Genomic DNA, 55,731 nt, shown 5'->3' with positions numbered 1-55,731 from the left:
CAGCACAATGGCTTTGCGAAAAAACGCAAAAAGACAGTCGTCTACACAACTGTCCAAAAAAAGTCTACGTTCAACTTTCTCTACCAGGTCATAACGCTGTGTATGAGAAACCTTTGACACCGGAGTGTCGATTCACTTAATCATACGAATCTCTGACTCGTATAATTAAATTCTAGGACTTATCTAATCAAAATGCAAGTATAAACGCCGGCTTCTATTTGGATGGGAACAAACTATCCGTTAAAAACGTTCTGGGTAGTACCATCCTACCAAGAGTTAATAATCTATTAAAATGGAAAAGAGTCGTATAGAAAAACTATATCATGAACAAGAATTCCGAATGGCGATCAGACTTTATGATAGTAAATTTGCATCAATGACCAGCCTTGATGATGTTGTCTTTACTTCCAAAGGTGAATAAAAGGATAGAGACGGAGCTTGAGGGTTTTGTCTTTTTTTTGAAATTGGGTATAATGAGTCCGACAGATTTTAAAGGAGTTTCATGATGCGGCTAGACAAAGTGATTGAACAAAATTTGAAGACAACGCGAAAAGAGATGAAACGTTTATTTCTGATGAAGAAAGTTTTCGTTGATGGTGTAGTCGAGTTGAATCCACAGCGTAATGTCGATAGCCAGTTACATGATATTCGAGTGGAAGAGCAGAAATTGCAGACGAATCATGTGTATTACTTATTGAATAAACCAAACGGGGTCGTAACAGCGAAAAAAGATAGAAAATTTCAGACTGCAACCGATTTGATAGCAGCTGGTGAACGTCCGGCAGATTTGTATCCGGTGGGTCGTTTAGATCGTGATACAACGGGTTTGTTGTTATTGACTGATAATGGACAATTAGGTTACGATCTTTTGCAGCCGGGTTCTAAGGTTTCAAAGACTTATCGTGTGACAGTCAACGAACGGGTTACAGATGAGGATGTCACTGCTTTTGCAAAAGGAATCGTTTTCCACGGAGGGGTTCGCTGTCAGCCTGCCCAGCTAAAAATTGTAAGCTCTGAGCCGAAATACTCAGAAGTTTTGTTAACGATCAAAGAAGGAAAATTCCATCAAGTCAAAAAAATGTTTTTGACTTGCGGTAAAAAAGTAACGCGGTTGACGCGTCTCACGATGGGACCGTTAGAATTGCCGGAGGATTTAGCAGAAGGTGAGTATCGGTCGGCGACGCTTGCTGAACTCCAACGATTAAAATCATATTTTAGATAGAAGGTTTGAAGATGGGATACGAGACGATTTTATTTGATATTGACGATACTCTGCTAGATTTTAAAGCAGCAGAAGAACAAGCCTTGAGCTGGTTATTTCAAGACATGGGGGTAGAGCCTTCTTTATCAGTAAAAAATAATTACAAAAAAATGAACCAGGGTTTCTGGCGTGATCACGAAGCTGGCCTGCTTTCGCGTCAAGAATTGTTAGATAATCGCTTCCGCTTGTTTTTTGAACAATATGAACAAGAGGTAGACGGGCCAAAAACAGAAGCACGCTATCGTCACTATTTGAATCAAGGGCATCAGTTGATTTCAAACAGCTTAGAAGTCGTCGAAAATCTAAGCCAAAAGAATGATCTGTATGTAGTGACTAATGGAGTGTCCGCAACCCAGCATCAACGATTGACAAAATCAGGCTTAGCGCCCTATTTCAAAAAATTCTTCATTTCCGAAGAAATGGGTGTCCATAAACCGATGAAGGAATTTTTTGATATCGTTTTTGCAGAAATCCCGCGTTTGGATAAAGAGAAAACAGTGATTATTGGAGATTCACTGACTTCTGACATCAAAGGTGGGCAGATAGCTGGTATCGATACGATCTGGATGAACCCGCAAGAAAAAGAAGCCAATGAGATCAAACCGACATATCAGATTAAAGAATTAACCGACCTCTATCATATTTTAGAAGAATTATAAGTTTTTTATAGCAATTTGACAGTGTTTCGCTATAATAGGACTAATGAAAAACGAAAGAGGTTTTATTTGCATGAAAAACAAGCCGATCATTATTGGTGTAACGGGCGGTTCAGGAAGTGGAAAAACGAGTGTCAGCCGCGCGATCTATAATCGGTTTCCTGATCATTCGATCATGATGCTGGAACACGATTCTTACTATAAGGATCAAAGCAATATCAGCTTTGAAGAACGATTAGAAACGAATTACGACCATCCTTTTGCGTTTGATACGGATTTATTGATTGAACATCTAAAGGATTTGGTTAACTATCAATCAGTAGAAGTTCCGATCTATGACTATGTAGCTCATACACGCAGTGAAGAAATTTATGTACAAGAGCCGAAAGAAGTTATCATCTTGGAAGGCATCTTGATTTTGGAAGATCAACGCTTGCGTGATTTGATGGATATCAAAATCTATGTAGACACTGATGATGATACGCGTATCATTCGCCGGATTAAACGTGATATGAATGAACGCGGTCGTACTTTGGAATCAATCATTGACCAATATTTGACGGTAGTAAAACCGATGTACCACCAGTTTATCGAACCGACGAAGCGTTATGCAGATATCATCGTGCCGGAAGGCGGCGAGAACCATGTAGCGATCGATTTGATTGCCACTAAGGTAGCTAGCTTTTTAAATCATGATTAAAGTGACGGGGTGAGAGCATCCCCGTTTCTTTTTAGTATAAGCTATACGATTATTTCACCATTTTTTTCTTTTTGTGCTAGAATAGAAAAGTAGTTATTTTTGCGGTCGTGGCGGAATTGGCAGACGCGCTAGCTTCAGGCGCTAGTGGTAGCAATACCGTGGAAGTTCGAGTCTTCTCGGCCGCATTCTTTTTGCTTTATAAACGTTGATATAATCAGCTTTCCACAGTCTTTTTTAGAGTTTGTTTACTCTAAATAGGGCTGTTTTTTTACTGCCCTAAAAAAAGGTTGTGGCTAGTGAATAGGCTAGTGAAATGATTAGTGCGATGGATTAAGCAGAAAGAGGGTTCTATATGGGACGAAAAGGGAAATTAACAGACGAACAATTACACAAACTTTATTCGGCTGGTGTGCAGAAGGCAAATAGTGATGATTTGATTAAAGAGTTTGTCAATAGCAAGAAGCTTATTAACGTGAAGGCATCTACGATAAAACGTTATTACGATGTTTTCCATATCCTAGACAGGGATATGGCGAGGATGGGGCTAGAAACGCCTCTAGCTGACTTGAGAACGGATGAAATAGAAAGCTTGATACTTTTTTGGCAGGACGACCCTATAACGCCTGCTACGATTAATGGTAGGCTTAGAGTTATGCGGACATACTACAAATTTTTATTCGAGAGTAAATACAGAAAAGATCATCCAATGAAGCAAGTGAAATCTTTGAGAGAACCAATAAAGATTAAAGATACTCTGGAAGAAAAAGAAATAAAGCAAATGGCGGATTGGTTCAAAATGAGGCGATCTTTTGCAGGATTCAGAGACTTAGTGATGTTTCAGCTTATACTTGAAACTGGGCTGAGGATTGGTGAAGTAATCGGAATACAGCTAGAAGACCTTAGAGGAACTGTTATACACGTTGTAGAGGCTAAAGGGTTAAGGCAGAGGGTTGTTTTCATTTCAAAAGAAATGCATCAGACGTTAGACTTATATTTAGAAATTAGAGGTTCTTTACCTACACCCTATCTGTTTGTAAACAACGAAGGTACTCAACTGAAACGAAGGACGTTTCAAGATGCTATAAAATACGCTAAGGAAGCCTGTGGGATAGAAAAAGATATAACCCCTCATGCTTTGCGTAGAACGTATGCTAAGTTTGCTGTGCTCGCTGGGATGGATGCATTTAGTCTTGCATCGCTTATGGGGCATAGTTCGGTGGTAACTACTCAGAGGTATGTCTCTATTTATGGGAAGAACCTTGAAGAACAGGCGAAAAAGCGTGGAGAGTTTAGTAAATATTTTTGAGATGATATGCGATTAATGATATAGAACGTTCGTTATGAAAATATTGTTGTAAATTATATGATACGCTAGAAAAAAGGACAAAATTACAGAGAAATGAGGGATAGTTTATGAAATTACTTGGAAGGCATAAAGACATGATTGAGAGCGCAATGATTAGAATAAATAGAACTACTAACAGTGATGATTTAGAATGTTTGATAAACGAGCTGGATATAGAATTCAGTAAAGAACCCGCGGAAGTATATCAGTTCATTTCAAAGGATATTTTACTAAAACGGCAAGAATTTTACGTTGAACCCGAACCTCTCAAAGATGGCGATTGGGTAATCATCACACATAATCGTTTAGAGGTAGATTTAGTAAATGGTAAGACTATTGTTGTTGCTACTGGTGATCATCGTGATTCTGCAAAAGACCTCGAATTCGATATAGAAGAGGCTTTTGAGCAGGGTCGTGAAGTTGTCGAGTATTATCTTGATGACTCATTTGGGAAAATATACGTTAAATATATCGTTAGTCAGGTGCTTCATTCGAATGAATATAGAATCTATAAAAATGGGGATTCTTGGTATCATGAAGATCATCGAAGAGCAACCCCCACCAAATACCAACTCAATAATGCAATGCGTGTGAAGAGCGAATAGATATATGTAAGATCAACTGATTAGTGAGGTTGATCTTTTTGTTTAGCCAAAATTAGATTTTCATGAAAAATGAAAATGTTTTCAAAAATACCGTTGAGTCTTTCAGAAAAAGATGGTATTATTCTTTTTGTTAGAACAAACGATTTTTTGTTATCGAAATCGTTTACATATTAAAATATATAAAGGAAGTGTTTTATTTAGATGTTTTTTTACAGAATGGACTTGCTACGAATAGCCTAAGTTCAGAACAGGCAACAAGCTTGTTTGATTTTCTTAAAAATTATAAGGGTGTAAAGTTTGAAGGGTCTAAAGATGAACTAAAGAATTTTAAGCGACAAGATGCTCCCTACCTCTTACCTTGCGAGATGATTAGACCTGAGAGAAAGAGAGAAAATGTTGAGAATCGATTAACCATAACAATAGATATCGACTTTACAAATGGGGACTCGTATGATGAGGTCGTAACTATCGTTAAAGAATTTATTAAAAGCTCATTGGGTAATCCGGCTTATATTATCTACCCTACCATCTCTTCAAGTATTGAGGAACCCCGATGTCGAGTTATTATTTTCACTGATCGAAGTCTTTCAGAGGGAGAAAATAGAAAGATTTTAAAATTCTTAGAAGAAAACTTTCCTTACGATGTAGACACAGCAGGGATGGCTTTTAGTCAGCTAGTCGGATTACCCGTTAAGACCGAGTGGAATAACTCGCAAACGATGGTTGTAAATGAAAGCGCCTACTTAAAAGTTAATACTTTGATGAATCGTTTATCAGAAGAACTTTTACCACAAAAAACACAAAAAAAGAAGGTGCGGCGCCTATTAAGAAACTGGATTTTCAAGAAGCAGTGGTTTTGGTGAGCGAGTACGTAAATCGCAATCAAGCTTACATGGAAACTTATCCATTCTATCTAAATTGTCATCTAGTTATTGCGAAAGCAAGTTATACTGGCGAAATTTCTCAAGAAACTGCCGTTTATCTCGTGAAATTACTGGCGGGTTCTAATCTAAGTTGGCAAGAAGCTAATGTTGAGCGGCTGCGTAAAGAGAATGGCGCAATAGTAGAACTACCTTATACAATCACCCAGTGGTTCGGTAATGAAGTTAAGGTTGATCTCTGGTATTCCATCAATGAAAATGGGAAAATTTATGTCGATCCTGCTAAACTCGGTGAGAAAATTATTGAATCAAATCCCATGATGCGATGTCCTTCATTAGAGCATGGGATGTTCTACACTAAAGCAGGGGTATGGACTCGGCGAGCTGACTTGAAGTCATATATTGACAAATTGGTACAAAATGAGTTGAATGGAATTGATTCATGGACTCAAAATATAGCTAATGCAACTCGCCACTATATTTGGTCTGCTATCTATGATGAAAGTCTATTTACAAATCCGCTCGATGATTCTGACCCATTTTTAGTTAGTTTCACAAATGGGACTTATGATATTCGCACAGATACTTTGAGAGAACATCACGAAGAGGATTTTATTGGTATCTTACATCCCTATGATTTAGATATTTCTGATAGACCTGCTCAAGCCACGAATGCATGGCTTGCCGATTTAACTGATCCTGAAACGACTCTTTATCTAAAGCAGTTGATAGGGTACTGCTTCTACCGAGGCCACGACATTTTCAATGAGTTCACTATATTCACAGCGAGTGGTGGAAATGGTAAATCAACGATGACCAATCTCATAAAAAATATTTTAGGCCCAGAAAATGTAAGCGCCATCCCTCTTGAGAAGCTCGGGAACTCAAATGATCGATTTTCGTCTTCAGCACTTTATCAAAAATCCGCGAACTTAATGGCTGACGTGTCATCGGACTTTATACAGTCTACTAGTCTAATCAAAAGTTTAACGGGCGGGGATTTTCTAAGTGCGGAATTTAAAGGCAAGGACTCCTTTCAGTTTATCAACCATGCCAAACTGATTTTCAGCGCGAATAACCTACCAGCTTTCAATGATCACAGCGAGGGATTCAGACGCCGCTTGAGAGTTGTTCATTTCTCAAAGACGATCGATGAAGATTTCAAGTCACAGCATGACTTGAAGAAAATCTATCAAGAAATTCCTTATTTTTCATATGAATGTATACGAGCTTTTGCGGCAGTTATGAATCAAACTGGAACATATGAGAGCCCTTCAATGAAAGATGTAAAAGATCAATGGATCAACGCAAACTATCATGTGAAACGTTTTGTTGAAGAGCGGTTGGACAAAGAAGTTTCCTCTTCAGTTGAGTGCGCTAAAGTATACGACCATTATGTGGTCTTTTGCTTAGAAGAAAATCTCAAGGCATTGAGCGCCACTCGTTTCAAAAACCAGATGGTAGATTTGGGATTTACTCAAGTCAGGCCAAAAGCCATTAAAGATGGACAAAGACCGTATCATTATAAAGGCATTGGTTCGCTAGTTAAATAAAATGTCACGGATGTCATACCTAATTCTAATTCATACAAAAATTTAGTATATATAAAAATGTAAGGGTAATTGAAAATTTTCATGACATTTGCGACATACTTTGAATTTTGGGGCTTGCGAAATCAGGCTTGCAAGCGAATAGTTGACAACTAGTTAATCCCGTTTTGAGCATATGACCGTATGAAGGCGAGCAAAATGGGAAAGACATATTTCGTACAAAGTCTATCAAACAACTACGCTTGTGGATCGAAAACTTTTATTGATGGGTTTAATGTCTTAAAAATGACATCTAAGTAGTCATAAAAGTTGTTAAACCGCTTTTTAAGTATGTTTTACTCATTTCTGAGAATTCCGATAAAGCGAGAATGCTACGACTTTCAGGGCGGTGCGTTCCCGAAAGCGACTTGCATCAGGTATTTTGAGATGGGGGTGCCCCCCATGCTTGGGGAAGAGACTAGCAAGTACCTAGCGAACTCACCGAGTTCTAGCCAAAATCCTATGAAGTATGGTTAGACTCTCATGAGAGCAAGAGCGATGCTCTTAGAGCCCGTATAAGCTCGTTTAAGTAGATTACACGATCCCTTTTGGGATGGCATCACCGTGCTCTGGTCGCTTACAGAACACACAAAATAAATTAATAGACGTTCGCTAGAGATAGCTTGAACGTCGAGGAGCATTATTATGATAAACCAGACAATGAATAAATTAAAACTCAGCAAGACCTTGAGAGAATTACACGAGCGTGTGTCATGCTTGGGCTATACTATTCAATCAGTTGATTTAGAAGTTTGTCTGACCAAACAATTTGAAGATGAACTAAATACGTGGATTGAAGTCAGCGGAGCTAATAGGAAAAACCTTACCTCAAAAAATGCGGCTATAGTTTACATTTGGCAGACGCTAAAAAAAGATATGCAACTACGATGCACAGAGATCAGACATATTGATACCAACCACGATGATTTGTGTGCGATGCTTTACAAGCTAGAGAAAAGATTTACGATCTAACTAGACATATCATGGTTCTGAGCTTTGATCTATGAAGGATACAGGCACGATCGATGATAGAACCAGAACTTTACTTGATCACTGTTACCTATGCAATAAATCAATAGAATACACAAAAAATGGATACGAGTCTGTCGTATCCATTTTACCTATTCAGATTTATAGAATAACATTCCTCTTTTTGGTTTACATAATGCGCCTTACCTGAAGTTGTAGTTATATCAAGGGGTTCAGAGTTCTAGTTTGTGAAAATAACGAGCAGTGATATTGAAAGTTTGATATATCAATGTTTTCTTATTACAAAAGATTGTGAAATGACCTTATTTTCAAAATCTAAATAACAAAGTAAAGCCTACGCCTGTTTTTTCTAACGTGAATTACGGTGTAAGTAATAGCAATATTTCATGATTCATTGTTTTTAATATATTTGTATTACTATGAAAAAAGAAGACTGTATCCACAAAGGGACACAGTCTCCCACTCAAAATCGTAAAGGGACGTGATTCCCTATGAATTCAATATTATCAGCCTCTTTTGATTTTATCAAGTCCGTGTATTCATTAGGTAATATAGCATATGATAATTATCATAAACGAAAATTTTTTTGCCCCTCATTTGATTTACGCGAGCCAAACTAACAACCGACATTTACATGATGCCGCATTATAATGTGTTCTCAAGTAGTATTTTATTTTCAATTTTGCTATACTGAACACAGTTGAGTAAATGGCTAAGCTCTCTATGAAGGAGTTGATGCCATGAATGATAATTATTCATTGCTTTTGTCCTGCTCTATTTAATAATATAGGATATCCTTGAAAGACTTTATTAAGGATGTTGCTTCTAGTATAACGGTTAAACTTATTGTTTACCTGATTGTAGAAGCATTGAAATTTTTAATGCTTCAATAGAATATAAAAAGACCACTATCAGCTTTTGGTCAGGAAGATAGTGGCAGATGAATATTTGAGCTGAGTCAAACTCAACTATTAAAGTCAGTGTTGGTAGCACTGGCTTTTTTTCTAGTTTTATCATACACGTTATAGCGCATGCGCTATAAACATAGCTTACAGTATTTGTTCAGAATTGTAAACAAAATTAGCTCATTTTTTAGCTCTAAAACAAACTGGCTCAAATTCAAAATTGTTGATGTATCAATGTTTTTTTGGATTGTTAGTTTGGAAATGAGCTTGATATATTAGCTAATAAATTAACAGAACTGTAAGTGAATCAGTAAGTAAAATAGTAAGTCCTTGATATAAGCGAGCAATTATCTGAACTAGTATTTAATCTGTTTAAAATAAGCAAAGCTATTGAACTTTTATCAATACACCTTTAAACTATGTTTATAGAGTATAAACGAATTGAAAGTCTTTAAAGGACTGTTAAAGCATTGGAATGAAGGGCTATGCTCTTGGCTAGCCTTGGCTGGAAATCGAGCGCTAGCTTCAGGCGCTAGTGGTAGCAATACCGTGGAAGTTCGAGTCTTCTCGGCCGCATCATTAATAAACGCAGTTGGAATTAGTGCTTAGGCACTTTTAATCTGGCTGCGTTTTTTGTGTTTTTCGCTAAAACAAGACTGATTTGTCTTTTTCTGTTCATACATAAAGATTAGTTGTACTATAAGTAAACATTAATTAAGGAATTTGTTGAGGAGTGGAAAATATGAATAAAGAAGATACAAGCGGGCCTTTTTATCATGGAACAAAAGTCAAACTGGAGGTGGGAGACTATCTTACTGCTGGACACCATTCAAATTATCGGCCGAATGTGGTAATGAATCATATCTATTTCACCGCTTTGAGGGATGGTGCTGGATTAGCAGCCGCTCTCGCGCAGGGAGAGGGCGAAGAGTATGTCTATCTAGTTGAACCTACGGGAGAATTTGAAGATGATCCGAATGTGACGGATAAAAAATTTCCCGGAAATCCGACAAAATCTTACCGGAGTACTCACCCTTTGAAGATCGTTGCTCGCGTAACTGATTATAAAGCTTTGACTGATGCAGAACGAGCAGATTGGAAGAAACGTCTGGCGGATATCAACACCAGTGATGACAAGATCATCAATTAAACCGCCGGATGTGTCGACAGATTTTTTTATGAATCATTTGTTCCAAAGAGTTGAAAATGAGCTCGATTTCGCTACACATACGATTCTACTACTTTGTACTTTAGGGCAAAGTAGTACTAGCAAAAAAAATCCCGGTTCATTACTGAGCCGGGAAAAATTTTACAATTTTATAGGTAGTATTTTTTAGCAACTGTTAAGTCATCGTTCAAGTCATAAACAAGTGGTTGACCTGTTGGGATTTCTAAGTCCATGATATCTGCATCAGAAATACCTTCGATGTGTTTAGCCAATGCACGTAGTGAGTTACCATGAGCAGCTACTAAAACAGTTTTGCCATCTTTCAAAGCAGGAGCGATTTCGTCTTGCCAGAAAGGTAATGCACGTTCTAAAGTAACCTTCAAGTTTTCGCCCCCAGGAATGTCGCGAGGGTCTAACATTGAGTAACGACGATCTTGAGCTGCCGAGCCTTCGTCAGTTGCTTCCATTAATGGAGGTAAAACGTCGTATGAACGGCGCCAGATGTGAACTTGTTCGTCACCGTATTTTTCAGCGGTTTCTTTCTTGTTCAATCCTTGTAATTTACCATAGTGACGTTCGTTTAAGCGCCAAGATTTTACAGTTGGCACCCAAAGTTGATCAGAATACTCTAAGATATAGTCACAGGTTTTGATCGCACGAGTTAAAACAGATGTGTAAGCTACATCAAATTCAATTCCTGCTTCTTTGATTTTACGGCCGCCTTCTTTTGCTTCTTCGACACCTTCTGGAGCCAAATCAACGTCCGCCCAGCCTGTAAATTGGTTCAATTTGTTCCATTCACTTAAGCCGTGACGAGAAAAAACTAATTTTGGCATAACATTCTCTCCTTTTGAAATTTCTGAAATTTTCAATTCCTGAATCATTGTACAATGTTTCTGCCGTGATTTCCATTAAATTGAGTGTGTTTTTTATCAAAACACAAGCTTTAAAGGGATTTTTATGAAATTATTTTGCTGGAACCTCTAAGATTTTTGGTCCTTCAGGAGTACCGACGATTGCACGTGAAATCATATCGATGAACAATCCGTGTTCGACGACACCAACACACGTATCCAGTTCTGCTGCTAATGCACGGGGGTCTTCGATGACCTCCAAGTGCAGATCGATGATGTGATGCCCGCCGTCTGTCGTTAAAAGTTCATTGGAATCGGTCATTCGCCATGTTGGATTGTAGTCTTTTGCTTCAAATAGACGGAAAACATTATGGCTGCCGAATGGTACGACTTCAACTGGCAAAGGGAACTTGCCCAATTTGTTAACCATCTTGCTTTCATCTACAATCCAAATGCAGTCCTTAGAATAGGTCGCTACTACTTTTTCGAAAAGCAGTGCTGCACCTCCGCCTTTGATCCCTTGGAAATCATCGCTGATTTCATCAGCACCATCGATAGTCAGATCAACCGATTCTACATCGTCGATTGCTTTCAAAGGAATCCCTAGTTCTTTAGCTTGTTCTTCGGTTTTTGAAGAAGTCACGACGCCTGTAATCTTTAAACCTTCTTCATTCACGCGCCGACCTAATTCCTTTACTAAATAGTAGGCTGTTGATCCAGTTCCTAATCCGACGACCATGCCGTCCTTGACAAATTTTGCTGCTTCGATCCCAACTAACTCTTTCAAATTCATTGAAAATTCCCACCTTCTGCTAAGTTACGTCCATTGTAATCGCAATAAAAGAAAAAAGATAGCCTTTTAAGTAAAAAAGACCAAAAAGATGAAGGCGTTTTATTGGTTGTCAATTAAATAAAGTATCACGATTTTATTTGAAATAAGATTTTTTTTATTTTAAGTGATTTTGAAAAAATCTGACCTATAAATAAAAGCAGAAAAAAACTCTAGATAGTTTGTTGACAGCTAAAATCAATCATGGTATGCTATCAAAGGTGCTTTGTGAACAGGTCTCTCGACAGAGACGTGCTGACTGTGTCGAAGTACGCTTGATAGAGAATGCAGGGATGCATTATTTTTTATCGCTGAAAAAGAACCACCAGGATGTGTGGTACTAGACAGTGAATCGAGGAAGGAGGAAACAAGGAATGCCTACAATTAATCAATTAGTACGTAAACCTCGTAAATCAAAGGTGGAAAAATCAAATTCACCAGCATTGAACAAAGGATATAATAGCTTTAAAAAAGCTCAAACAAACGTGAACTCACCACAAAAACGTGGAGTTTGTACACGTGTGGGGACTATGACACCTAAAAAACCCAACTCAGCATTGCGTAAATATGCTCGTGTTCGTTTGTCAAACTTGATCGAAGTAACAGCTTATATTCCAGGTATCGGCCATAACCTACAAGAACACAGTGTTGTTCTATTACGTGGTGGTCGTGTAAAAGACTTACCAGGGGTACGTTACCATATCGTTCGTGGCGCACTAGATACTGCCGGTGTAAACGATCGTAAACAAAGCCGTTCTAAATACGGTACTAAAAAACCTAAAGCTTAATCAAACGAATAGATAAGACATATTTTCGGAAGGAGGAGTTACGTATGACTCGTAAAGGAACTACTGCGAAACGTGATGTTTTGCCAGATCCTATGTATAACTCTAAGTTAGTAACTCGTTTAATCAACCGTGTAATGGTTGACGGCAAACGTGGTACTGCTTCAAATATCGTATACAACGCTTTTAGCACAATCAAAGAATCAACAGGGAATGATCCATTGGAAGTTTTTGAACAAGCAATGGAAAACATCATGCCTGTATTAGAAGTTAAAGCTCGCCGTGTTGGGGGTTCTAACTATCAAGTACCCGTTGAAGTACGTCCAGAACGTCGTACTACTTTAGGATTGCGTTGGGTTGTAAACTTCGCTCGTTTACGCGGCGAACATACAATGGAAGAACGCTTAGCGAAAGAAATCATGGATGCTGCTAACAACACTGGTGCTTCTGTGAAAAAACGCGAAGATACACACAAAATGGCGGAAGCCAACCGTGCATTTGCTCATTATCGTTGGTAAGATTTTTTCTATTGACGAAGTTCAACAGAATTCTGACCAAACAACGCTAAATTTAATTTAAGAGAGGAGCAAACTAAGAAATGGCAAGAGAATTTTCTCTAGAAAACACTCGTAATATCGGTATCATGGCTCACGTTGACGCTGGTAAAACAACAACAACAGAGCGTGTATTATACTACACTGGTAAAATCCATAAAATTGGAGAAACCCACGAAGGCGCTTCTCAAATGGACTGGATGGAACAAGAACAAGAACGTGGTATCACGATCACTTCTGCCGCTACTACAGCGCAATGGAAGGGCCACCGTGTAAACATCATTGATACCCCAGGACACGTGGATTTCACAATCGAAGTGCAACGTTCATTACGTGTGCTTGACGGTGCAGTAACTGTTTTGGACTCACAATCAGGTGTAGAACCACAAACAGAAACTGTTTGGCGTCAAGCAACAGAATACCGTGTTCCACGTATCGTATTCTGTAATAAAATGGACAAAATTGGTGCAGACTTCCTTTATTCAGTAAGCACTTTACATGATCGTTTGCAAGCGAATGCTCATCCAATCCAATTACCAATTGGTGCGGAAGATGATTTCACTGGGATCATTGACTTAGTTAAAATGAAAGCTGAAATCTATACGAACGATTTAGGTACGGAAATTCAAGAAACTGAAATTCCTGCTGAATATCAAGAACAAGCTGAAGAATGGCGTGAAAAATTAGTTGAAGCAGTTGCTGACACTGATGAAGATCTAATGATGAAATTCTTGGAAGGTGAAGAAATCACTGAAGAAGAATTGAAAGCAGGTATCCGTAACGCAACTCTAGCAGTAGACTTCTACCCAGTACTATGTGGTTCAGCCTTCAAGAATAAAGGGGTTCAATTGATGTTGGATGCAGTCATTGACTATCTTCCAGCGCCAACTGATGTACCTGCAATCAAAGGTTTCGATCCTAAAACAGACGAAGAAACGGAACGTCCAGCTGATGATTCAGCTCCATTCTCATCACTTGCGTTTAAAGTTATGACTGACCCATTCGTAGGTCGTCTAACATTCTTCCGTGTTTACTCAGGTGTTCTAAACTCTGGTTCGTACGTGCTAAATGCCTCTAAAGGCAAACGTGAACGTATCGGACGTATCCTGCAAATGCACGCGAACACTCGTAAAGAAATCGATACGGTTTATTCAGGTGATATCGCTGCTGCTGTTGGGTTGAAAGATACAACGACTGGGGATACATTGTGTGACGAAAAAGCACCAGTTATCCTTGAATCAATCGAATTCCCTGATCCAGTTATCGAAGTTGCTGTTGAACCTAAATCAAAAGCTGACCAAGATAAAATGGGTGTTGCCTTACAAAAACTTGCTGAAGAAGATCCTTCATTCCGCGTTGAAACAAACGTTGAAACTGGCGAAACTGTAATCGCTGGTATGGGTGAACTTCACTTGGACGTATTGGTTGACCGTATGCGTCGTGAATTCAAAGTGGACGCTAACGTTGGTGCGCCTCAAGTATCTTATCGTGAAACATTCCGTGCTGCTACTAATGCAGAAGGTAAGTTTGTACGTCAGTCTGGTGGTAAAGGTCAATACGGTCACGTATGGATCGAATTTACACCAAATGAAGAAGGTGCTGGCTTCGAATTCGAAAACGCAATCGTCGGTGGTGTGGTTCCTCGTGAATACATCCCAGCAGTTGAAAAAGGATTAGAAGACGCAATGGCGAACGGTGTATTAGCTGGTTATCCATTAGTCGATATCAAAGCGAAGCTTTATGATGGTTCATACCATGATGTCGATTCAAATGAAACGGCATTCCGTGTAGCTGCTTCTATGGCGTTGCGTGCTGCTGCGAAGAAAGCTAGCCCATCAATCCTTGAACCAATGATGAAAGTTACGATTACTGTTCCAGAAGATTACTTAGGTGATGTTATGGGTCACGTGACTGCTCGTCGTGGTCGTGTTGAAGGTATGGAAGCGCATGGTAACTCGCAAATCGTTAACGCTATTGTGCCGTTAGCTGAAATGTTTGGTTATGCTACAACACTTCGTTCTTCTACACAAGGACGCGGAACATTTATGATGGTCTTTGACCACTATGAAGATGTACCGAAATCAGTTCAAGAAGAAATCATTAAGAAAAATGGCGGTAAAGCTGAATAATTCTTAAAAGTCAATTGATTTTTGACGGCTTTTTCCAAAAGAACTGTATTTTTAACAACGTTTCATGTAAAATAATTAACTGATGATATGGGCTCGCATCGCTTTTGTGGTGCGGACCTATCAGATAAAAAACTAAACTCATTTACTTAGGAGGAACATTTTAAATGGCTAAAGAAAAATTTGACCGTTCAAAACCCCATGTTAACATTGGTACTATCGGACACGTTGACCATGGTAAAACTACTTTAACAGCTGCAATTACAACTGTACTTGCTAAAAAAGGCGGAGCGCAAGCAATGGACTACGCTCAAATCGACGGAGCACCTGAAGAACGCGAACGCGGAATCACTATCAACACTGCTCACGTTGAGTACGAAACTGAAAACCGTCACTACGCTCACGTTGACTGCCCAGGACACGCGGACTACGTTAAAAACATGATCACTGGTGCTGCTCAAATGGACGGAGCTATCTTAGTAGTATCTGCTGCTGATGGCCCTATGCCTCAAACTCGTGAACATATCTTGTTATCTCGTAACGTTGGTGTTCCTTACATCGTTGTATTCTTAAACAAAATGGATATGGTTGACGATGAAGAATTACTTGAATTAGTTGAAATGGAAGTTCGTGACTTATTAACAGAATACGACTTCCCAGGCGACGACACTCCAGTTATCGCAGGTTCAGCTTTGAAAGCTTTAGAAGGCGACGCTTCATACGAAGAAAAAATCTTAGAATTAATGGCTGCTGTTGACGAATACATCCCAACACCAGTTCGTGATACTGACAAACCATTCATGATGCCAGTCGAAGATGTATTCTCAATCACTGGTCGTGGTACTGTTGCAACTGGTCGTGTTGAACGTGGACAAGTTCGCGTTGGTGACGAAGTTGAAATCGTAGGTATTGCTGACGAAACTGCTAAAACAACTGTTACAGGTGTTGAAATGTTCCGTAAATTGTTAGACTACGCTGAAGCAGGCGATAACATCGGTGCATTATTACGTGGTGTTGCACGTGAAGACATCCAACGTGGACAAGTATTGGCTAAACCAGCTTCAATCACTCCACATACAAAATTCTCTGCAGAAGTTTACGTTTTAACTAAAGAAGAAGGTGGACGTCATACTCCATTCTTCACTAACTACCGTCCTCAGTTCTACTTCCGTACAACTGACGTAACTGGTGTTGTTGATCTACCAGAAGGTACTGAAATGGTAATGCCTGGTGATAACGTAACTATGGAAGTTGAATTAATCCACCCAATCGCGATCGAAGACGGAACTCGTTTCTCTATTCGTGAAGGCGGACGTACTGTTGGTTCAGGCGTTGTAACTACAATCAAAGCTTAATCAACTTTACACTTAAAATTTATGCTCGGACGTAAAAGGCTCACCGGTTTTTCGGTGAGCCTTTTTTTACGTTTTAAGATGATAATGAAAGTTTTAAAACAAACTAGTAGCCAAAGTTTTATTTAACAATGTTAACTTGTAAGGGGTCGAATACGATTAGTTCCTATTAGGTGAGAAATTTAGTACCATAGCACCATGATGCTATGAGAGGAAGATTGAAATGATGCTTATCCCATTGCCGCGATATGGGTTCGACCCGACAGAGGGCGCTGTCCCGTGGAGGTATTTAACTAGTCAAGGTATGAAAATCATTTTTGCCACACCTGATGGTCAAGTCGCCGCAGCTGATGTCCGTTTAATTACAGGTAAAGGTTTTGGTGTCTTTAGGAAATTCTTGATGGCTGATTCTGAAGCGATTGAAGCTTATCAACAGATGGTTGAAAGTGAAGCTTTTCTAAATCCAATCAGCTATTCTGAAATTCAAACATCTGAATACGATGGAATTATATTACCCGGTGGGCATGATAAGGGGATGAAGTCATATTTAGAATCCGGTATTTTACAAGGGAAGGTTGTAGAATTTTTTGTTAATCAAAAAATAATTGGCGCAATTTGCCATGGGACAGTTTTGGCTGCAAGGTCAATCGATTCACGCACGAGAAAATCTGTACTTTATGACTATCAAACAACGTTCTTATTGAAAGGGCAGGAGTTAGGCGCAGATTATCTAACAGCTATGTAGTTGAGAGATTATTATCGTACTTACCAAATAGCAGTTGAAGATGAAGTGAAATTTGCTCTGAGAGACTCGGACCAATTTCATTCAGGAGATTTTTCGTTGGGTAGAGATTCATTGAATAATGAGAAACCAGCCTTTGTGTTGCAAGACCGTAATTACATTTCGGCTCGCTGGCCAGGGGGTGCTTATCCGTTTGCGAAAAAGTTTTATCACCGATTGATGAAAAACGAATAACGTCATAAATCTATTTATATTATATAGAAGTAAAGCTAAAAGTTTTCTCTGTCAAATGTGTTTTCAGAAAACAATACAGAAAAACGAAAGTTTCTTAGAAAATCCTTGCAATCAGTAGTCTCATGTAATATAATCATAAAGGTGCTGTTTGCAGAAGTGCAAATATCACTGGGGGGTTCAGAAAAGAATCCGTCGGCTTTGAAACGAGAGGTTGCGACACGCCCGGACGCTTTGCCACGAACGAGTGTGACGGAGATTTTCGTGGAGCTATGTCTACTTTTTAAAATAGGCGAAGGAGGGAACAAGATGGCAAAACAAAAAATTCGTATCCGTTTAAAAGCGTATGAACATGGTATTTTAGATCAATCAGCGGATAAAATCGTGGAAACTGCAAAAAGAACTGGAGCTAGCGTGTCTGGTCCAATTCCATTACCAACTGAACGCAGTCTTTACACTGTAATCCGTGCGACTCATAAATACAAAGATTCACGCGAACAATTCGAAATGCGTACTCACAAACGTCTGATTGACATTGTGAACCCAACACCGAAGACAGTCGATGCTTTAATGAAGCTTGACTTACCATCAGGTGTGAATATTGAAATCAAACTATAATAAGAAGATGGAGGTGTAATCATGACCAAAGGAATCTTAGGGAAAAAAGTGGGAATGACTCAAATCTTCACAGAATCTGGCGAACTAATTCCAGTAACTGTAATCGAAGCTACTCCAAACGTTGTTTTACAAGTGAAAACAATGGAAAACGATGGCTACGAAGCTGTTCAATTAGGTTACCAAGATATGCGTGAAGTTTTGTCTAACAAACCTGCGAAAGGTCATGTTGCAAAAGCAAACACGGCTCCTAAGCGCTTCATTCGAGAATTCAAAGATGTTGAGCTAGGAGACTATGAAGTAGGTAAAGAAGTGAAAGTTGATACTTTCCAAGCTGGAGACATCATTGATGTTACCGGAACGACTAAAGGTAAAGGATTCCAAGGCGTTATCAAACGTCACGGACAAAGCCGCGGCCCAATGGCTCACGGTTCCCGTTACCACCGTCGTCCTGGATCTATGGGTCCTGTTGCACCGAACCGCGTATTTAAAAATAAAAAACTTGCTGGTCGTATGGGTGGCAACCGCGTAACAATTCAAAACCTTGAAATTGTTCGTGTTGACGCTGATCGCAACGTTATCTTAGTAAAAGGAAATGTTCCTGGAGCTAAAAAATCTTTAATCACTATCAAATCAGCTGTGAAAGCTAAATAATTAGTTATAGGAAAGGAGGAACTAAGGAATGCCAACTGTAGCATTATTCAAACAAGATGGAACTCAAAACGGTGACATCACTTTAAATGAAGAAATCTTCGGAATCGAACCAAATGAAAGTGTTGTTTACGATGCAATCGTTATGCAACGCGCTTCATTGAGACAAGGAACACACGCTGTGAAAAATCGTAGCGCAGTTCGTGGCGGTGGCCGCAAACCATGGCGTCAAAAAGGAACTGGACGTGCTCGTCAAGGTTCTATCCGTTCACCACAATGGCGTGGAGGTGGTATTGTCTTCGGACCTACACCACGTTCATACAGCTACAAACTTCCTAAAAAAGTTCGTCGCTTAGCAATCAAATCTGTTTTATCAGAAAAAGTTGCTGGAAATAACTTAGTTGCTGTTGACGCTTTAAGCTTTGACGCACCTAAAACAAAAGAATTCAAACAAGTTTTAACTAGCTTGTCTATCGATTCAAAAGTATTGGTTGTTTTAGAAACAGGAAACGAAGTTGCAGGCTTAGCTGCTCGTAACTTATCAAACGTAACTGTAACTACTTCAGACAACGTTACTGTATTAGATGTAGTCGCTAATGACAAAATCTTAGCAACGCAAACTGCTCTTACTCAAATTGAGGAGGTGCTTGCATAATGAACTTACTAGACGTAATCAAACGCCCAGTGATCACTGAAAAATCTATGTTAGACATGGATGAAAAGAAATATACTTTCGAAGTAGACACTCGTGCGAACAAAACTTTAGTCAAACAAGCGGTTGAAGCTGCTTTCGACGTTAAAGTTAAAAATGTAAACATTATGAATGCTAAACCAAAAGCAAAACGTATGGGTAAATACCAAGGCTTCACGAAAAAACGTCGCAAAGCTGTTGTGACTTTGACTGAAGACTCAAAAGAAATTCAACTTTTCGACGCTGAATAGGCGTTAGAAAATCACTAGTAAATAGGAGGGAAACTAGACGTGGCGATTAAAAAGTACAAACCTACCTCAAATGGTCGTCGTAATATGACAAGTTCTGATTTCGCTGAAATCACTACTTCAACGCCTGAAAAGACGTTATTACAACCATTGAAAAACAACGCCGGTCGTAACAACAACGGTCGCATTACAGTACGCCATCAAGGTGGCGGACATAAACGTCAATACCGTGTTATCGACTTCAAACGTAACAAAGATAACGTGGTTGCTAAGGTTCAAACGATCGAATACGATCCGAACCGTTCAGCAAACATTGCATTAGTTCATTATACAGATGGAGTGAAAGCATACATCTTAGCCCCTAAAGGCTTAGAAGTTGGCATGACTGTAGTATCTGGACCAGATGCAGATATTAAAATCGGGAATGCATTACCACTAGAAAATATTCCAGTCGGTACTGTTGTCCACAATATTGAAATGAAACCTGGCAAAGGCGGACAATTGATCCGTTCAGCTGGTACAAGTGCACAAGTACTTGGTAAAGAAGGCAAATACGTATTAGTACGTTTGAATTCTGGCGAAGTTCGCATGATCTTAGCTACTTGCCGTGCAACAATCGGTTCTGTTGGTAACGAACAACACGAATTGATCAACATCGGTAAAGCTGGACGTTCTCGTTGGATGCGCAAACGCCCAACTGTACGTGGTAGCGTAATGAACCCTAACGATCACCCACACGGTGGTGGTGAAGGTAAAGCTCCAGTCGGACGTAAAGCTCCAGTATCTCCATGGGGACAACCTGCATTGGGTTACAAAACGCGTAACAAGAAAGCTGCATCAGACAAGCTTATCGTACGTCGTAAGACTAAATAATATCATTGACTATGTGTCGCATATTTTGAGAGGAGGTACACCATGGGTCGTAGTTTGAAAAAAGGACCTTTCGCTGATGATCATTTGATGAAAAAGGTCGAAGCGCAACAAGGTGTTGAAAAGAAAAAAGTTATCAAAACTTGGTCTCGTCGCTCAACAATTTTTCCTAACTTTGTAGGATTTACTATTGCTGTTTATGACGGACGCAAACATGTGCCAGTTTACATCCAAGAAGACATGGTAGGACATAAATTAGGTGAATTTGCACCATCAAGAACTTATCGTGGACATGCCGCCGACGATAAGAAAACAAGACGTTAATTTTGAGGGGAGGATATTAACATGGCAGAACAAATTACATCAGCTAAGGCAACTGCGAAAACAGTTCGCACTTCTCCTCGTAAAGCACGTTTAGTAATCGATCTTATTAGAGGAAAAAGCGTAGCAGAAGCAATTTCAATTTTGAAATTCACACCAAACAAATCTGCTGGAATCATCGAAAAAGTGATGATGTCCGCAGTTGCTAACGCAGAGAACAACTTTGACTTAGATGTTGAAAACTTGGTAGTTTCTGAAGCATTTGTTAACGAAGGACCAACAATGAAACGTTTCCGTCCACGTGCAAAAGGTTCAGCTTCACCAATCAACAAACGTACAAGTCACATCACCGTTGTGGTATCAGAAAAATAAGGAGGGATAATCAGTGGGTCAAAAAGTAAATCCTATTGGAATGCGTGTAGGCATCATCCGTGAGTGGGATGCTAAATGGTATGCCGAAAAAGAGTATGCTGAATTTCTACACGAAGATTTGAGAATCCGTAAGTTCATCGCAACGAAACTTGCTGATGCCGCTGTGTCAAAAGTTGAAATCGAACGCGCTGCAAACCGTGTGAACATTTCAATCCACACAGCTAAGCCTGGTATGGTTATCGGTAAAGGCGGATCTGAAGTCGAAAGCCTAAGAAAAGAATTAAACAAATTAACTGGTAAACGAGTTCACATCAACATCGTTGAAATCAAAAAACCAGATTTAGATGCCAAATTAGTCGGAGAAGGAATCGCGCGTCAATTAGAAAACCGTGTTGCTTTCCGTCGTGCACAAAAACAAGCGATCCAACGCACTATGCGTTCTGGCGCTAAAGGAATCAAAACTCAAGTATCTGGTCGTTTGAATGGTGCGGATATCGCTCGTTCAGAAGGATACTCTGAAGGAACAGTTCCTCTTCATACATTGCGTGCCGACATCGACTACGCTTGGGAAGAAGCGAATACAACATACGGAAAACTAGGAGTTAAAGTGTGGATTTATCGTGGAGAAATTCTTCCTACAAAGAAAAACACTGAGAAAGGAGGGAAATAGACATGTTAGTACCTAAACGTGTAAAACACCGTCGTGAATTCCGCGGAAAAATGCGTGGAGAAGCTAAAGGTGGAAAAGAAATCGCATTTGGTGAATTCGGCTTACAAGCTGTTGAATCTCATTGGATTACTAACCGCCAAATCGAAGCATCACGTATCGCCATGACTCGTTACATGAAACGTGGTGGGAAAGTGTGGATCAAAATTTTCCCTCACAAATCATATACATCTAAAGCTATCGGCGTACGTATGGGTAAAGGTAAAGGTGCTCCAGAAGGTTGGGTTTCACCAGTTAAACGCGGCAAGATCATGTTTGAAATCGCCGGCGTACCTGAAGAAGTCGCTCGTGAAGCATTACGTCTTGCTTCTCACAAATTACCTATGAAAACGAAGATCGTAAAACGTGAGGAAATGGGTGGTGAATCGAATGAAGGTTAAAGAAATCAGAGAATTAACCACTGCCGAAATGATTGATCAAGAAAAACAATTAAAAGAAGAATTGTTTAATCTTAGATTCCAATTAGCAACAGGTCAATTAGAGAACACTGCACGTATTAAAGAAGTACGTAAATCGATTGCACGCATTAAAACTGTGTTGCGCGAACAAGCTGACAAATAGTGGAAGGAGGCCATTTCCAGTATGACTGAAGAAAGAAATCAACGTAAAGTTTATCAAGGACGCGTGGTATCTGACAAAATGGACAAGACGATCACTGTTGTCGTTGAAACCAAAAAGAATCATCCAATCTACGGTAAACGTATGAAGTATTCTAAAAAATACAAAGCTCACGATGAAAACAATGAAGCAAAAATTGGCGATATCGTGAAAATCATGGAAACTCGTCCATTATCAGCTACCAAACGTTTCCGTCTGGTTGAAATTGTTGAAAAAGCAGTGATTATCTAATCACACGAGATTTTCCTATATAGATGTTTCTTAAATCTGAAAGGAGGATACACAAGTGATCCAAGCAGAAAGTCGTTTAAAAATTGCGGACAACTCAGGCGCTCGTGAAATTTTAACTATTAAAGTTCTTGGCGGATCTGGTCGCAAAACTGCAAATATCGGTGATGTGATTGTTGCTACGGTTAAACAAGCAACGCCAGGTGGTGTTGTCAAAAAAGGTGAAGTCGTTAAAGCCGTTATCGTTCGAACTAAATCAGGCGCTCGTCGTTCTGACGGTTCTTATATCAAATTTGATGAAAATGCAGCTGTTATCATTCGTGATGACAAGAGCCCAAGAGGAACACGTATCTTCGGACCTGTCGCTCGTGAACTACGCGAAGGCAACTTTATGAAGATCGTTTCATTGGCACCGGAAGTATTATAATCGAAAGATTCAACCAAAGGAGGTGCGCAACAGTAATGTTCGTTAAAAAAGGCGATAAAGTAAAAGTTATCTCTGGTAAAGACAGAAATAAAGAAGGCGTAGTATTAGAAGCCCTTCCTAAAAAAGACAAAGTCGTTGTTGAAGGCGTCAATGTCGTGAAAAAACACAAAAAAGCCTCTCAAGAAGCCCCTCAAGGCGGAATCGTTGAGGTAGAAGCACCAATTCATGCATCTAATGTTATGGTGATCGACCCTTCAAATGGAGAAGCGACACGCGTTGGCTACAAAGTGGTTGACGGTAAGAAAGTCCGTGTTTCTAAAAAAACCGGCGAAGCTCTAGATAAATAATTAAACAAGGAAGGAGGATCTTATAGATGAACCGCCTAAAAGAAAAATTTGTAAGTGAAATTACACCATCTTTGATGGAAAAATTTAACTATAATTCAGTTATGGAAGTTCCTAAAGTTGAGAAAATCGTCATCAACATGGGTGTTGGTGATGCGGTATCAAACGCAAAAAACTTAGACAAAGCTGTTGAAGAATTAGCATTGATTTCTGGTCAAAAACCAATTATCACTAAAGCTAAAAAATCAATCGCTGGTTTCCGTTTACGTGAAGGAATGCCTATCGGTGCGAAAGTAACACTACGTGGAGAAAGAATGTATGAGTTCTTAGACAAATTAGTGTCTGTATCACTTCCACGTGTACGTGACTTCCACGGAGTAAGCAAAAAATCCTTTGATGGCCGTGGTAACTTTACTTTAGGTGTCAAAGAACAATTGATCTTCCCTGAAGTAGATTATGATTTAGTTGATAAAGTCCGCGGTATGGATATCGTTGTTGTAACAACTGCTAAGACAGACGAAGAATCTCGCGAATTATTAACACAACTTGGAATGCCATTCCAAAAATAATCAAGGAGGCGAAAAAATTGGCTAAAAAATCAATGATTGCTAAAAACAAACGCCCTGCAAAACATTCAACGCAAGAATATACTCGCTGCGAACGTTGCGGACGTCCACATTCAGTTTATCGTAAATTTCATCTTTGCCGTATTTGCTTCCGCGAACTTGCCTACAAAGGTCAAATTCCCGGCGTGAAGAAAGCTAGCTGGTAAAATAAACTCGCATAAAGGAGGTAAACAGTTCAATGGTCATGACAGATCCAATTGCAGATTTTCTAACTCGTATTCGTAATGCCAACATGGTAAAACACGACTCAGTAGAAGTACCTGCTTCAAAAATCAAACGTGATATCGCAGAAATCCTTAAACGTGAAGGTTTCGTACGTGATGTTGAATATATCGAAGATGACAAACAAGGCATGATCCGTGTTTTCCTTAAATACGGTAAAAATGACGAACGTGTTATCACGAACTTGAAACGTATCTCTAAACCAGGCTTGCGTGCTTATGTCAAAGCTGACGAAGTACCAAAAGTATTAAATGGTTTAGGTATCGCAATCATCTCTACTTCTGAAGGTTTAGTAACCGACAAAGAAGCAAGAGGCAAAAACGTCGGCGGCGAAGTACTAGCTTACGTTTGGTAAGAACAAACAATCCATGAGGAGGTGTCTTTAAGTGAGCCGTATTGGTAATAAATTAGTCGTTTTGCCTGCAGGAGTTGAAGTAACTCAAAATGGAAACGACGTAACTGTTAAAGGACCTAAAGGTGAATTAACGCGTACTTTTTCTTCTGATATCAAAATGAGCATCGAAGGAAATGAAGTAACATTTACTCGTCCAAATGACAGCAAAGAAATGAAAACAATCCACGGAACAACTCGTGCAAACTTCAATAACATGGTTGTTGGTGTTTCTGAAGGGTTCCAAAAAGCATTAGAATTAATCGGGGTTGGGTACCGTGCACAATTACAAGGGTCAAAACTTGTATTGAACGTTGGTTACTCACATCCAGTTGAGATGGTAGCTCCAGAAGGCGTTACAATCGAAGTTCCTTCTAACACTCAAGTAATTGTTAAAGGATCAAACAAAGAAGTAGTAGGCGAATTAGCTGCGAAAATCCGCGGAACTCGTCCTCCAGAACCTTATAAAGGCAAAGGTATCCGTTATGTTGGCGAATACGTACGTCGTAAAGAAGGTAAAACTGGTAAATAGTAGGTCGAACCTACACGCGGCTTAGGCCAGCTTAATTAAAGAGGTGACAATTGTGATTACAAAACCAGACAAGAATAAAACACGCCAAAAACGCCACATGCGCGTTCGCGGAAAAATTTCTGGTACTGCTGAGTGCCCACGCTTGAACGTTTTTCGTTCTAACAAAAACATCTACGCGCAAATTATTGATGACGTAGCGGGTGTGACGCTAGCAAGTGCCTCTGCCTTGGATAAAGAAATTTCAGGTGGAAACAAAACTGAACAAGCACAAGCTGTTGGGAAACTAGTAGCAGAACGTGCATCAGAAAAAGGAATTAAGAAAGTAGTCTTTGACCGTGGTGGATACCTTTACCATGGCCGTGTAGCAGCTTTAGCTGAAGCAGCTCGCGAAAATGGACTAGAATTTTAGGAGAAGGAGGAACACCATTCATGGTTTATATCGATCCAAAACATTTGGAATTAGAAGACCGCGTTGTAGCGATCAACCGTGTTACTAAAGTTGTTAAAGGTGGACGTCGTCTACGTTTCGCAGCATTAGTTGTTGTCGGAGACAAAAACGGTCACGTAGGCTTTGGTACTGGTAAAGCTCAAGAAGTACCTGAAGCAATTCGTAAAGCAATCGAAGACGCTAAGAAAAACCTAATCGAAGTACCAATGGTAGGAACTACGCTTCCTCACGAAGTCATTGGTGTATTCGGCGGCGGACGTATCTTAATGAAACCAGCCGTTGAAGGTTCTGGAGTTGCCGCTGGTGGACCAGTTCGTGCCGTCTTGGAATTAGCTGGGGTTGCCGATGTAACTTCTAAATCTTTAGGTTCAAACACACCAATCAACGTTGTTCGTGCAACTGTTGAAGGCTTGACTCAATTGAAAAAAGCAGAAGAAGTGGCACAATTACGTGGCATCTCTGTTGAAAACTTAGCTAATTAAGGAGGACGAATGACATGGCTGAATTAAAAATCACTTTAAAACGCAGTATTATCGGACGTCCTCAAAACCAACGTGACACTGTTAAAGCGTTGGGTCTTAAAAAAATGAACAGCACAGTTGTTAAACCTGCCAATGATGCAATCAAAGGTATGGTTAACACAGTGTCTCATTTAGTGGACGTAGAAGAAGTTTAATAGACAATGATGATTAAAATCTAAGGAGGTGCCCAATATAATGAAACTTCATGAATTACAACCTGCCGAAGGTTCACGTAAAGTTCGCAACCGCGTTGGACGTGGTACTTCATCAGGTAACGGAAAAACATCTGGACGTGGTCAAAAAGGTCAAAAGGCTCGTTCAGGCGGTGGTGTACGTTTAGGTTTTGAAGGTGGTCAAACTCCTTTATTCCGTCGTTTGCCAAAACGCGGATTTACTAACGTGAATCGTAAAGAATACGCTGTAGTCAATCTAGATGTCTTAAATCGTTTTGAAGATGGAGCTGAAGTAACACCAGTTGCTTTAGTGGAAGCTGGAATCGTGAAAAACGAAAAAGCTGGAATCAAAGTTTTAGGAAACGGATCATTAGATAAAAAACTAACCGTTAAAGCAGCAAAATTCTCTAAACATGCTCAAGAAACAATTGAAGCTGCTGGTGGTTCAATCGAGGTGATTTAATGTTCAAACTTTTAAAGGATTCATTCAAAGTTAAGAACATCCGATCACGGATATTGTTTACCGTCTTAATGCTATTAGTTTTCCGGTTAGGTGCACAGATCACTGTACCGGGAGTTGACGCGCATGGATTGCAAGGTCTGAGTGAAATGCCATTTTTCAGAATGCTGAACATGGTCAGTGGCTCAGCCATGCAAAACTTCTCGATCTTCTCAATGGGGGTTTCCCCATATATCACTGCTTCAATCGTTATTCAGTTGTTGCAGATGGATATCATTCCTAAATTTGTTGAGTGGTCAAAACAAGGGGAAGTCGGTCGTAAAAAGTTGAATCAAGCTACTCGCTATTTGACTTTAGTATTGGCTTTCATTCAGTCTGTCAGTATTACAGCAGGTTTTGATTATTTTGCACAATTTGGTTTTGTTCCAAACCGTAACGTTCAAACGTTCGTTACGATCGGTATCATTCTTACAGCTGGTACGATGTTCGTTACTTGGCTGGGAGAACAGATTACTGAAAAAGGAATCGGCAATGGCGTATCGATGATCATCTTTGCGGGGATCATTTCTCGATTACCAGAGAGTATCAAAGATATTTATGACGATTATTTTGTGAACATCGATTCTAGTGATCTTTGGAAATCAGTCATTTTTGTTGTAATTTTACTTGTCGCTATCGTGTTGATCGTCGTTTTCGTAACGTACTTCCAGCAAGCGGAAAGAAAAATTCCGATTCAATATACAAAACAAGTCGTTGGCGCTCCAACAAGTAGTTATCTACCATTAAAAGTAAATGCTGCCGGAGTTATCCCTGTTATCTTTGCCAGCTCATTCATTGCTACTCCAAATGCGGTGTTGCAAGCATTAGCTAGCAGATATCAAGCGGAAGGCTGGTACGAAATGTTAACTAAGTTATTTAGTTACAATACCGTTCCAGGTGCTGCGATTTATACTGTTCTGATCGTTGCCTTTACATTCTTCTATGCATTTGTTCAGGTTAATCCTGAAAAATTGGCAGAGAATTTACAAAAACAAGGAAGTTATATTCCTCGTGTAAGACCAGGTAAAGGAACTGAAGAATATGTTTCTGCAATTTTGATGCGCTTAAGTGTGGTCGGAGCTATTTTCTTAGGTTTGATCGCCTTGATCCCAATCATCGCGCAAATGGTTTGGAATCTGCCTCAATCAATCGGTTTGGGCGGTACTAGTCTTTTGATCGTTGTTGGTGTTGCATTAGAAACTGCAAAACAATTAGAAGGACTCATGTTGAAACGACGTTATGTCGGATTCATGGATGAAGAGTAGATTCGTGTGTTGAGGGTCTTCCTCAACGCCGTTCTCGCTTCAATTACTTAGGAGGGAAAACAATGAACCTGATCTTAATGGGACTGCCAGGGGCAGGAAAAGGAACACAAGCAGAAAGAATCGTTGCAACGTACAATATTCCACATATCAGCACGGGGGATATGTTCCGAGAAGCAATCAAAAACGAGACAACACTCGGATTGAAAGCAAAATCTTATATGGATGCAGGGGATTTGGTCCCAGACGAAGTTACTAACGGTATCGTGAAGGAACGCTTAGCTCAAAAGGACACAGATAAAGGGTTCTTATTGGACGGCTTCCCTCGTACTTTAGATCAAGCCAAAGCATTAGCTGAAATGTTAGCGGACTTGAATAAAAAGATTGATGCTGTGATTGAAATTCAAGTAGCAGAAGAAGTGTTAGTTGAACGTTTGGCAGGACGCTTCATGTGCCGCAACTGTGGTGCGACTTATCATAAAATCTTCAATCCTACAAAAGTAGAAGGTACTTGCGATCGTTGTGGCGGTCATGAGTTTTACCAACGTGAAGATGATAAGCCAGAAACAGTTAAAAACCGTTTGTCTGTGAACATCAAAAACAGCGAACCAATTTTAGCTTACTATGATGAAGAAGGTCTGTTATATCCAGTTGATGGAGATCGCGAAATTGATGCCGTATTTGCGGATGTAGAAAAGATTATCGAAAAATAATTTTGCCTGCCGACTTGAGATGCAGTTTATCTTGCCAAGTTCGATGTTTTATGATAGAATTTGTCAGTCCGACTTCTAGCTTTTAGAAGTTTAACTTTAGAATTACGGTGGGAACTGCAGTTTCCGCCATTTTATCGTGTGAAAATGCGAAACAACTACAAGGAGGTACTCTGCGTGGCAAAAGAAGATATGATTGAAATCGAAGGAACAGTCGTCGAAACTTTGCCGAATGCAATGTTTAAAGTCGAATTGGAAAATGGACACGAAGTTCTTGCACACGTATCTGGTAAAATCCGGATGTATTATATTCGAATCTTGCCTGGAGATAAGGTTACAGTAGAACTTTCTCCATATGATTTGAGCCGTGGTCGCATTACCTATCGCTTTAAGTAAGTTGTACTCCGTAAAACTTCAGGAGGTATAATCATGAAAGTAAGACCATCAGTAAAACCAATGTGTGAACATTGTAAAGTAATCCGTCGTAATGGACGCGTTATGGTGATTTGCCCAGCAAACCCAAAACATAAACAACGTCAAGGATAATTGGAGGTGTAATTAAGTATGGCTCGTATTGCAGGAGTAGATATTCCTCGTGATAAACGCGTGGTAATTTCTCTTACTTATATTTATGGTATTGGAAATACTACAGCGAAACAAATTTTGGCCGATGCAGGCGTTTCTGAAGATGTTCGTGTACGTGACTTAACTAACGAACAAACAGACGCTATCCGTGCTGAAGTTGACAAATTAAAAGTTGAAGGCGATCTTCGTCGTGAAACTAACTTAAACATCAAACGTTTGATGGAAATCGGTTCATACCGTGGAATCCGTCATCGTCGCGGCTTGCCTACACGTGGACAAAACACTAAGAACAATGCTCGTACTCGTAAAGGCCCAGCTCGCGCTATTGCTGGTAAGAAAAAATAATTAGTGAAGGAGGTATAAATCTTCATGGTAGCAAAGAAAGTCAATCGTAAACGTCGTGTGAAGAAGAATATTGAAACTGGTATTGCTCATATTCATTCGACTTTCAATAATACAATCGTCATGATTACTGATGCCAGCGGTAACGCTGTAGCATGGTCATCTGCAGGTTCATTAGGGTTTAAAGGTAGCAAGAAATCAACTCCTTTCGCTGCTCAAATGGCTGCTGAAACTGCAACAAAAGCTGCAATGGAACATGGATTGAAAAGTGTTGAAGTAACTGTTAAAGGACCTGGTTCTGGTCGTGAAGCAGCGATTCGTTCATTGCAAGCAACTGGTTTAGAAGTAACTGCAATTCGTGACGTGACTCCAGTACCTCATAATGGATGCCGCCCTCCAAAACGCCGTCGTGTTTAATGAGTGCCCAACTCTATGAGTTTTACAGGAACGTCATTGAACAAGACACTTTTCGTTTTGAAAGGGGTAAAAGACAAGAATGATTGAATTCGAAAAACCAAGAATCACAAAAATTGATGAAGACAGAGATTATGGCAAGTTCGTTGTCGAACCTTTGGAAAGAGGTTATGGAACTACTTTAGGTAATTCTCTACGTCGTATTCTACTTTCTTCTTTACCGGGCGCTGCCATTACTAATATTCAAATCGATGGGGTGTTACACGAATTTTCAACCATCAAAGGTGTAAGAGAAGACGTTGTACAAATCATCTTGAATATCAAAGGTTTAGCGTTGAAATTATTCGCGGAAGAAGAAAAAACCCTTGAGATCGATATTACTGGACCAGCTACGGTAACTGCCGGCGATATTATCGTTGACAGCGACGTTGAAATCTTGAATAAAGATATGTACATTTGTACTGTTGCTGAAGGTGCGACATTCCATGCTCGCCTAACAGTAAAACCTGGTCGAGGCTATGTTCAAGCAGACGAAAACAAAAAGGAAGATATGCCAATTGGTGTCCTTCCAGTCGATTCTATCTATACACCAGTACGCAAAGTTAACTACCAAGTTGAAAACACCCGTGTTGGTCGTCGTGATGACTTCGATAAATTAACGATGGAAATTTGGACTGACGGATCGATCATTGCTCAAGAAGCATTGAGTCTTGCGGCGAAAATTTTGACTGAACATTTAGATATTTTTGTAAATCTTACTGATGAAGCGAAAAATGCTGAAATCATGGTAGAAAAAGAAGAAACTCAAAAAGAAAAAATGTTGGAAATGACCATCGAAGAACTAGACTTGTCTGTACGTTCGTACAATTGCTTGAAACGTGCCGGAATTAATACGGTTCAAGAATTAACGAATAAGTCTGAACCTGAAATGATCAAAGTACGTAATTTAGGTCGTAAATCACTTGAAGAAGTGAAAGCTAAATTACATGATCTTGGTTTAGGACTACGTAAAGACGATTAATATTGTTGACAAAGGAGGGAAACCTACGTGAGTTACCGTAAATTAGGACGCACATCTAGCCAACGTAAGGCAATGTTGCGTGACTTAACAACTGACTTAATTATCAACGAACGTATCGTAACGACTGAAGCTCGTGCGAAAGAAGTTCGTTCAACTGCTGAAAAGATGATTACCTTAGGAAAACGCGGGGATCTTCATGCGCGTCGCCAAGCTGCTAGCTTTGTACGTAATGAAGTCGCTGATGTTCGCGAAGAAAATGAGAAAGTTGTTGTTGAATCTGCATTACAAAAATTATTCAATGACATCGCTCCTCGTTACGCTGAACGTCAAGGTGGATACACTCGTATCTTGAAAACTGAACCTCGTCGCGGCGACAACGCCCCTATGGTCGTTTTAGAACTTGTATAATAATCACTCTTCACTTTATAGATGATTCTTTTAGAGTGTTATGATGTTGGAGATTTTCTCCGAGTCTAGCTCAGCGCCGCTTCCCAGATTGACTGGGAAGCCGGCACTCATCATAAAGTGTTTTTTTATACCCAAAAATACTGTCAAGACAGATAGGTATACAAAAGCATTTTATTGAGTATCAAGGATTGATAAAGTGAAGCTTTTTTGCTAGTCTTAGTACATATTTGCAAGGAAGCGGAAAGGTGTAACCATGAAGCCAATTATTGAAATCAATCAAATTGAATTTAGTTATCAAGAAGAAGCAGCACCAGCCTTAAAAGATGTGAGCTTTTCAATTCAAAAAGGAGAATGGATCGCTATTGTCGGTCATAATGGCTCCGGAAAATCAACGTTAGCAAAAGCGATTAATGGTCTTCATTTGCCGCAAAATGGAACTGTTACGGTAGGCGGGATGGAATTATCTGAGGAAACTGTCTGGGATATTCGCCGAATGGTTGGAATGGTTTTTCAAAATCCTGATAACCAGTTCGTCGGAGCGACAGTGGAAGATGATGTGGCCTTTGGTTTGGAGAATCAAGGAATCGAACGCAGTGAAATGCAGTATCGTGTCAAAGATGCTTTGGAAAAAGTCAAAATGCAGGACTTTGCAACTCGCGAGCCTGCTCGTTTGTCTGGTGGACAAAAGCAACGGGTAGCGATTGCGGGTGTGGTTGCTTTGCGCCCAGACATTATCATTTTAGATGAGGCGACCAGTATGTTGGACCCTGAAGGTCGTGATGATGTGATCGCGACAATCAATAAAATCAAAGAAGAAAGCGATTTGACCGTTATTTCAATCACCCATGATATCGATGAAGCAGCGAGTGCAAATCGAATCTTGGTGATGAGAGACGGCAAACTGTATCAAGAAGGAACGCCAGATGAAATTTTTTCTGCTGGTCCAGAGTTAGTTTCTCTGGGGTTGGATTTGCCATTTCCTGAAAAATTAAAATCGGCATTAAAAGCTCGCGGTGTGAATGTGCCGGCGAACTATTTGGATGAGGAAGGGATGATGGACTGGTTATGGACATCCGTTTTGAAAAAGTAAGCTACGTTTATCAACCGAATACTCCCTTTGAGCAACGAGCACTTTACGATATTGATTTAAATATTAAGGAAGGTTCTTATACCGCGTTGGTGGGACATACCGGTAGTGGTAAATCGACTTTATTGCAGCATTTAAATGCTTTGTTGAAGCCAACTGATGGGCAAGTCGTGATTGGTGATCGAACCATCACACCTACGACAGATAATAAAAATTTAAAACCGGTTCGTAAAAAGGTCGGGATCGTCTTTCAATTTCCTGAAGCTCAATTATTTGAAGAAACGGTTGCGAAAGATATTGCATTTGGTCCAAAGAATTTTGGTGCCAGTGATGAAGAGGCACAGCTTTTAGCAAAAGAGAACTTGAAATTAGTGGGCATGGATGAGGAATACCTGGAGCGTTCGCCATTTGAGCTCTCAGGAGGGCAAATGCGTCGTGTAGCGATTGCTGGGGTCTTGGCTATGGAACCAGAAATTTTGGTCTTAGACGAGCCAACAGCGGGTTTAGATCCGCTAGGTCGTAAAGAAATGATGGAAATGTTCTGGCGATTACACCAAGAAAAGAATATGACGATTGTTTTAGTCACTCATTTAATGGATGATGTAGCGAATTTTGCTGATTATGTTTATGTCTTGGAAAAAGGGCGTGTAGTGAAGCATGGTGAGCCACAGTTTGTATTTGAAGATGTTGACTGGTTGAAGGAGAAGCAACTAGGTGTACCGCAAGCAACAGCCTTTGCTGAGAGAATGCAGGCTCGCGGCGCAACCTTTGACGAACTGCCATTAACAGAAAATGAATTGGCGGACTGGATCGTAAAATTTGCGGGAGGTCCTGCTCATGATGAATAAATTGATTTTTGGTCGTTATATTCCAGGCAATTCTTTGATCCATCGCTTAGATCCGCGGGCAAAATTAGTCGCTAGTTTCTATTTTATCGGTATTATTTTTTTAGCGAATAACTGGCAGAGCTATTTGTTTTTAGGCATTTTTACTCTATTTGCCGTATTTTTATCTAAGATTAATTTGAATTTTTTCTTGAAAGGTGTCAGACCGCTGATCTGGCTGATCATTTTTACGGTGGCATTGCAGATGCTGTTTACCCGTGGTGGGACTTTATATTGGTCATGGGGCGTATTCAGCCTTTCATCTTATGGGATCCAGAACGGCTTATTTATCTTCTGTCGTTTTGTCTTGATCATTTTCATGTCGACGTTGTTGACATTGACGACACCGCCTTTATCGATGTCTGATGCGATTGAATCATTATTGAATCCGTTGAAAAAGTTTCATTTACCTGTACATGAAATTGCGTTGATGTTATCGATTGCTTTACGGTTTGTACCGACTTTGATGGATGAAACGGAAAAAATCATGAATGCTCAACGTGCTCGTGGGGTCGATTTTAATGATGGTAACTTGATTCAAAAGGTCAAAGCGATTGTCCCATTGTTGATTCCGTTATTTGTCAGCAGTTTTAACCGTGCGGAAGACTTAGCAACAGCTATGGAAGCTCGCGGATATCGTGGTGGTGAAGGACGTAGTAAGTACCGTAAATTACAATGGACATCACGAGATACGATCGTCATTGGTGTTTTTGCTGTTGCAACCATTATTTTAGTTTTTTTAAGAAGTTAGAGATTGTAGACACCATCCATTTGTTTGGATGATGTCTACTTTTTTGTGTTTTTGAATAGTTCTAAAAAGAGTGTGTCTGTCGCTACTGCTTATGATAGGATAAATGGAGTAACTAAGTGGAGGATAAAAAATGACGGAGAAGCGACCGGATTTAGATGTTGGATTGAGACCAGAAACATTTAGAGAGTATTATTACTTAAAAGAAGAGCTACAAACGTTTTGTCAGGAACAGGGATTAGCTAAATCAGGAAGTAAAGCTGAACTAAATGAACGAATTGAACATTTTTTGCGAACAGGTGAAAAACTAGTAAAACCGACGAAAAAGAACAGAACTCTTCGGACTGAGGAATTGACTTTAGAAAGCATGATCGAAGAGAATATTGTTTTTTCAGAAGTTCATCGTGCTTTTTTCAAAAAGGAGTTAGGTGATTCCTTTACCTTTAAGGTAGCATTTCAGAATTGGCTGAAGCAAAATGCTGGGAAAACTTATCGTGAAGCCATTGCGATTTATCCCGAGATTGCAACTCAGAAACCAAGAAAAATTGACGCGCAGTTTGAGTACAACACGTACATTCGTGATTTTTTCGCTGACAATCAAGGGCGTTCTTTACAAGAGGCTATTACTTGTTGGAAGTATAAAAAGAGTCTGCCAGGCAGCAATAAATATCAAGTCTCGGATCTAAGCGCGTTGGATTCCGAATAAAAAGCTGGTATAATGACTAGAATTTATTTTTTGAGGAGCGAAACGATGGTTAGATACAAGGCAGTGATTGCTTATGATGGGACGAATTTTAATGGGTTTCAGCGACAGCCGAATGGACGAACGGTACAGGAGGAAGTCGAGAAGACGCTGAAAAAAATGAACAACGGATCTCCAGTAACAATTTTTGGTTCTGGCCGGACGGATGCAGGGGTCCATGCGATTGGTCAGGTAATCCACTTCGATTATCCCCAAGAACGACCATTGGAACGGATGCGTTTTGCCTTAGATACACAGACACCAGATGATATCGCGGTCTCTTCCGTTGAAATTGTGGATGATGAGTTTCATGCACGCTATCACGTAACCGAGAAGACCTATCATTTTAAGGTTCAGATTGCTAAACCACGCAGTCCTTTTCGTCGATACTATGCCGCTTATTATCCTTATCCATTAGACTTGGATTTGATCCGTCAGGCTTTGCCGGATCTGCTAGGAACTCATGATTTCACGTCCTTTTGTGCAACTGGCGGTTCGATCGAAGATAAGGTTCGGACGATCTATCAGGCGGACCTAGAAGTAAATGACGCTGGGACAGAGTTGACCTTCATTTTTCGTGGCAATGGTTTCTTATATAAGATGATTCGGATCTTAGTTGGAACATTGTTGAAAATTGGCAATGGACGTATTCCAGCAGATAGTATTCCCACTATCATTGAAGCGGAGGATCGTAATGCTGCGGGACCAACCGCTCATCCAGAAGGGCTTTATTTGGCAGAAGTAAAATATGAATAAACGAAAAAGCATCCAGCAACAGTCATTTGATTGTTGTTGGATGCTTTTTTTGTGAGTTAGGCTTTTCGCAGTTTGTTGAACTTGAGCAGCAATAATAGATTTTTAGCAAGATAGCGAACAAGCAGTTTAGCCTAATCGTATGCGGACGAAAATCACTTCATTTTCCGTGGGCTTCGAAGAATGAATTCCTTACTCTGAGTTAGCTGTCCGTTAGGTTTTTCACAGTGATTAACGATCAAGCTCTACTCATTTTTTGATAGAGAAAAAATGAATCTGCTGTGTAGCCTAATGATATGCGGATCGAGAATCAGAATTATTTTTCCGGTTTTTGGGAAATAATCTCCTTATTTCGAGCTATCTAGGCTTTCACTTCGGACGCCAATTGGGTCAATGTTTCAATATCTTGAATGAGATAGCCTTTTTTCATCTTTTTCAGATAGCCATCCTCCACAAATTGAGCAATCACGAAGAGCAGATGGCGATAGGAAACACCTAGATATTCGGCGACCTGCGTGTGTTTTTCACGGTAGGTTCCTTCGTTCTGCGTCAATAAAATAAAGGAGGCTAGACGTTGTGAAAGTGGAAATCCTTGATTTTGAGTCGATGCTTTGATATTACGATAATTTTTATGGGCGAAATAGATGCAGAGCTTTTGCAGAAAAAGTGCGTCCTTCAATAAGCGTTTTTGGCAAACCTTTCTTGCTAGAGCCAGGCACCAGCAGTCTTCGATCGCCTGTACACTAAAGGCGGTTTGATTTTCATCGACGAGCTCCATCTCACCAATAAAGCAAGGCGGAGAAAAGAAATCGATTAATGCAACTTTTCCATTGGCTAAGGTGTCATATAATTTGGCTTTCCCCTTGACTAAATAGAATAAATGGGTAGGCGCATGGTCTTCTTTAACGATATAGCTGTTGGCTGGAAAGAAAAATAATTGTGTGTCTAAGCTGACATCGAAGGAAAACTGATCAAGGTAGTCAGATGAGCGGATGAATTGCTGTTTTAATTTTTCATTTTGCAACTTCTTCATTTTTCTGCCTCCTTATATGAGAATTCTCATACTTATCATAAGCAGGAACTTACTATAATGCAAATAGATAAAGGAAATAAATTTTCTTAGGGGGTTTTCAAAATGGAAAAACGGAAAATTATCTTAGATTGTGATCCGGGGCATGATGATGCCATTACGATGCTGATGGCGGCGGCACATCCGAAAATTGATTTGTTAGGAATCACTATTGTAGCAGGAAATCAAACGTTAGACAAGACAGTGGTAAATGGGTTGAATGTTTGTCAGTTATTAGGAATTGATGCAAAAGTTTATGCAGGAATGCCAAAACCACTGGTACGTGAGCAAGTGGTAGCAGGAAATGTTCACGGGGAGTCTGGCTTGGATGGACCTGTCTTCGGTCCGCTGCATCGTCAGGTAGAAAAAACAAATGCGATTGAATATATCATCAATACATTAATGGCTAGTGATGGTGATATTACACTCGTGCCTGTGGGGCCATTAACAAATATTGCAGTCGCGATGCGGATGGAGCCATTGATCATTCCGAAAATCAAAGAAATCGTTTTGATGGGCGGAGCTTATGGAACAGGAAACTTCACACCTTCTGCTGAGTTTAATATTTTTGCCGATCCGGAAGCGGCGCATGTTGTGTTTAGTTCAGGAGCACCGATCGTCATGATGGGACTTGATCTGACACATCAAACAATTTGTACGGAAGATATTATCGAACGAATGGAAGCAGTGGGAAATGTCGCTGGAAAACTATTTGGCGATATCATGCGCTTCACATTGAAGAGTCAGTTCGAATGCTTCGGTTTAGCTGCTGGTCCATTACATGATGCTACTTGCGTTGGTTATCTGATCTCTCCTGAAGCGTTTGAAACACAGGAAATGTATGTTGAAGTTGATATCAATCGTGGACCTTGTTACGGTCGTACAGTTTGCGATGAGCTTTATGTGTTAAATCAGAAGTCGAATGCAAAAGTTGGTAAGAAAATCAATGCAGAGCATTTTTGGGATTTAGTCGAAGAATGTATTCGCATGTACTCTGATGTGTACGCTGAAGCAAAATAAATTGGTGAAAATGGAGAGGAGCAGCTTAATAGAACTGGTAACGGTTGTTTCTCTTTCAATGTTTTGTAAGCGGTTTAAGAGATGGAAAGAGGAGTGAGTTAAATGAAAGTCGTGGTTGTTGGGAGCATTAATTTGGACTTAGTCGTTCAAGCGGAACGTTTTCCTGAAGTCGGCGAGACGATGTTTGGAACAGACAGTAAAATGCTGCCAGGCGGAAAAGGCGCGAACCAGGCTGTCGCGGCAGCGCGATTAGGAGCGGACGTGACGATGATCGGCTGTGTTGGTGAAGATGCTTACGGCGAGATTATCTTGAAAAACTTTAAAGAGAATAATGTCGATACGTCATGTATCAAAAAAGTTTCAGAGCCGACAGGTGTGGCGTACATCACAATCGCAGAAAATGATAATTCGATCATTCTCGTTCAAGGGGCGAATGCTTGCGTTGATCGTTCATTGATTGATGAAAATAAAGCGCAAATTTTGGCAGCGGATATCGTGATCGCTCAATGTGAGATTCCGATCGAGGCGAATAAATACTTGATTGATTTTTGTGTTGAAAATAACGTCTGTCTAGTATTGAACCCTGCGCCCACGCCAGAGATCGAGTCAGAATATTTAGCTAAAGTAGCATTTTTAACACCAAATGAGATTGAGATCAATCAATTGTTTCAACAGGATGTTCAGACTGTTTTGCAGGAGCATCCCAATCAAATCATTATGACCTATGGGTCTAAAGGTGTTCGTTATTACAACGGTGAAAAGCTGATTGAAGTGCCAAGCTATCAGGTTTCAGTTGTTGATACGACAGGAGCCGGCGATACATTTAATGCAGCATTTGCCGTTGCCTATGCCAAAGACCAAGAGCTGGAAGCAGCGATCAAGTTTGCTAATCTTGCAGCCAGTAAAACGGTCCAAGGATTAGGTGCGCAAAGTGCGATGCCAAGAATCGAAGAACTAATTTAACCATAAAATTACAATAATAAGAAAGCGCTATCAAATAAGAGGAGGATTTTTTAAATGAAAAAAACGAAACTTTTTTCTTTAGGTGTTGTTGGAATGGCTGCTTTACTGACCTTTAGCGGGTGCGGCGGCGGTAATAAGAGCAGTGCGTCATCGGGCAAAGAAGATGCAGATCACAGTGTTGTGATGGTTACAGATGTTAGTGGTGTTGATGATAAATCCTTCAACCAATCTGCTTGGGAAGGTTTGCAAAAATGGGGCAAAGAGCAAAAATTCAAACGCGGAATCGGCGGATATGACTATATTCAATCTAATGAGATCGCACAGTTCGCTTCTAACATTGATACGGCTGTGTCGAATGGCTTCAAGACTGTCTTTGGGATTGGTTATTTATTAGCGGATTCGATCGAAGCAGCTGCAGGACAAAATCCTGATACCAATTTTGTCATTATTGATACAGTGATCGAAGGGAAGGATAATGTCGTTTCGGCTACCTTCAGAGATAACGAAGTTGGTTATATTGCCGGAGTGTCTGCTGCCTACACGACGAAGACAAACAAAGTTGGTTTTATTGGCGGGGAAGAAGGCAAAGTAATCGATCGTTATGAAGCCGGGTTTACTAAAGGTGTAAAAGATACTGCGAAGAAATTAAACAAAGATATTTCGGTTGATGTGAAGTATGCAGCTTCCTTCGGCGATCCGGCTAAAGGCAAAGCTTTAGCAGCGAATATTTATCAAAACGGTGCAGATATTATCTATCAAGCGGCTGGCGGAACTGGCGCAGGAGTATTCTCAGAAGCGAAGGCCCTAAATCAGGATAAAAATGAAGCGGATAAGGTTTGGGTACTAGGTGTGGATCGTGATCAGCAAGATGAAGGAACCTATAAATCTAAAGATGGCAAAGAAAGCAACTTCTGTCTTACTTCAACCATCAAATCTGTTGGTGTAGTCGTACAGGATATCTCAACCCGTGCGCTTGATGGTAATTTCCCTGGCGGCAAACACTTATCATTTGGTTTGAAAGATGGCGGTGTGGAAATGACCGATGGTTATTTGAGCGATGAAGCAAAAACTGCCGTAAAAGATGCCAAAGAACAAATTATCGCTGGTGATGTAAAGGTTCCGGAAACACCGGAAGATTAGTCTGATCGTGCCCAGTAATTTTGGCGGGCATTTTTTAAACAGGAGAGGTGTGAAATAAAGTGGCAGAAGAACACTATGTCATAGAAATGCGCCATATCACCAAGCGATTTGGCGATTTCAAAGCGAATGATGACATCAATCTGAAAATTCGTAAAGGTGAGATCCACGCCTTACTAGGCGAAAATGGCGCTGGTAAGTCAACGTTGATGAATATACTGTCAGGATTATTGCAGCAGACTTCCGGTGAAATCTATATGGATGGTCAGGCAGTCAAGATCACGAGTCCAACTAGAGCGAATCAATTGGGAATCGGGATGGTCCATCAGCATTTTATGCTGGTTGATGCTTTTACGGTAACAGAAAATATTATTTTAGGCAGTGAACTTAGCACTAACGGTGTGTTGAATACGCAAAAAGCCAAGGAAGAAATTACTCGTTTATCGAATGATTATGGCTTGCAGGTCGATCCAGATGCTTATGTTCGGGATATTTCAGTTGGGATGCAACAGCGGGTGGAGATTTTAAAAACGTTGTATCGCGGTGCGAACGTGTTGATTTTTGATGAGCCAACAGCTGTTTTGACGCCTCAGGAGATTGATGAGCTGATCGAGATTATGGCGACCTTAGTCAAAGAAGGTAAGTCGATCATCTTGATCACCCACAAGCTTGATGAAATTAAAAAGGTGGCGGATCGCTGCTCTGTTATTCGTCGCGGGCGTTATATCGGAACTGTTGATGTAAGAGATGTTAGCTCACAGGAATTGGCCGATATGATGGTGGGGCGTTCAGTTTCATTTAAAACAGACAAACAAGCAGCTAATGTTGGCGAAGTCATTCTGTCGGTCAAAGATCTAGTTGTAAAAGAAAGCCGCGGACTTGAGGCGGTCAAAAATTTAAGCTTAGAGGTACATCGTGGGGAAGTTTTAGGGATCGCCGGCATTGATGGCAACGGACAATCAGAATTGATCCAAGCATTGACTGGGTTACGTAAAATCGAAAGCGGCACGATCACCATCAATGGCAAAGATGCCACGAATAATAAGCCAAGAGAAATCACCGAGATGGGCGTTGGACATGTACCAGAGGACCGACATAAATACGGCTTGGTTCTGCCTTTGCCACTGTCTGAAAATATTGCGCTGCAATCTTATTATCATGAACCATTCAGTAAAAACGGTATTTTAAACTTTGGCGAAATTCAAAAATATGCTAATCGTTTGATTGAAGAGTACGATGTGCGGACGACTAGTGAACAAGCACCGGCTGCTTCCTTGTCTGGCGGAAATCAGCAAAAGGCGATCATCGCTCGTGAAGTTGATCGTGATCCAGAGCTTTTGATCGTAGCCCAACCAACGCGCGGTTTAGATGTCGGGGCGATCGAATATATTCATAAGCGTTTGGTAGAACAACGTGATAAAAATAAAGGTGTCCTGCTGATCAGCTTTGAACTGGATGAAATTCTAAATGTCTCTGATCGTATTGCCGTTATCCACGCCGGTGAGATCGTTGGGATCGTGGATCCAAAGGAAACCTCGGAAAATGAGTTGGGCTTATTGATGGCCGGCTATAGTTTGGAAGATGCACGAAAAGAGTTAGTAAAGGTTGGTGAAACTAATGAATGATCGTTCAGAACAGATCAGAAATGCTTTAGTTCCGATTATTTCAGTGATCCTTGGGTTCTTGCTTGGCGGATTACTGATGTTGGTGACGGGGTATAATCCGGTCATGGGGTATCAAGCGATGTTCCGCTCGGCATTCCAAAGCAGTATCTCGATCGGTGAAATATTAGTTGGTGCAGGTCCTCTGATTTTTACGGCTCTGGGCTTCTCGGTAGCAAATTCAGCAGGCTTCTTTAATGTTGGGCTGTCTGGGCAGGCTTTGTGTGGGTGGGTAGCAAGTATCTGGGTCGCGTTGAGTATGCCGACAGCGCCTAAATTAGTCGTTGTACCATTAGCGATTATTGCAGGGATGTTGGCTGGTGGCTTAGCGGCGGCGATCCCAGGTTTATTACGAGCTTATTTCGGAACGAGTGAAGTAATTATCACTATTATGATGAATTACGTGTTGCTGTATACAGCCAATCATATAGTAAATAATGTTATGTCACCGGAAATTATTTCTAATAAGGGTGTTACAAAAATCGTCGGGGCAAATGGATTACTGCGAGAACCATGGCTAACGAATCTTTTCGGCGGTTCCCGGGTCAACATGGGATTTGTTTTGGCCTTGATCTTTTTAGGGTTGGTTTGGTTTTTGATGAAACGAACTACTTTAGGATTTGAGATCCGTTCTGTTGGGATTAATCCTTTTGCCTCTGAATATGCTGGGATGAGCAGCAAGCGAACAATTGTGATCTCGATGATGATCTCAGGGCTATTGGCAGGATTGGGTGGTGTGGTCCAAGGATTAGGAACTTTTGGAAATTATTTTGTTCAAGGTTCATCTATCAGTATTGGGTTTGATGGGATGGCTGTTTCTTTATTAGGAAATGGCGGATCAGTCGGGATTCTATTGTCAGCCTTATTATTCAGTATTTTAAAACTTGGCGGACAAGGCATGCAATTTGCGGGAGTTCCCAGTGAGTTGGCTAATAGCGTGATTCCTTTGATTATTTTCTTCGTCGGGATCAATTATGTGGTGCGAGTTGCTTTGACAAAAGTTCAGGTAAATAAAAAAGCGGAGAAAAAGGTGGAAGAAGTAAAGATACAGTCGTTAAAGCAAGAAGGAGTTGATTTGGAATGAACATTCAATTATTAAGCTCGCTGATTTCGCAAACTCTTGTTTATTCTGCTCCGTTAATTTTAACAGCTCTAGGCGGTGTTTTCTCAGAACGGAGTGGGATTGTAAACGTTGGGTTGGAAGGAATCATGGTTACTGGTGCTTTTAGTTCGGTGATCTTTAATTTGAGTTTTGCCGATCAGTTCGGAGCGCTGACTCCTTGGCTAGGTGTTTTAGTCGGGGGGATCGCTGGGATGCTGTTTTCGCTGCTTCATGCGATAGCAACAGTCAACTTTCGAGCGGATCATGTCATCAGCGGAACGGTCATGAATTTGCTGGCTCCGCCGTTAACGATCTTTTTGATCAAGGTTCTTTATGGCAAAGGACAGACAGATACGATTCAAGAACAATTTGGTTATTTTGATTTTCCGGGATTAAGCAAGATTCCGATCATTGGTGAATTGTTCTTCAATAAGACCAGCTTGCCAGCCTATTTTGCCATTGCTATGGCACTGGTTGCTTGGTTCATTATTTATAAAACCAAATTCGGTTTGCGTTTGCGATCAGTAGGGGAAAATCCGCAGGCGGCGGATACATTGGGAATCAATGTCTATGGGATGCGTTATGCTGGCGTACTGATCTCAGGTTTCCTTGGCGGGATGGGCGGTGCGGTATTTGCTCAATCAATTGCCGGACGTTTCGCGATTACGACGATTGCCGGACAAGGATTCATTTCACTGGCAGCGATGATCTTTGGTAAGTGGAATCCGCTAGGGGCGATGGGAGCCGCGATGTTCTTTGGGTTTGCTCAAAACTTGAGTATCGCCGGAGCAAATCTGCCGGTTATTTCACAGATTCCAGATGTCTATCTGCAGTCTGCACCATATGTACTGACGATCCTTGTTTTGGTAGTCTTCTTAGGAAAGGCAACAGGACCAAAGGCGGGTGGCGTCAACTATATCAAATCTAAATAGCTTTTTGGAAAATGCAAAACAGGAGACTCGAGCTGAGCCTCCTGTTTTTTAATGCTGATGTGTTTTCTTAGGTTTTAATGATCGCAGATAAAGGATAAACATACCGATTGCGACTACGAAAGAGATCGCTCCGGGGATAAACCCTTTCGGCATATAGCTAAAGGTAACTTTGTGTTTGCCTTTTGGCACATGGATGCTGACAAAGGCGTTTTGGAAGGCTTTCGTGTCGACTTTCTTTCCATCGATTTTAGCCGTCCAGCCTTCATCGTAGGGAATCGTCGTGATCAAGGTTTGCGCTTCTTTGACATTGACCGTTCCTTCAGCACTGTGCTGGCCGACCTTCATATCCACGCCGTTGTCCTTGATCTTGTCTACGGCTAGGCGATAGGCTACTGTATCTAAAGCTAATACTTGCGGGTTCTGGAAGCTGATGGATTTTGTTCCATAGAAGCTGGCAGTAAAGGTGACCATTGTTGACTCTTGATAATAGCCTAAGTCGTAATACTGACCGCTGATTCCGATTTGAGCCTGCCGTGTTTGCCCGTTAGTTGTGACCGTCGCTGTCGAGCTTTCTAATTCAGCAAAGTCGTAAGGATAGAGACTTAAGTAAGCCTGTGTATTCGCTGGGACCTGAACCTTCCAAGTAACATCTTTTGCAACGTTTCCTTGTTTTTCGGTAATGGTCGTGATATTGCCAGCGTTAGTGACGTTGGCGTTTTTTGTATCTATTTGCGTGATCGGTAGGAACTGGAAGTATTGGAACTGCTCTTGCGATAACGCATTGAATAGTTGTGTTTGTGTACCAAGATTATCATTTGGCGAAGGCTGTAATTTATCGATACTCTGTGGTGCGGTAAAAGCTAATGGCAGAGCATAATTATTCTCGAAAAGATTGTACTCGCCAACGCTCTTTGTTTTTGTAAAGCCGTACTTATTCAAGTTCTTGGCCTTAGCAATATTGTATTTGATTCCCGTGAAGGCATCCGCTAACAGGGTGTTGTTCTGATAACGGATATTCAGACTGGTTCCTCGTGAACGAAAGCCTAGTTGATCCATGTAGCCGGAAGAATGCCGGTTACGGATCGAAGAAAACATGCTGATGCCGCTATAACCATAATTAAAGGCATCATTGGAGGAAACAGGATCCAAATTTTCCATCCGATAGAAATTTTTATTATCGTCCTTCGTTTCGTCAACTAAGGCTTTGATCGAAGGATAAGGTTCGGTATAAAGACTGCGTGACGCGTAATTCCAATCCTTCAAAATACCGCGTGTCATAAAGCTGCTATTGATAAAGGCTTCGGAACACATCAAAAGCAGCAGCAGGACACTAAGTACTTTCAGCGGAATCTTGTTGAAATGATGAGCTGTAAAGACTAACGCATAGACAGCCAAGAAAGCAATCGTGATATAAAACGAGATGTTTTTAAGGTAATTATAGTCTTTGCCCTTCATACCCCAGAAAATCGCGAAGACAGCGATCAGCAGCAGACAGGCGGCGACCAATTGTAAAAGATTCTCCCGCTCCAATTTTTCCCAGCCCCAGGCAGCTAGTGTGATTACTAAAAATGATAGCAAGTAGGCATAGCGGAACAAGAACATGTTGGGCGCGTGCATTCCATGCCAAAATAAATTCATTGGCTGGATATAGAAACTTGCGATCAAGATCGCGGCAACCGCGCCATAAGCGATTTTATTCTTCCAAGGAATCTTTTTGCAGATAAAGAAAAACAGACAGAAAGCTAATGGCAACAGACCAATGTAAATAAACGGGATCGAACCATACTTTGTTGTATCATACGAACCGATTAAATTTTTAGCAATAAAATCCCACCAGTTCGTTGCTTCGGTCCTAAAAGTTGAGATGGTCGATAATTCTTCACCATTGGCGCGTAAATCCAAAATCGACGGTAGGATCATAATCATGGAAGCAAATCCTGCCAACAACGAGGTGAAGCCGTAAGGGATGATACTTTTTTTATATACCTTCCAATTTGTGATTAAACGGGCGATAAAATACAGTACCGAGAAAACGCCAATCATAAAGCCCATATAAAAACTGGTCAAAAACAACATTAAATAGGAAACAAACAGTACAGTCGGCTTTTTCAAGTCCATGACACGATTGATGCCCCAGATAATCAAAGGCAGATAAACAAACGCGTCCAGCCACATGATGATCTCAGAATGGGCGATGGCAAAGGACATTAAGGCATAGGTGACGCTTAGTGCTACCCGCGACCAATTTGGCAGCTTAAAACTGCCCTTGGCGTAAAACCAAAATGCTAGTCCGGCTGAGCCGATCTTTAACAGAGTCAAAAAATACAGAGCATCAGGCATTAGTTGGTTGGGGAAGAAAATTACCAGCGGGGTAAAGAAACCACCGAGATAATAGGATACTAATGATAGATAATTCAGCCCCATAGAGGCATTCCAATTATATAAAAGGCCTTGCTTGCCTAACAGCATATTCCTAAAACTTGCGTGGAAATTCGAAAATTGTGAAAAAGCATCGCTGGCTAAAATACTGCGGCTTGATCCAGGATAAATCCCGATCGTCAAATAAACGATCACCATGAGCAGGAAAGGCAGGAAGAAACTGGCCAATAAATACCAACGGTTTTCTTTAAGATAGTTTTTCATATAAAAATTCACCAAACTTCTTTCAACAGATTATTCAAATTTTACCATACAAGTAACGAAAATAATGTGAAAGAGGTGTGAAACTCGACCTAAGAATTTAAAAGTGAGAACATTTAATTATAAATGACAATGTGAAAAAGAGCCGATATGATCGGCTCAATGATATGTATAAAGGGAGTCAGTTTCTTAAAGTGACATCAAAAAATGCCATCTTTGTAAGTAAAAATCGACAAAATAAAAAACCGCTCGAAATGAACGGTTTGATTGGATACTATTAAACGCGCTCAACTTTTCCAGATTTCAAAGCACGAGCTGAAACCCAAACTTTTTTAGGTTTTCCGTCGATTAATACGCGAACTTTTTGCAAATTAGGTTTTACAGTACGTTTAGTAGCGTTCAAAGCGTGAGAACGGTTGTTTCCGCTACTTGTTTTACGACCAGTAAAATAGCAAACTTTTGCCATGTGATATTTCCTCCTTTAGCCTTGATATTGGAGCGCTTCTTTGGCTCATACTAAAATAAAATAGCATAGATTAGCAAGATTAGCAAGCAAATTTTTTTAGAAAGATTGACAATCTAAGGATTTGCAGGTAAATTATACTCTGTTAGCGTAAAATTTTTTAGCAAAAGTTTTGATGTAAGAAAGTTAGCAGAAACTTGCGGCGAGCAGGGAGTGCCCTATCAGCAAATCGCAATGGAACTTTCTTTTATTTGTCATAGGGCTATGATAAACTATTATAGTAGAAAAAATGGGCGAATAGGCCTATTTAAGGAGGCTAACAACTATGGCTGTGAAAATTAATACACAGACTGGTATGATCGAAATTTCAAACGACGTCATCGCGACGGTTGTCGGCGGTGCAGTTACTGACGTGTTTGGTATCGTCGGTATGGCTAGCAAAAATCAAATCAAAGACAATATCACAGAGATTTTAAGAAAAGAAAATTATTCACGCGGCGTCGTTGTACGTCAAGAAGAGAACGGAATCGCAGTCGACGTCTATACGATCGTCAGCTACGGCACGAAGATCTCAGAAGTATCGCGCAATGTCCAAGAAAAAGTGAAATACAATTTGGAAACGATGCTAGGGGTTACAGCCAACTCAGTGAATGTCTATGTTCAAGGTGTACGTGTTCTGCCTGACTAAAGGCAGCGTTCTTAAGGAGGACTAAGTAAGTGAAGGTAACAGAAATCAGCGCGAGTCAATTCCAAGAAATGGTAGAGGCTGGCGCTAAACGTCTGCAAGTCAATGCAGAATATGTCAATTCATTAAATGTTTTTCCAGTGCCCGATGGCGATACTGGGACCAATATGAATTTATCAATGACCAGCGGTGCAACTGCTGTGGTCAATTCCGCTTCTGAAAAAGTTGGCGAATTGGCTAACGTTTTAGCAAAAGGTCTATTAATGGGAGCACGTGGAAACTCTGGCGTAATCCTATCTCAATTATTCCGGGGTTTTTCTAAAGCGATTTTGGATGTTAATACATTAAATGCTGAAGATTTAGCAAAAGCGCTGGTTCACGGAGTGGAAACTGCTTATAAAGCAGTGATGAAACCCGTAGAAGGAACGATTTTGACTGTTGCGCGCGAATCAGCGAAAGCCGGCGAACGCAAAGCTAGACAAACGGATGACGTGATCGAAGTGATGACAGCAGTCGTTAAATATGGGAAAAAAGCATTGGATAAAACACCAGACATGCTGCCAGTCTTGAAAGAAGTTGGCGTAGTAGATAGCGGCGGTCAAGGATTATTGTTCATTTATGAAGGCTTCTTAAGCGCGTTAAATGGCGAATTCCAAGTAGATGACACGTATGAACCAAGTCCAGCTGAAATGGATGAAATGGTTAATGCCGAACATCACCGCAGTGTTCAAGGTCAATTAGCAACAGCGGACATCAAGTTTGGCTATTGTACTGAGATTATGGTTCGTCTTGGCGAAGGACCAACTGTTGACAGCAACTTTGACTATGATACATTCCGTAACTATTTAGATGGTATCGGTGATTCATTATTAGTCGTTAATGATGACGAAATTGTCAAAGTTCATGTGCATACTGAGCATCCAGGGGAAGTCATGAATTATGGCCAAAAATTTGGTGCTCTGATCAAGGTCAAAGTCGACAATATGCGTCAACAGCATGAAACGATCTTGGAGCATGATGAAGAAGTTGCGGCTTTCGAGGCAGCACCAGCGGAACATAAGCCTTATGCAGTGATCGCTATTGCGGCAGGTGAAGGTGTGCAAGAATTATTCAAGAGTCTTGGAGCAGCGTACGTGATCAGTGGTGGTCAAACGATGAACCCAAGTACCGAAGATATTCTAAAAGCAATTAAAGAGGTCAATGCCGATCAAGTAATCGTTTTGCCGAATAATAAAAATATCTTTATGGCGGCTGATCAGGCGGCAGAAGTTGCCGATATCCCTGTAGCGGTCGTACCAAGTAAAACCGTCTCTCAAGGAATGACAGCGATGCTGGCCTTCAATGGCGATCAAAGCTTGGAAGACAACAAATCAGCAATGACTGAAATGCTGGATTCTGTTGTCAGTGGACAAATCACCAATGCAATCCGTGATACAGCAATCGATGGCGTTGAGATCCACGAAGGCGATTATTTAGGCATGGTCGATGGTAAAATTGTTCTTTCTGAAGCCGATAGATACCAAGCGACTTTAGATACTTTGAACAAAATGATCAGTGAAGATATCGAGATCATCACCATTATCGTTGGTGAAGAAGGCACACAAGCCGAAGCTGAAAAATTAAGCGAAGCAGTCGAAGCAGGCTATCCAGACTTGGAAGTTGAGATCCACGAAGGAAAACAACCAGTCTATCCATACTTGCTTTCAGCAGAATAATTTAGAAAAAAGTCGGAGGGAGCGAGCCAAGTATATCTGGCTCGCTCCTCATTTGTTTAGTAAAGCAATGATTTAAACAAGTTCTTGTTAAAGATACTTTGTGCAATGATATGAATGACGAGAAACGTATTTTAAATGGAAGGAGGTTGTTTATGACGATTCAAGAATCTGTATCGGTGCTGCCTGGTGTAGGGCCGAAGCGCGCACAAACCTTAGCTGAATTGGGAATTGTGACGATCGAGGAACTGTTAAGTTACTATCCTTTTCGCTACGAGGACATTCAGGAGAAAAATCTATTAGAGATTAATGATCAAGAAAAAGTCACTCTAAAAGGTGTAATCGTTTCTGCGCCGGTGGTTAGTCGTTTTGGTTACAAAAAGAGTCGGCTGCAGTTTCGAATGATGCAGGATCACGCGGTCTTCATGGTCTCCTTTTTTAATCAGCCTTATTTAAAAGACAAAGTCGAAGTCGGCGAAGAGTTGGCGGTTTACGGGAAATGGGATGCCAAACGCAAGTCGTTGACTGGGATGAAAATTCTTGGCGGCAAGCAGACGGAAGAGTATGCACCGATTTATCATGTGACTAAATCGATCCGTCAAAGTACACTAGTCGATTTGATCAAAGTCGGCTTTGAAAAATTTGGTGATCAGGTAACGGAAAATTTGCCGGATTATTTATTAGAAAAATATCGCTTAATGCCGCGGAAGCAAGCAATGCGGGCGATGCATTTCCCAAAAGATCCGAAAGAAAATCAGCAGGCTAAACGTCGCGTGGTTTTTGAAGAGTTTTTCCTCTTCCAAATGCGAATGCAGGGCTTAAAGAAGAGTGAGCGCAGTGAGAAAAATGGGATCGCGATCCGGTACGATGTGGAACGTTTGAAGCAATTCACGCAAAAGCTGCCCTTCGAATTAACTGATGCTCAAAAACGGGTTACCAATGAGATATGCTATGATCTGCGGAGCAAGAAGCATATGCAGCGGTTACTGCAAGGAGATGTCGGGAGCGGGAAAACAGTCGTTGCGGCGATTGCGTTATATGCTACGATGACAGCAGGATTCCAAGGGGCCTTGATGGTGCCGACAGAAATTTTGGCACAGCAGCATTTAGAGAGTTTGAATCAATTGTTTGATCCGTTAGAACTCACAACAGCATTGTTGACTGGTTCCACCAAGACCAAAGAACGGCGCGCGATTTTGACTGGATTACAGAACGGCGAGATCGATGTCGTAATCGGGACACATGCACTAATTCAGGATGATGTGCAATTTGCCAATCTTGGTCTAGTTATTACTGATGAGCAGCATCGTTTCGGAGTGAATCAGCGACGCGTTTTGCGGGAAAAAGGATTACATCCAGATGTTCTCTTCATGACAGCAACTCCGATTCCGCGGACACTGGCAATCACGGCATACGGTGAGATGGATGTCTCAATTATTGATCAAATGCCGGCCGGTCGGATTCCGGTCAAAACTAGTTGGATCAAGCCAAAACAGTTGGAACATACATTGGATTGGGCCAAGCAGGAATTACAGTTGGATCATCAGCTCTATGTAATCTGTCCTTTGATCGAGGAGTCTGAAGCGCTAGACGTAAAAAATGCGACAGAAATTTATGAGCATTTGAAAGAATACTATGCGCCAACTTACCAAGTTAGCCTTTTGCATGGAAAAATGAAGAATGCTGAAAAAGAAATGATTATGGAAGAATTTAAAGACAATCAAAGCCAAATCTTGGTTTCCACTACCGTTATCGAAGTGGGTGTCAATGTCCCCAATGCCACCGTGATGTTTATCATGGACGCGGATCGCTTTGGGTTGGCGCAGCTGCACCAATTGCGCGGTCGGGTTGGTCGTGGTTCGGATGCGTCATACTGTATCTTAGTAGCCAGTCCGAAAAATGAAATGGGTAAAGAGCGGATGAAGATCATGACTGAAACCAACAATGGTTTTGTGTTGAGTGAAAAGGATTTAGAATTGCGAGGTCCTGGTGAAGTCTTTGGTTTCCGTCAATCGGGATTGCCGCAATTTTTGATTGCGGATTTAGTGAACGACGCAAATGTTTTAGAAGTTGCCAGAGACGAAGCAAATCAAATTTGGCAGGTGGAAAACTGGCGAGATCAACCGGCCTTCGCTCCCTTGGCGCAAACGTTAAAACCAACCGAAACCGGCGAAACATATTTCGATTAGTCTGTGCTATACTGTAGAAAAATTAGAGCAGCCAGACCCTTTTATTAGCGAAAGGGTATCCGGCTTGAAAAATGAATTCATTATAAAGGAGAGATTTTTCTCATGAAAATTGCTGTAGACGCAATGGGAGGCGATTTTGCCCCAAAAGCGATCGTGGAAGGTGTAATGCTAGCGCAAAAAAATCATCCAGAGATCGAATTTCAATTATATGGAAAAGAAGATGCGATTCGCCAATATGTGACGAACGAAAAAAATATTACGATCATTCATACAGATGAAAAAATCAACAGTGACGATGAACCTGTAAAGGCGATCCGTCGCAAGAAAAACGCCTCAATGGTTCTAGCTGCCCAAGCAGTTAAGGAAGGCAAAGCTGATGCGATTTTTTCAGCAGGAAACACTGGCGCGTTATTAGCCGCGGGTCTGTTTGTTGTCGGACGGATCAAAGGAATTGAACGACCAGGTCTAATGTCGACCTTGCCTGTTTTAAATAGCGATCAAGGATTTGATATGCTGGATCTCGGTGCGAATGCAGAAAATAAACCTGAGCATATTCATCAATATGCGATTCTGGGTTCATTCTATGCCAAGCACGTTCGTGGGATTGCGAATCCCCGCGTTGGATTGTTGAACAATGGGACAGAAGAAACTAAAGGTAGTGAGTTGACGAAGGAAGCCTTCAAACTGTTGCAGGCGGAAGAAAGCATCAACTTTATCGGCAATGTAGAAGCACGCGAACTGCTAAACGGTGCTGCTGATGTTGTCGTAACAGACGGCTTTACCGGTAATGCGGTTCTAAAAACGATCGAAGGTACAGCGATGGGCTTGATGGGCTTATTGAAGGGTAGTATCAATGACGCAGGTGTCAAAGGAAAACTTGGTGCGGCAATGTTGAAGGACACGTTGTATGGACTAAAAGATAAATTGGACTATTCTTCTCATGGCGGTGCCGTGCTATTCGGACTTAAAGCCCCTGTGATCAAAACACATGGTTCTACAGGACCTGAGGCAGTGGCAAACACGATTGATCAAATCTATACGATGTTGGATACAAATGTGGTTGGACAATTGGTCCAGTTTTTTGAAGCGCCCAAAGCAGAATAAGAACCACGCCAATTTGCCGAAAAAGGTAGACAAAGCAATCAAACATCAGTAAAATGAACTGTGACCTTCTGGTAGAACATAGACGAATATTAGTAGATCAGGCGGAGGTGAATGTTGTTGACTCGTGAAGAAGTATTTAACAAAGTTGCTGAAATAATTTCAAATCATTTTGAAATTGATAAAGACAAGGTGACTGTTGAATTGAGTATCAAAGACGACTTAAATGCAGATTCAATCAGTATTATGGAATTTGTTTTAGAATTGGAAGATGAATTCGGAACAGAAATTTCTGATGAAGATGCTGAAAAAATTGAAACAGTTGGAGCTGCAGTTGATTACATTATGGAAAACAACGAAGCTTAACAGAAAAAGGTGCATCAGCAATCTGCTGATGCACCTTTTTTGGCTATAAAAGACCCAGTCGAGCCAGTTCTTTTTCTAATGCTGAAAAGTTTCTTTTAAAGTGAAAACCGTACATACCGGTCTCTTCTGCGGCTAGGATGTTTGCCGCTGAATCATCAATAAAATAGCATTCAGCCGGATTTAACCGAAAGTGACTGTAAAAGGTTCGGAAAATTTCGTGTTCAGGCTTAGATAATTTCCAATCTGCGGAGATGAAGATACCGTCAAAAGCATGATGACTTGGCACTTTATCTTCATATAAATAGTAATCTTTCGGTGCGTTTGACAGGATATAAAGAGACAACCCCTTTTCTTTTAGTCGTTGAGGAAGCTCAGCCATTTGTGGGATGGAATTCAGTCCATTATACCAAGTAGCCAGTAAATCTTCGGCGACAGCATGTAAATCTTCTGGGAGTCTTGATTTTACTGAAACTAAAAGTTCCGCTCTGTTCATTAATCCTTTGTCGAAACGCAGCCAGTCCACCGAGCCGAAAATTTCGGACATGAGTAGCATCTGCTGTTGGGGATCCTCTGTTTTCTCCATGACGAAACGTGCTGGATCAAAATCTACTAAGACATTTCCCAAATCAAACACAATATTTTTGATCATTAAAACTCCTCCTATCGGAAATAATTTTTTGTTATTGGATGGTTCTGATTTTATTTAATGAGCCGTAAGAATCGTTTATCCCAAATACTTTCGTAAAAAGCAATCGTGTCAACGGCTGAAAGAAAATCATTGTCATAGGTAGTAGAACCGTTTTTCAGCATGGTCAATTGGTAGCCTAAGCCGTGAGCAAATTTTACGGTCGTGTCGATGCAATACTGAGTCTGAGCACCACAGATTTCTAGGCTGTTGATTTGCTTTTCCAGTAAGATTTCTTGTAGATCAGTATGATAAAAAGAATTCGCATGGGTCTTTTGAACGGTGAAATCGTGCTCTTCACGGTCTAGTTCAACTACGATTTCCCACTCTTCTGAATCTGGCACTAAGTCCTCATCACAATGCTGGATGAAAATAATTGATTTCTTTTGTTTTCGATAAAGCTGGATGCGTTGGTTAACTAGAGCAATCAGTTCAGTGAAATGATCAATCGTTTTTCCATCAAAGCATACTCCCCGTTGCAAATCGATGATCAGTAATGCGTCAGACAGTTTTTCCATCAAAATTCCTCCGGTCGTTTTTTCTACTGTAGCATTTTTTGGAAGCTAGGAGAAAAAAGTTCACTGATTCTTTGAAAATTTCTTACTATCACGACTTCTGATTTAAAATTCACAGAAAAAACAGTATAATAAAGCGTGATGGAAATCTCAAAAAAAGGAATGAGCCCATGGATACACAGTTGATCAATGAATTGAAAGAAAACTACGACATCGTCTTTCACGATGTGAACTTATTAGAGCAGGCGTTTACCCACTCATCATATGTGAATGAACACCGTAATATGAATATTTCAGATAATGAACGGTTAGAATTTTTAGGGGACGCTGTCTTAGAAATTCAGGTATCGGACTATTTGTATCACCACTATCCAAAGTTGCCGGAAGGACGTTTGACCCGTCTGCGCTCGGCAATCGTACGAGAAGAAAGCTTATCAAAATTTGCGAAAGAATGTCATTTTGATCATTATATTATGTTAGGCAAGGGCGAAGAAAACTCTGGCGGACGTGATCGTGCAGCTTTGTTGTGTGATCTTTTCGAGGCTTTCCTGGGCGCCTTATATTTGGATCAAGGTTATGATGTGGCATTGCGCTTCATTCAGACCGTTGTTTTTCCAAAAATCGAAGCAGGTGTCTTTACGCGAGAAATGGATCATAAAACCCGTCTGCAGGAAGTCTTGCAAAAAAGCGGGGATGTATCGATCGATTATCGTTTAGTCAACGAAGAAGGACCTGCCCATGAACGAATCTTTACTATTGACGTGTATGCCGATGATCGATTGATTGGTTCTGGTCAAGGCAAATCGAAGAAATTAGCAGAACAAGATGCAGCGGAAAAAGCATTAGCCAAAATCGCGGCAAAGTAGCTTACATTTCTTGGTGAAATTTTTAGGAGGAACATTTTGTATTTAAAACGAATTGAGATCGCTGGCTTTAAGTCTTTTGCTGACCGCACGAAGATCGAATTTGAGCAGGGCGTGACAGCGGTCATCGGACCAAACGGCAGCGGAAAAAGTAATATCACTGAAGCGATTCGCTGGGTTCTAGGAGAGCAATCGGCGAAAAGTTTGCGGGGCGGTAAGATGCCGGATATTATTTTTGCGGGCTCGGAATCTAGAAAGCAGTTGAATATTGCGGAAGTGACGGTAGTATTAGACAATACTGATAATTATTTGCCGTTGGGCTTTAGCGAAGTCAGTGTGACGAGGCGTTATCGCCGGACTGGTGAGAGTGACTTCTACATTAACAAAAAGGCATGCCGCTTGAAGGATATCCAGGATTTATTCATGGATTCTGGCTTAGGAAAAGAATCATTCTCGATCATATCCCAAGGGAAGGTCGAAGCGATCTTCGCCAGCAAACCAGAGGATCGTCGTGGAATCTTTGAAGAAGCGGCTGGCGTTTTGAAATATAAACAGCGGAAGCGTAAAGCGGAGCA

Annotated in this window: 69 protein-coding genes and 1 tRNA gene (1 of these 70 cut by a window edge); 63 read left to right on the top strand and 7 right to left on the bottom strand. The window is 40.7% G+C overall.

Going from position 1 to position 55,731, the window contains the following annotated elements; translation table 11 throughout:
• Window positions 1-505 precede the first annotated feature (505 nt).
• The 10 genes from AC4J95_RS00815 to arr all read left to right on the top strand — a co-directional run bounded on the left by AC4J95_RS00815 (window position 506) and on the right by arr (window position 10,082).
• Complete coding sequence (locus AC4J95_RS00815) at window positions 506-1,222, top strand: 16S rRNA pseudouridine(516) synthase (protein WP_494548216.1); 717 nt, start codon at window positions 506-508, stop codon at window positions 1,220-1,222.
• Window positions 1,223-1,233: 11 nt separating this feature from the next.
• The gene (locus AC4J95_RS00810) at window positions 1,234-1,920 is read left to right on the top strand and encodes a YjjG family noncanonical pyrimidine nucleotidase (protein ID WP_494548215.1); all 687 of its coding nucleotides are present in this window, start codon (window positions 1,234-1,236) and stop codon (window positions 1,918-1,920) included.
• Between the two features lie 70 nt (window positions 1,921-1,990).
• A complete protein-coding gene (udk, locus tag AC4J95_RS00805; RefSeq protein WP_494548214.1) occupies window positions 1,991-2,617 on the top strand; it encodes a uridine kinase in 627 nt (208 codons plus the stop codon).
• Between the two features lie 101 nt (window positions 2,618-2,718).
• A tRNA-Leu gene (locus tag AC4J95_RS00800) sits at window positions 2,719-2,802 on the top strand.
• A 167-nt stretch (window positions 2,803-2,969) separates the two neighbouring features.
• Window positions 2,970-3,923 carry a tyrosine-type recombinase/integrase gene (locus tag AC4J95_RS00795; protein WP_494548213.1) on the top strand — a complete coding sequence of 318 codons (954 nt, stop codon included), beginning with the start codon at window positions 2,970-2,972 and terminating at the stop codon, window positions 3,921-3,923.
• 107 nt (window positions 3,924-4,030) lie between these two features.
• The gene (locus tag AC4J95_RS00790; RefSeq protein ID WP_494548212.1) at window positions 4,031-4,567 is read left to right on the top strand and encodes a hypothetical protein; all 537 of its coding nucleotides are present in this window, start codon (window positions 4,031-4,033) and stop codon (window positions 4,565-4,567) included.
• A 188-nt stretch (window positions 4,568-4,755) separates the two neighbouring features.
• A complete protein-coding gene (locus AC4J95_RS00785) occupies window positions 4,756-5,430 on the top strand; it encodes a hypothetical protein (RefSeq protein WP_494548211.1) in 675 nt (224 codons plus the stop codon).
• Entirely contained in the window at window positions 5,427-7,001 is a 1,575-nt protein-coding gene (locus AC4J95_RS00780; protein ID WP_494548210.1) for a DNA primase family protein, read from the top strand. Before AC4J95_RS00785 ends, AC4J95_RS00780 begins: the two co-directional genes overlap by 4 nt.
• A gap of 681 nt (window positions 7,002-7,682) precedes the next feature.
• Window positions 7,683-8,009, top strand: a complete 327-nt coding sequence (locus tag AC4J95_RS00775) for a hypothetical protein (protein WP_494548209.1) — start codon at window positions 7,683-7,685, stop codon at window positions 8,007-8,009.
• Between the two features lie 1,665 nt (window positions 8,010-9,674).
• Window positions 9,675-10,082 (top strand): NAD(+)--rifampin ADP-ribosyltransferase, encoded by a 408-nt coding sequence (gene arr / locus AC4J95_RS00770; RefSeq protein ID WP_494548208.1) that lies wholly within the window; start codon window positions 9,675-9,677, stop codon window positions 10,080-10,082.
• 167 nt (window positions 10,083-10,249) lie between these two features.
• On the opposite strand, the gene gpmA is transcribed toward arr, so the two are convergent.
• A complete protein-coding gene (gene gpmA / locus AC4J95_RS00765; protein WP_316401979.1) occupies window positions 10,250-10,936 on the bottom strand; it encodes a 2,3-diphosphoglycerate-dependent phosphoglycerate mutase in 687 nt (228 codons plus the stop codon).
• 130 nt (window positions 10,937-11,066) lie between these two features.
• Window positions 11,067-11,747 (bottom strand): ribose-5-phosphate isomerase RpiA, encoded by a 681-nt coding sequence (gene rpiA / locus AC4J95_RS00760; RefSeq protein ID WP_494548207.1) that lies wholly within the window; start codon window positions 11,745-11,747, stop codon window positions 11,067-11,069.
• Between the two features lie 410 nt (window positions 11,748-12,157).
• Here rpiA and rpsL point away from each other — a divergent pair, with 410 nt between their 5' ends.
• The 40 genes from rpsL (at window position 12,158) to truA (ending at window position 36,056) form a co-directional block, all read left to right on the top strand.
• Entirely contained in the window at window positions 12,158-12,571 is a 414-nt protein-coding gene (gene rpsL / locus AC4J95_RS00755; protein ID WP_010742744.1) for a 30S ribosomal protein S12, read from the top strand.
• A 44-nt stretch (window positions 12,572-12,615) separates the two neighbouring features.
• Window positions 12,616-13,086, top strand: coding sequence for a 30S ribosomal protein S7 (gene rpsG / locus AC4J95_RS00750; RefSeq protein ID WP_316401977.1), 471 nt, complete (start codon window positions 12,616-12,618; stop codon window positions 13,084-13,086).
• Window positions 13,087-13,166: 80 nt separating this feature from the next.
• On the top strand, window positions 13,167-15,251 hold the full coding sequence (gene fusA / locus AC4J95_RS00745; RefSeq protein ID WP_494548206.1) for an elongation factor G: 2,085 nt from the start codon (window positions 13,167-13,169) through the stop codon (window positions 15,249-15,251).
• A 164-nt stretch (window positions 15,252-15,415) separates the two neighbouring features.
• The gene (tuf, locus tag AC4J95_RS00740) at window positions 15,416-16,603 is read left to right on the top strand and encodes an elongation factor Tu (protein WP_494548205.1); all 1,188 of its coding nucleotides are present in this window, start codon (window positions 15,416-15,418) and stop codon (window positions 16,601-16,603) included.
• Window positions 16,604-16,823: 220 nt separating this feature from the next.
• Window positions 16,824-17,345, top strand: a complete 522-nt coding sequence (locus AC4J95_RS00735; RefSeq protein ID WP_494548204.1) for a type 1 glutamine amidotransferase domain-containing protein — start codon at window positions 16,824-16,826, stop codon at window positions 17,343-17,345.
• Between the two features lie 96 nt (window positions 17,346-17,441).
• Entirely contained in the window at window positions 17,442-17,576 is a 135-nt protein-coding gene (locus AC4J95_RS00730) for a hypothetical protein (RefSeq protein ID WP_494548203.1), read from the top strand.
• A gap of 306 nt (window positions 17,577-17,882) precedes the next feature.
• Entirely contained in the window at window positions 17,883-18,191 is a 309-nt protein-coding gene (gene rpsJ / locus AC4J95_RS00725) for a 30S ribosomal protein S10 (RefSeq protein ID WP_010756438.1), read from the top strand.
• Between the two features lie 21 nt (window positions 18,192-18,212).
• Window positions 18,213-18,842, top strand: a complete 630-nt coding sequence (gene rplC / locus AC4J95_RS00720) for a 50S ribosomal protein L3 (protein WP_207107468.1) — start codon at window positions 18,213-18,215, stop codon at window positions 18,840-18,842.
• A 28-nt stretch (window positions 18,843-18,870) separates the two neighbouring features.
• Window positions 18,871-19,494, top strand: a complete 624-nt coding sequence (rplD, locus tag AC4J95_RS00715) for a 50S ribosomal protein L4 (protein ID WP_494548202.1) — start codon at window positions 18,871-18,873, stop codon at window positions 19,492-19,494.
• Entirely contained in the window at window positions 19,494-19,781 is a 288-nt protein-coding gene (locus tag AC4J95_RS00710; RefSeq protein WP_010747215.1) for a 50S ribosomal protein L23, read from the top strand. The genes rplD and AC4J95_RS00710 overlap by 1 nt, the downstream gene beginning before the upstream one ends.
• 39 nt (window positions 19,782-19,820) lie before the next feature.
• Entirely contained in the window at window positions 19,821-20,651 is an 831-nt protein-coding gene (rplB, locus tag AC4J95_RS00705; RefSeq protein ID WP_316401972.1) for a 50S ribosomal protein L2, read from the top strand.
• Between the two features lie 42 nt (window positions 20,652-20,693).
• Entirely contained in the window at window positions 20,694-20,972 is a 279-nt protein-coding gene (gene rpsS / locus AC4J95_RS00700; RefSeq protein ID WP_010782058.1) for a 30S ribosomal protein S19, read from the top strand.
• 21 nt (window positions 20,973-20,993) lie between these two features.
• Window positions 20,994-21,341 carry a 50S ribosomal protein L22 gene (rplV, locus tag AC4J95_RS00695; protein ID WP_010742755.1) on the top strand — a complete coding sequence of 116 codons (348 nt, stop codon included), beginning with the start codon at window positions 20,994-20,996 and terminating at the stop codon, window positions 21,339-21,341.
• A 13-nt stretch (window positions 21,342-21,354) separates the two neighbouring features.
• Entirely contained in the window at window positions 21,355-22,011 is a 657-nt protein-coding gene (rpsC, locus tag AC4J95_RS00690; protein ID WP_316401971.1) for a 30S ribosomal protein S3, read from the top strand.
• Window positions 22,012-22,013: 2 nt separating this feature from the next.
• On the top strand, window positions 22,014-22,448 hold the full coding sequence (gene rplP / locus AC4J95_RS00685) for a 50S ribosomal protein L16 (RefSeq protein ID WP_010742757.1): 435 nt from the start codon (window positions 22,014-22,016) through the stop codon (window positions 22,446-22,448).
• Entirely contained in the window at window positions 22,438-22,629 is a 192-nt protein-coding gene (rpmC, locus tag AC4J95_RS00680; RefSeq protein WP_316401970.1) for a 50S ribosomal protein L29, read from the top strand. Before rplP ends, rpmC begins: the two co-directional genes overlap by 11 nt.
• Window positions 22,630-22,650: 21 nt before the next feature.
• Window positions 22,651-22,917 carry a 30S ribosomal protein S17 gene (gene rpsQ / locus AC4J95_RS00675; protein WP_010742759.1) on the top strand — a complete coding sequence of 89 codons (267 nt, stop codon included), beginning with the start codon at window positions 22,651-22,653 and terminating at the stop codon, window positions 22,915-22,917.
• Window positions 22,918-22,972: 55 nt separating this feature from the next.
• Complete coding sequence (rplN, locus tag AC4J95_RS00670) at window positions 22,973-23,341, top strand: 50S ribosomal protein L14 (RefSeq protein WP_494548201.1); 369 nt, start codon at window positions 22,973-22,975, stop codon at window positions 23,339-23,341.
• 35 nt (window positions 23,342-23,376) lie between these two features.
• Window positions 23,377-23,688 (top strand): 50S ribosomal protein L24, encoded by a 312-nt coding sequence (rplX, locus tag AC4J95_RS00665; RefSeq protein WP_010747208.1) that lies wholly within the window; start codon window positions 23,377-23,379, stop codon window positions 23,686-23,688.
• A gap of 26 nt (window positions 23,689-23,714) precedes the next feature.
• On the top strand, window positions 23,715-24,254 hold the full coding sequence (rplE, locus tag AC4J95_RS00660) for a 50S ribosomal protein L5 (RefSeq protein WP_010747207.1): 540 nt from the start codon (window positions 23,715-23,717) through the stop codon (window positions 24,252-24,254).
• A 17-nt stretch (window positions 24,255-24,271) separates the two neighbouring features.
• Window positions 24,272-24,457, top strand: a complete 186-nt coding sequence (locus AC4J95_RS00655; RefSeq protein WP_028020384.1) for a type Z 30S ribosomal protein S14 — start codon at window positions 24,272-24,274, stop codon at window positions 24,455-24,457.
• A 32-nt stretch (window positions 24,458-24,489) separates the two neighbouring features.
• Window positions 24,490-24,888, top strand: a complete 399-nt coding sequence (gene rpsH, locus AC4J95_RS00650) for a 30S ribosomal protein S8 (protein ID WP_010747206.1) — start codon at window positions 24,490-24,492, stop codon at window positions 24,886-24,888.
• 31 nt (window positions 24,889-24,919) lie between these two features.
• The gene (rplF, locus tag AC4J95_RS00645; protein WP_316401969.1) at window positions 24,920-25,456 is read left to right on the top strand and encodes a 50S ribosomal protein L6; all 537 of its coding nucleotides are present in this window, start codon (window positions 24,920-24,922) and stop codon (window positions 25,454-25,456) included.
• Between the two features lie 52 nt (window positions 25,457-25,508).
• Window positions 25,509-25,865, top strand: a complete 357-nt coding sequence (gene rplR / locus AC4J95_RS00640; protein ID WP_010782050.1) for a 50S ribosomal protein L18 — start codon at window positions 25,509-25,511, stop codon at window positions 25,863-25,865.
• A 20-nt stretch (window positions 25,866-25,885) separates the two neighbouring features.
• The gene (gene rpsE / locus AC4J95_RS00635) at window positions 25,886-26,386 is read left to right on the top strand and encodes a 30S ribosomal protein S5 (protein ID WP_316401968.1); all 501 of its coding nucleotides are present in this window, start codon (window positions 25,886-25,888) and stop codon (window positions 26,384-26,386) included.
• Between the two features lie 14 nt (window positions 26,387-26,400).
• On the top strand, window positions 26,401-26,580 hold the full coding sequence (rpmD, locus tag AC4J95_RS00630) for a 50S ribosomal protein L30 (protein WP_010747202.1): 180 nt from the start codon (window positions 26,401-26,403) through the stop codon (window positions 26,578-26,580).
• Window positions 26,581-26,620: 40 nt separating this feature from the next.
• Window positions 26,621-27,061: a 50S ribosomal protein L15 gene (gene rplO / locus AC4J95_RS00625; RefSeq protein ID WP_316401967.1), complete on the top strand. Its 441-nt coding sequence runs from the start codon at window positions 26,621-26,623 to the stop codon at window positions 27,059-27,061.
• Complete coding sequence (secY, locus tag AC4J95_RS00620) at window positions 27,061-28,362, top strand: preprotein translocase subunit SecY (protein WP_316401966.1); 1,302 nt, start codon at window positions 27,061-27,063, stop codon at window positions 28,360-28,362. The genes rplO and secY overlap by 1 nt, the downstream gene beginning before the upstream one ends.
• Window positions 28,363-28,424: 62 nt before the next feature.
• Window positions 28,425-29,072, top strand: coding sequence for an adenylate kinase (locus AC4J95_RS00615; RefSeq protein WP_316401965.1), 648 nt, complete (start codon window positions 28,425-28,427; stop codon window positions 29,070-29,072).
• A 174-nt stretch (window positions 29,073-29,246) separates the two neighbouring features.
• Entirely contained in the window at window positions 29,247-29,465 is a 219-nt protein-coding gene (gene infA / locus AC4J95_RS00610; protein WP_010742771.1) for a translation initiation factor IF-1, read from the top strand.
• A gap of 33 nt (window positions 29,466-29,498) precedes the next feature.
• Window positions 29,499-29,615, top strand: coding sequence for a 50S ribosomal protein L36 (gene rpmJ, locus AC4J95_RS00605; RefSeq protein ID WP_010742772.1), 117 nt, complete (start codon window positions 29,499-29,501; stop codon window positions 29,613-29,615).
• 18 nt (window positions 29,616-29,633) lie between these two features.
• Window positions 29,634-29,999 carry a 30S ribosomal protein S13 gene (gene rpsM / locus AC4J95_RS00600; RefSeq protein ID WP_010747198.1) on the top strand — a complete coding sequence of 122 codons (366 nt, stop codon included), beginning with the start codon at window positions 29,634-29,636 and terminating at the stop codon, window positions 29,997-29,999.
• Between the two features lie 24 nt (window positions 30,000-30,023).
• A complete protein-coding gene (rpsK, locus tag AC4J95_RS00595) occupies window positions 30,024-30,413 on the top strand; it encodes a 30S ribosomal protein S11 (protein WP_016179483.1) in 390 nt (129 codons plus the stop codon).
• Between the two features lie 79 nt (window positions 30,414-30,492).
• Window positions 30,493-31,431 (top strand): DNA-directed RNA polymerase subunit alpha, encoded by a 939-nt coding sequence (locus tag AC4J95_RS00590; RefSeq protein WP_010747196.1) that lies wholly within the window; start codon window positions 30,493-30,495, stop codon window positions 31,429-31,431.
• 27 nt (window positions 31,432-31,458) lie between these two features.
• Complete coding sequence (gene rplQ / locus AC4J95_RS00585) at window positions 31,459-31,839, top strand: 50S ribosomal protein L17 (protein WP_316401964.1); 381 nt, start codon at window positions 31,459-31,461, stop codon at window positions 31,837-31,839.
• Window positions 31,840-32,092: 253 nt separating this feature from the next.
• Window positions 32,093-32,929, top strand: a complete 837-nt coding sequence (locus AC4J95_RS00580; protein WP_494548200.1) for an energy-coupling factor ABC transporter ATP-binding protein — start codon at window positions 32,093-32,095, stop codon at window positions 32,927-32,929.
• Entirely contained in the window at window positions 32,905-33,774 is an 870-nt protein-coding gene (locus AC4J95_RS00575) for an energy-coupling factor ABC transporter ATP-binding protein (RefSeq protein WP_494548199.1), read from the top strand. The genes AC4J95_RS00580 and AC4J95_RS00575 overlap by 25 nt, the downstream gene beginning before the upstream one ends.
• Entirely contained in the window at window positions 33,764-34,561 is a 798-nt protein-coding gene (locus tag AC4J95_RS00570) for an energy-coupling factor transporter transmembrane component T family protein (RefSeq protein ID WP_494548198.1), read from the top strand. Before AC4J95_RS00575 ends, AC4J95_RS00570 begins: the two co-directional genes overlap by 11 nt.
• A 130-nt stretch (window positions 34,562-34,691) precedes the next feature.
• Entirely contained in the window at window positions 34,692-35,264 is a 573-nt protein-coding gene (locus tag AC4J95_RS00565) for a DUF6434 domain-containing protein (protein WP_494548197.1), read from the top strand.
• 45 nt (window positions 35,265-35,309) lie between these two features.
• Entirely contained in the window at window positions 35,310-36,056 is a 747-nt protein-coding gene (truA, locus tag AC4J95_RS00560; RefSeq protein WP_494548196.1) for a tRNA pseudouridine(38-40) synthase TruA, read from the top strand.
• 358 nt (window positions 36,057-36,414) lie between these two features.
• Here the strand turns inward: truA and yeiL are convergent, their stop codons facing one another.
• Window positions 36,415-37,086, bottom strand: coding sequence for a transcriptional regulator YeiL (gene yeiL / locus AC4J95_RS00555; protein ID WP_494548195.1), 672 nt, complete (start codon window positions 37,084-37,086; stop codon window positions 36,415-36,417).
• Window positions 37,087-37,188: 102 nt separating this feature from the next.
• Between yeiL and rihB the strand changes: the two genes are divergently transcribed.
• The 6 genes from rihB (at window position 37,189) to AC4J95_RS00525 (ending at window position 43,937) form a co-directional block, all read left to right on the top strand.
• The gene (gene rihB / locus AC4J95_RS00550; protein ID WP_494548194.1) at window positions 37,189-38,142 is read left to right on the top strand and encodes a ribosylpyrimidine nucleosidase; all 954 of its coding nucleotides are present in this window, start codon (window positions 37,189-37,191) and stop codon (window positions 38,140-38,142) included.
• Window positions 38,143-38,244: 102 nt separating this feature from the next.
• Window positions 38,245-39,105, top strand: coding sequence for a ribokinase (rbsK, locus tag AC4J95_RS00545; RefSeq protein WP_494548193.1), 861 nt, complete (start codon window positions 38,245-38,247; stop codon window positions 39,103-39,105).
• A gap of 54 nt (window positions 39,106-39,159) precedes the next feature.
• The gene (locus tag AC4J95_RS00540) at window positions 39,160-40,245 is read left to right on the top strand and encodes a BMP family lipoprotein (RefSeq protein ID WP_494548192.1); all 1,086 of its coding nucleotides are present in this window, start codon (window positions 39,160-39,162) and stop codon (window positions 40,243-40,245) included.
• An 86-nt stretch (window positions 40,246-40,331) separates the two neighbouring features.
• Entirely contained in the window at window positions 40,332-41,867 is a 1,536-nt protein-coding gene (locus tag AC4J95_RS00535; RefSeq protein WP_494548350.1) for an ABC transporter ATP-binding protein, read from the top strand.
• Window positions 41,860-42,987 (top strand): ABC transporter permease, encoded by a 1,128-nt coding sequence (locus tag AC4J95_RS00530; RefSeq protein WP_494548191.1) that lies wholly within the window; start codon window positions 41,860-41,862, stop codon window positions 42,985-42,987. The genes AC4J95_RS00535 and AC4J95_RS00530 overlap by 8 nt, the downstream gene beginning before the upstream one ends.
• Window positions 42,984-43,937: an ABC transporter permease gene (locus AC4J95_RS00525; RefSeq protein WP_494548190.1), complete on the top strand. Its 954-nt coding sequence runs from the start codon at window positions 42,984-42,986 to the stop codon at window positions 43,935-43,937. The genes AC4J95_RS00530 and AC4J95_RS00525 overlap by 4 nt, the downstream gene beginning before the upstream one ends.
• Before the next feature lie 48 nt (window positions 43,938-43,985).
• On the opposite strand, the gene AC4J95_RS00520 is transcribed toward AC4J95_RS00525, so the two are convergent.
• Both AC4J95_RS00520 and rpmB read right to left on the bottom strand, forming a co-directional pair.
• Complete coding sequence (locus tag AC4J95_RS00520) at window positions 43,986-46,580, bottom strand: YfhO family protein (protein ID WP_494548189.1); 2,595 nt, start codon at window positions 46,578-46,580, stop codon at window positions 43,986-43,988.
• Between the two features lie 274 nt (window positions 46,581-46,854).
• Complete coding sequence (gene rpmB / locus AC4J95_RS00515; protein WP_494548188.1) at window positions 46,855-47,043, bottom strand: 50S ribosomal protein L28; 189 nt, start codon at window positions 47,041-47,043, stop codon at window positions 46,855-46,857.
• A 322-nt stretch (window positions 47,044-47,365) separates the two neighbouring features.
• On the opposite strand from rpmB, the gene AC4J95_RS00510 reads away from it, so the two are divergent.
• The 5 genes from AC4J95_RS00510 to acpP all read left to right on the top strand — a co-directional run bounded on the left by AC4J95_RS00510 (window position 47,366) and on the right by acpP (window position 53,093).
• Window positions 47,366-47,728 carry an Asp23/Gls24 family envelope stress response protein gene (locus AC4J95_RS00510; protein WP_010742791.1) on the top strand — a complete coding sequence of 121 codons (363 nt, stop codon included), beginning with the start codon at window positions 47,366-47,368 and terminating at the stop codon, window positions 47,726-47,728.
• Window positions 47,729-47,757: 29 nt separating this feature from the next.
• Window positions 47,758-49,440 carry a DAK2 domain-containing protein gene (locus AC4J95_RS00505; RefSeq protein ID WP_494548187.1) on the top strand — a complete coding sequence of 561 codons (1,683 nt, stop codon included), beginning with the start codon at window positions 47,758-47,760 and terminating at the stop codon, window positions 49,438-49,440.
• Window positions 49,441-49,592: 152 nt separating this feature from the next.
• Window positions 49,593-51,626 carry an ATP-dependent DNA helicase RecG gene (gene recG, locus AC4J95_RS00500; protein WP_494548186.1) on the top strand — a complete coding sequence of 678 codons (2,034 nt, stop codon included), beginning with the start codon at window positions 49,593-49,595 and terminating at the stop codon, window positions 51,624-51,626.
• Window positions 51,627-51,728: 102 nt separating this feature from the next.
• A complete protein-coding gene (plsX, locus tag AC4J95_RS00495; RefSeq protein ID WP_494548185.1) occupies window positions 51,729-52,730 on the top strand; it encodes a phosphate acyltransferase PlsX in 1,002 nt (333 codons plus the stop codon).
• Between the two features lie 117 nt (window positions 52,731-52,847).
• A complete protein-coding gene (gene acpP / locus AC4J95_RS00490) occupies window positions 52,848-53,093 on the top strand; it encodes an acyl carrier protein (RefSeq protein WP_494548184.1) in 246 nt (81 codons plus the stop codon).
• Window positions 53,094-53,136: 43 nt separating this feature from the next.
• On the opposite strand, the gene AC4J95_RS00485 is transcribed toward acpP, so the two are convergent.
• Both AC4J95_RS00485 and AC4J95_RS00480 read right to left on the bottom strand, forming a co-directional pair.
• The gene (locus tag AC4J95_RS00485) at window positions 53,137-53,742 is read right to left on the bottom strand and encodes an HAD family hydrolase (protein WP_494548183.1); all 606 of its coding nucleotides are present in this window, start codon (window positions 53,740-53,742) and stop codon (window positions 53,137-53,139) included.
• Window positions 53,743-53,792: 50 nt separating this feature from the next.
• A complete protein-coding gene (locus AC4J95_RS00480; RefSeq protein ID WP_494548182.1) occupies window positions 53,793-54,296 on the bottom strand; it encodes a cysteine hydrolase family protein in 504 nt (167 codons plus the stop codon).
• A 167-nt stretch (window positions 54,297-54,463) separates the two neighbouring features.
• On the opposite strand from AC4J95_RS00480, the gene rnc reads away from it, so the two are divergent.
• The gene (gene rnc / locus AC4J95_RS00475; protein WP_494548181.1) at window positions 54,464-55,159 is read left to right on the top strand and encodes a ribonuclease III; all 696 of its coding nucleotides are present in this window, start codon (window positions 54,464-54,466) and stop codon (window positions 55,157-55,159) included.
• A gap of 36 nt (window positions 55,160-55,195) precedes the next feature.
• Window positions 55,196-55,731: the 5' portion of a chromosome segregation protein SMC gene (gene smc / locus AC4J95_RS00470; protein WP_494548180.1), read on the top strand. 3,058 nt of this gene lie beyond the right edge of the window; only the first 536 of its 3,594 coding nucleotides appear in the window; it begins with the start codon at window positions 55,196-55,198; the stop codon falls past the right edge of the window.

The organism is Enterococcus sp. GPZ-007, from assembly GCF_059374735.1.
This window is presented reverse-complemented; position numbering and strand designations above follow the sequence as displayed.

Bases quoted from the DNA above. Each gene is read 5' to 3' on its own strand.
- AC4J95_RS00810 (WP_494548215.1), top strand. From the start codon at position 1,234: ATGGGATACGAGACGATTTTATTTGATATTGACGATACTCTGCTAGAT.
- rpmC (WP_316401970.1), top strand. From the start codon at position 22,438: ATGAAGGTTAAAGAAATCAGAGAATTAACCACTGCCGAAATGATTGAT.
- AC4J95_RS00590 (WP_010747196.1), top strand. From the start codon at position 30,493: ATGATTGAATTCGAAAAACCAAGAATCACAAAAATTGATGAAGACAGA.
- rplE (WP_010747207.1), top strand. From the start codon at position 23,715: ATGAACCGCCTAAAAGAAAAATTTGTAAGTGAAATTACACCATCTTTG.
- rpsL (WP_010742744.1), top strand. From the start codon at position 12,158: ATGCCTACAATTAATCAATTAGTACGTAAACCTCGTAAATCAAAGGTG.
- rplC (WP_207107468.1), top strand. From the start codon at position 18,213: ATGACCAAAGGAATCTTAGGGAAAAAAGTGGGAATGACTCAAATCTTC.
- arr (WP_494548208.1), top strand. From the start codon at position 9,675: ATGAATAAAGAAGATACAAGCGGGCCTTTTTATCATGGAACAAAAGTC.
- rplX (WP_010747208.1), top strand. From the start codon at position 23,377: ATGTTCGTTAAAAAAGGCGATAAAGTAAAAGTTATCTCTGGTAAAGAC.
- rpmB (WP_494548188.1), bottom strand. From the start codon at position 47,043: ATGGCAAAAGTTTGCTATTTTACTGGTCGTAAAACAAGTAGCGGAAAC.
- truA (WP_494548196.1), top strand. From the start codon at position 35,310: ATGGTTAGATACAAGGCAGTGATTGCTTATGATGGGACGAATTTTAAT.
- AC4J95_RS00615 (WP_316401965.1), top strand. From the start codon at position 28,425: ATGAACCTGATCTTAATGGGACTGCCAGGGGCAGGAAAAGGAACACAA.
- rpmJ (WP_010742772.1), top strand. From the start codon at position 29,499: ATGAAAGTAAGACCATCAGTAAAACCAATGTGTGAACATTGTAAAGTA.
- rbsK (WP_494548193.1), top strand. From the start codon at position 38,245: ATGAAAGTCGTGGTTGTTGGGAGCATTAATTTGGACTTAGTCGTTCAA.
- AC4J95_RS00535 (WP_494548350.1), top strand. From the start codon at position 40,332: ATGCGCCATATCACCAAGCGATTTGGCGATTTCAAAGCGAATGATGAC.
- secY (WP_316401966.1), top strand. From the start codon at position 27,061: ATGTTCAAACTTTTAAAGGATTCATTCAAAGTTAAGAACATCCGATCA.
- AC4J95_RS00520 (WP_494548189.1), bottom strand. From the start codon at position 46,580: ATGAAAAACTATCTTAAAGAAAACCGTTGGTATTTATTGGCCAGTTTC.
- rnc (WP_494548181.1), top strand. From the start codon at position 54,464: ATGGATACACAGTTGATCAATGAATTGAAAGAAAACTACGACATCGTC.
- rpsQ (WP_010742759.1), top strand. From the start codon at position 22,651: ATGACTGAAGAAAGAAATCAACGTAAAGTTTATCAAGGACGCGTGGTA.
- rpsG (WP_316401977.1), top strand. From the start codon at position 12,616: ATGACTCGTAAAGGAACTACTGCGAAACGTGATGTTTTGCCAGATCCT.
- rpsE (WP_316401968.1), top strand. From the start codon at position 25,886: ATGGTTTATATCGATCCAAAACATTTGGAATTAGAAGACCGCGTTGTA.
- AC4J95_RS00485 (WP_494548183.1), bottom strand. From the start codon at position 53,742: ATGATCAAAAATATTGTGTTTGATTTGGGAAATGTCTTAGTAGATTTT.
- yeiL (WP_494548195.1), bottom strand. From the start codon at position 37,086: ATGAAGAAGTTGCAAAATGAAAAATTAAAACAGCAATTCATCCGCTCA.
- rihB (WP_494548194.1), top strand. From the start codon at position 37,189: ATGGAAAAACGGAAAATTATCTTAGATTGTGATCCGGGGCATGATGAT.
- fusA (WP_494548206.1), top strand. From the start codon at position 13,167: ATGGCAAGAGAATTTTCTCTAGAAAACACTCGTAATATCGGTATCATG.
- AC4J95_RS00525 (WP_494548190.1), top strand. From the start codon at position 42,984: ATGAACATTCAATTATTAAGCTCGCTGATTTCGCAAACTCTTGTTTAT.
- rplP (WP_010742757.1), top strand. From the start codon at position 22,014: ATGTTAGTACCTAAACGTGTAAAACACCGTCGTGAATTCCGCGGAAAA.
- rplV (WP_010742755.1), top strand. From the start codon at position 20,994: ATGGCAGAACAAATTACATCAGCTAAGGCAACTGCGAAAACAGTTCGC.
- AC4J95_RS00790 (WP_494548212.1), top strand. From the start codon at position 4,031: ATGAAATTACTTGGAAGGCATAAAGACATGATTGAGAGCGCAATGATT.
- AC4J95_RS00795 (WP_494548213.1), top strand. From the start codon at position 2,970: ATGGGACGAAAAGGGAAATTAACAGACGAACAATTACACAAACTTTAT.
- AC4J95_RS00570 (WP_494548198.1), top strand. From the start codon at position 33,764: ATGATGAATAAATTGATTTTTGGTCGTTATATTCCAGGCAATTCTTTG.
- AC4J95_RS00510 (WP_010742791.1), top strand. From the start codon at position 47,366: ATGGCTGTGAAAATTAATACACAGACTGGTATGATCGAAATTTCAAAC.
- rplD (WP_494548202.1), top strand. From the start codon at position 18,871: ATGCCAACTGTAGCATTATTCAAACAAGATGGAACTCAAAACGGTGAC.
- rpsJ (WP_010756438.1), top strand. From the start codon at position 17,883: ATGGCAAAACAAAAAATTCGTATCCGTTTAAAAGCGTATGAACATGGT.
- rplO (WP_316401967.1), top strand. From the start codon at position 26,621: ATGAAACTTCATGAATTACAACCTGCCGAAGGTTCACGTAAAGTTCGC.
- AC4J95_RS00775 (WP_494548209.1), top strand. From the start codon at position 7,683: ATGATAAACCAGACAATGAATAAATTAAAACTCAGCAAGACCTTGAGA.
- gpmA (WP_316401979.1), bottom strand. From the start codon at position 10,936: ATGCCAAAATTAGTTTTTTCTCGTCACGGCTTAAGTGAATGGAACAAA.
- rpmD (WP_010747202.1), top strand. From the start codon at position 26,401: ATGGCTGAATTAAAAATCACTTTAAAACGCAGTATTATCGGACGTCCT.
- AC4J95_RS00575 (WP_494548199.1), top strand. From the start codon at position 32,905: ATGGACATCCGTTTTGAAAAAGTAAGCTACGTTTATCAACCGAATACT.
- plsX (WP_494548185.1), top strand. From the start codon at position 51,729: ATGAAAATTGCTGTAGACGCAATGGGAGGCGATTTTGCCCCAAAAGCG.
- rpsM (WP_010747198.1), top strand. From the start codon at position 29,634: ATGGCTCGTATTGCAGGAGTAGATATTCCTCGTGATAAACGCGTGGTA.
- rpiA (WP_494548207.1), bottom strand. From the start codon at position 11,747: ATGAATTTGAAAGAGTTAGTTGGGATCGAAGCAGCAAAATTTGTCAAG.
- AC4J95_RS00580 (WP_494548200.1), top strand. From the start codon at position 32,093: ATGAAGCCAATTATTGAAATCAATCAAATTGAATTTAGTTATCAAGAA.
- recG (WP_494548186.1), top strand. From the start codon at position 49,593: ATGACGATTCAAGAATCTGTATCGGTGCTGCCTGGTGTAGGGCCGAAG.
- AC4J95_RS00540 (WP_494548192.1), top strand. From the start codon at position 39,160: ATGAAAAAAACGAAACTTTTTTCTTTAGGTGTTGTTGGAATGGCTGCT.
- rpsK (WP_016179483.1), top strand. From the start codon at position 30,024: ATGGTAGCAAAGAAAGTCAATCGTAAACGTCGTGTGAAGAAGAATATT.
- AC4J95_RS00565 (WP_494548197.1), top strand. From the start codon at position 34,692: ATGACGGAGAAGCGACCGGATTTAGATGTTGGATTGAGACCAGAAACA.
- AC4J95_RS00710 (WP_010747215.1), top strand. From the start codon at position 19,494: ATGAACTTACTAGACGTAATCAAACGCCCAGTGATCACTGAAAAATCT.
- AC4J95_RS00735 (WP_494548204.1), top strand. From the start codon at position 16,824: ATGATGCTTATCCCATTGCCGCGATATGGGTTCGACCCGACAGAGGGC.
- udk (WP_494548214.1), top strand. From the start codon at position 1,991: ATGAAAAACAAGCCGATCATTATTGGTGTAACGGGCGGTTCAGGAAGT.
- AC4J95_RS00480 (WP_494548182.1), bottom strand. From the start codon at position 54,296: ATGGAAAAACTGTCTGACGCATTACTGATCATCGATTTGCAACGGGGA.
- rpsH (WP_010747206.1), top strand. From the start codon at position 24,490: ATGGTCATGACAGATCCAATTGCAGATTTTCTAACTCGTATTCGTAAT.
- AC4J95_RS00815 (WP_494548216.1), top strand. From the start codon at position 506: ATGCGGCTAGACAAAGTGATTGAACAAAATTTGAAGACAACGCGAAAA.
- tuf (WP_494548205.1), top strand. From the start codon at position 15,416: ATGGCTAAAGAAAAATTTGACCGTTCAAAACCCCATGTTAACATTGGT.
- rpsS (WP_010782058.1), top strand. From the start codon at position 20,694: ATGGGTCGTAGTTTGAAAAAAGGACCTTTCGCTGATGATCATTTGATG.
- AC4J95_RS00530 (WP_494548191.1), top strand. From the start codon at position 41,860: ATGAATGATCGTTCAGAACAGATCAGAAATGCTTTAGTTCCGATTATT.